The organism is Paenibacillus sp. EKM211P (assembly GCF_011066175.1).
In the GTDB taxonomy this organism is placed as follows: domain Bacteria; phylum Bacillota; class Bacilli; order Paenibacillales; family Paenibacillaceae; genus Paenibacillus; species Paenibacillus polymyxa.
In genome coordinates, this window is sequence record NZ_JAAMNS010000012.1 from 57672 (window position 1) to 114423 (window position 56752).

Genomic DNA, 56752 nt, shown 5'->3' on the forward strand with positions numbered 1-56752 from the left:
CATTTCCTATGGAATGAAACTAGGGTGGTAACACGGGTATAAACTCGTCCCTTTTACAGGGGCGGGTTTTTTTGTTTTTCAATAAGGAGGAATCAACATGACAAATGTATCGACAGCAGTATCTATAACTGATTTTTTGACTCCGGCTGTACGGGAAATGCCGCCTTCAGGTATCCGTCGGTTTTTTGAATATAGTGCAGGCAGAAAAGATATCGTATCGCTTGGTGTCGGTGAACCGGATTTTATAACCCCTCAACATGTGAGAAAGGCCTGTATCACAGCACTGGAAAATGGTAAAACCTCATACACACCCAATGCAGGTCTCCCTGAGCTTCGCGAGGAAATTGCCGGATATCTGGAGAGCAGCTTCAGTACATCCTATAACCCGGCAGATGAAATCATGGTCACTGTTGGCAGCAGTGAAGCATTGGATTTGGCGCTACGCGCCCTCATCACAACACACGATGAAATACTCATACCAGCACCCTGTTATATTTCGTATTCGCCTATCACGTTTTTGAACGGAGGACATACCGTAACGGTTGAAACGTCTGCCGACCAGCAGTTTAAGCTGACAGCTGAGGCGCTCAAATCCAAGCTGACTCCACGATCCAAAGTGCTTATTCTCTGTTATCCGAACAACCCGACAGGCGGGGTGATGACCTATGAGGATTGGCTACCCATTGCCCGTCTGGTTGAGGAGCATAATCTTATTGTCATATCGGACGAAATTTATGCTGAATTGACCTATGGACAGCAGCATGTAAGTTTCGCTTCTCTGCCAGGAATGAAAGAACGCACCCTGCTCATCAGTGGCTTTTCCAAAGCATTTGCCATGACAGGCTGGAGGGTCGGCTATGTATGCGGTCCGAAAGAATTGATTTCAGCCATGCTGAAAATCCATCAATATACAGCCATGTGCGCTCCTATTATCGGGCAAATTGCCGCGATTGAATCCCTGCGCAACGGGCTAGAGGAGAAAGATCGTATGATGGAGTCCTACAATCAACGTCGAAAATGGTTCGTTGCCGGCCTATGTCAGACAGGACTTCCATGTCATGAACCAAACGGTACCTTCTATGCTTTTCCTTCCATTGCACATACAGGGTTAAGCTCCGAACAGTTTGCCAAGCGACTGCTGGAAGAACAAGGAGTTATAACGGTCCCGGGTTCCGCATTTGGCCCAGGCGGCGAAGGCTTTATCCGCTGCTCGTATGCGTCATCGCGTGAACAGTTGGAAATGGCTCTGGAACGCATCAGCGTATTCCTGAAACGCCTGTAAACCCGATTTTCCATAACATGGACTGAACATGAGCATGGGGTGAACATTTACTTCAGCAACTTCTGAATAAGCTTTTTCTGGTGTGTTGGCAAACCTTCCGGCCATTCCCCTACGCGGCAATAACAAATGTCGGAGATTTCAGCGCTTGGTCGAAAGGTACCCGGGATCACCCGGCCTGTAAAAATAAGATCCACACGGTTCGGCAACTGGCCAAACTGGGCTTGCGCCAATGAGGTGATCTCTACCTCCAGCCCAGTTTCTTCCCGGACTTCGCGCCGCAGGGCAATTTCCGGCTGCTCTAGCTCCATCCAGCCGCCGGGAATCCCCCACGGCTGCTTCCGGTATACGTGCTTTAATAGCAGCACTTCCCCGGCCTCATTCGTGAAAATGCCCAGCACAGCAATTAAAAATTTATGTTGTGCCCGGTACACCAAAGCATTTTTCAATCGAGTAAACGGCGTATGCTTATACATGAATACAAGCCAATCCCGCGGGATCTTATTTACCAGCTTAGCCAGCATAACACACCTCCAGTTGAGCACTCTTACATCAACTCATTCGTTGGATTAAGGTAAATGAGGAGCTTAAGTATGTATACTAAAAAATTAATCTTTAGGTGACTATAGCTTACGGCTATATAACTGAGCATTTTCCGCATCAAAACAAACAAAAATAATCTCATTCAACCCAGCATGTTCCTGTACAAAACATGTCACTTCCTGTATAGCAATCTCGGCCGCCTTTTCTTTTGGGAATCGGTAGATGCCTGTGCTGATATTGGGAAAAGCAATGCTGCTTGCATTCAATTCTAGAGCCAATTGCAGTGTATGACGGTAGCATGTCGCCAATAGTTCTTCTTCCTGATGGTCGCCACCATTCCAGACTGGGCCGACCGTATGAACAACATATTGGGCATCCAGCTTGCCAGCCGTCGTATAAACCGCGCCTCCTACCGGACATCCCCCTTGTTTGTTTCTGATACGGACACAATCCTCCAATATAGCCGGACCACCAGCTCTATGAATCGCACCATCTACACCACCGCCACCCAGCAAGCTTGTATTTGCTGCATTGACGATAATATCCGCCTTACAACGGGTAATATCCCCTTGCACCACACGTATGATCACGTTAAATCGTTCAATTTGGGTATCCATTGATTCTCCTTCTCTTCTAAAAACCAGCTTTGTTATATAGTCATCTTATAGTCTCTACAAGCGATTTATAATATATCGTCATAGGTTTTCAACAGAAAGTGTCTTAGATTTTTCCCCCGTGCACTAGCTATTGTCGCTAATAATGGCGTATCTGTAAGCTCGTCAAAACTGCTACCTTGCGCATACTTCTGCTCAGACATGTCTAGAGCCACATCCAGTTCAATCATATTAAAGTAGTAGACTCCTGTAAATATAAGCTCATAGGGTACAAAATCGTCTACTGCTTCCGGCGCTAAACTCCCATTAATCTCTCCCTTCAAAACCAGCTCTTTTTTTACATAATTCATATGAACCTGATCCAAATAGACCGCATCCCGTCCATGCAATTCACCAAGCGGTGTTTGAATAGCTTTTATGTGTGGCATCCAAGTGTTCTCCTGTCCTAAATTATTTTCCATCCAGCAACATAAGTGCGGTCGCAACCGCATGATCCACAAAAGAACGCGCTGGGCGTGACTTCATCATCACAGTTATCCCGATTAACAAAGAGACTAAAGTATGTGCCAAAGCTCGTGCATCCATAGTCACCTCAAGCTCCCCAGATTGAATACCACGTTCGAGGGTCGCCTGAAAGACAGCAGAAAGATACATCTGATGTTCTCTGGTTAAAATTTCAAACCTCTCATCATGAGGGGCTAACTCTACCATTGTATTGATGCAAAAACATCCCTTGTTAGACTCCTTCTCGTACTCTTCCGCCACCACTCCCCCAAAAAAATTGTAAAATGCTTCTTTTACAGATGAACTATTTTGCAGTTTAGCCCTTACACAAGCTGCATGAGATTGCGTAAATTTACGCAGCGCAGCTTCGAATAATTGCTTTTTATCCCCAAAGGCAGCATATATGCTGGGGCGTTGTATTCCCATACGGGAGGTCAAATCACTTAAAGACGTGGCCTCGAATCCCTTTTCCCAAAAAACTTGCATCGCTGCATCCAACGCTTGATCTTCATCAAATTCTCGTGGTCGAACCATATTTAACCCCTTCTTTTTGTATCGTTCAGTATATTAAGATTGTATGATCTTCAGAAGCGGCTGTCAAATATGTACGGGTTAAACTCTTGACAAATCTTATTGACGAGAGTTATATTGACCTAAAATTATTACATACCGATCGGTATATTATACTGATCGGTATGTAAATCACAGAAAGCGACGTGGTATGTGAAAATGAAGATGTCAGAAGAAAAAGCGATACTGCTCCCCCATCAAACGGTAGCCAGCACTACCGAAATAGCTCCCATTCCGGTCCTATCCCGGTCTGTGGCGCTCTTGTTTGCCATAGCCTGCGGGCTGGCTGTCGCTAACATTTACTATGCACAGCCATTACTGGATGCGCTGGCGCACGAGTTTGGCATTACACACTCATCGGTCGGTATCGTTATTACCGTCACGCAAATTTGTTATGCGTTAGGACTGCTGCTACTCGTCCCGCTTGGCGATCTCTTGAACAGGCGGCGCTTGATTACAGGACAGATGCTGCTGTCTGTGCTGGCATTAATCCTGGTTAGCTCTGCCCCTACCCGTACAATACTGCTTATGGGCATGGCAATGGTTGGGCTGCTGGCTGTAGTGACTCAAACACTCGTGGCATTCGCCTCGACCTTGGCTCATCCGACTGAACGCGGGCAGGTCGTAGGACTGGTAACCAGCGGAGTCGTTATCGGCATTTTACTCGCACGAACCGTTGCCGGTGTATTAACTGATCTGGCAGGCTGGCGTTCAGTTTACCTTATTTCTGCTATACTTACGCTGTTTATGGCTGTGACTCTATTGCGAGTACTCCCAAAGAACGAACCCACAAGCGCCACACTTTCCTATGCGCAGTTGCTTCGCTCGGTTATCGCACTGTTCGTCCAAGAACGAATTCTGCGTATTCGTGCTGTCCTTGCGCTGCTTATTTTCACAGCGTTTAGCATATTATGGACTTCGCTTGTATTACCTCTTAGTGCTCCCCCATTGTCTCTTTCACACACTGCAATTGGGGCCTTCGGCCTGGCTGGAGTCGCCGGAGCATTAGCAGCAGCCCAAGCAGGGCGACTTGCTGATCAAGGCTTGGGACAACGAACGACAGGTATCGCACTAGTTGTATTGCTGCTGTCCTGGCTACCTATACGCTACACCGAGCATTCTCTATTCGCTTTAACTCTTGGTGTCATTCTTTTGGATTTGGCCGTACAGGCTGTACATGTCACTAACCAGAGCTTGATTTTCAACGTTCGCCCTGAAGCACGGAGCCGACTTACCGCAGGCTACATGATCTTTTATTCCATCGGTAGCGCCACTGGAGCCATTACCTCCACTCACATGTATACCTATGCTGGGTGGAACGGAGTTTGCCTATTGGGGGCGGGTGTCAGTGCTCTGGCTCTCATTTTTTGGGCGATGACTCGACGTTCAACTTGATGATACATCCATATGGATGGGATCAACGAAAAACCGCCTGGGCCTCAACAACAGCCTAGGCGGTTCTCTTCTATCACTGTAAACCATCACTTGATTGCAATATAAATCAAAACAGGTTCATCTGGATTGCCATACACTTCAAAATCACCTGTGTAGGTCCGCTCCCCTTGTCCCGTGGCGGCCCATGCCCAAATTGTCTGCCATACACGGAAGACAGAAGAAGGTTCATGGGTTGCCTGAAAAATAGCGTAGCGTGCAGCCGGAATTACAAGTTCTTCAAGATCGTCAGGAGCTTGGAAATCCTCAGCCGCTTCCTTTCCGATAAAAAATGTATACTCGCCCAAAGCTCCATTTTCATAGTCAGTATAGCAACCATAGATGGAAGCAAGTCCTTGAGGACCTCTGATCCGGCCTGCCACATCCTCACCTACAAAACGTTCCCACATGTTTGGAATGATCCCGTGGGACGTTTGTTCCTTCTGATTATTTGTGCGTGTTTTTAGCCCAATTAAATGAATTTCACCTCGGTACTCTTCCCGAATGGGGCCATCAAATTGAAGCTCTGTATCCTCCACAGACCGCCATCTTTTCAAATTTGGTAGGTAATTACGCAGCATCGAAGTCGCTTCTTCTGCCTGCATTCCCTCTTCTACCAGGATCGGCACACACTGCTGGATCATTCCCTCCATTGTCAAGTCAGGCTGTACAAATGCACCTTCCTTGTAACAATACTTGCAATACTCATCTGTATTATGATGTTGTGCATCCGTCCCATATTGACCCTCATGCTCCAGTGGCATCCCGCAACTTTGACAAGCTTTATCCATTCTCGTAAATCCCCTTTCGCCAATTCGTATCTGGTATGCCACCAGTATAACGAAACAAACCTGACAACTATGGGTCAGGTTTGTTTCGTTATACTTTAGTCTAATAATTATTTTATAATTTCTGTTCTTCTTCATAATTAGACGCAATACGCAACGCCATCTTATAAATCTTATCTCGCAAATGGGCTGGTTCTTTGACAATCACATCCGGTCCGAGGCTTAAAATAAATCCGTACACCCACGCATCCTCAGGAAACGGGACTGAAACCGTGTAAATCCCTTCCTCCTGCTCGTTCAATGCTTCCACACCAAACCAATCCTCCGCCAGATGTCTTGAGGTGCGGTTAAATTGTAGCGTAAATGGTTGTACAGCGCTGGATGCCGTCATCCGCCCTTCATTCCACGGCAGCACTTCATTAGAAAGATCCCTGCGAGTGAAAGCCGTCTCTGTAACCACAGGCTCATTCATACGGGAAAGCTTGAACAACCGAAACTGCCCCCTGTCAGGACAATACGCATACACAAACCATTGTTGCCCTTTCAGCACAAGCGTATGCGGTTCCACATCCCGTTCTGTTCGGGCTCCTTCCGCATTTCGATAGGTAAAAGCAACCGTACGGGCTTGACTCATTGCCTCTTTTATCTTGATTAATTTAGCTTCCTGGACAGACTGATTTCCCCATCCCGAATGATCGACGATAAACTGTGTGGTACGGACACTAAATTGCTCTTTTTCAGACTCTGGTATAATGCTTTCAAATTTATGAAGTAACCGGGATACGTTGGGACCGCCCAACGACGAGGACAAACTCTGCAAGCCCATCACAATGTCCTTGATATCATGATCCGTCAACATACTACGATCCAGGCGATATCCTTCCATCAGGCCGATTCCTCCACCTGCTCCCTGATAAGTTACTACTGGGATACCAGCCAGACTAATCGCTTCAATATCTCTATAAATCGTCCGGATCGAAACCTCATACAAATCAGCGAGTTCTTTTGCTTGTATTCTATTTCTTTTCAGCAGCAAAATGACGATAGAAAGCAATCGATCAATTTTCATGTTTTCAAAACCTTTCACCCTTAATAAAAATAAACCATGAGTTCCTCATCATACCCCTGACCTTGATATTCCAAAGCGTTCTTTTCAATACCATAGGTTTTAAACCCCAATTTCCTATAAAGCTCGACAGCTGCTTGATTGGCAGCCACCACACTCAGATTGATTTGTTTTAATCCTTCCACTTTTCTACCTCGACTGATAACTTTCAATAAAAGTTTCTTAGCGATCCCCTGACCTCGGTAAATCGGTGGTACATAAACTCCCCAAATCGTTCCTTTATGCTGTGTCTTTATTTTGTATTCTCTTCTAAATCCGATCATGCCAGCCAGCTGATGATCCTTTGTAAATGCACCAAGTATGTAATGGTCTTTCTTATTTTGTATTTGGTTCACTACATCAGATAGCGAAACTTGTACAGCTTCCTCGTAGGAGGTTCCAAAAGCTTCGGGGTTCATTTTTAAGGCTTCCAGTCTTAAATTCCAATATACTTCAGCGTCTGCTGGCTCTATGTTCCTGATTATGATCATGGCTTCCCGTCCCTCCAAATGTTTTCCTCCATCTTACTCTATCTCTTATTTAAATTGAATCTATCATGCCTAGATTAAAATAACCTCAGATGCTAGATCCAGTCGGATAGAGCACCTGAGGTTCAAAACTCATTACGTATTATGACTCATAGCGTTTCAGCACAATGACCGCATTATGACCCCCAAAGCCGAAAGAATTAGATAACCCAATATTTAGTGGAGCATTGCGTGCTTCGTTAGGTACATAATCCAGATCGCAAGCAGGGTCGGGATTGTCTAGATGCATTGTTGGCGGAATGATACCTTCCCGAAGACTTTGAACAAGGGCAATTGCTTCGACACCGCCTGCGGCTCCTAGCATATGACCTAGCATGGACTTATTCGCGGTAACTGGAATCTGATAGGCATATTCACCAAATAGCTTGTGGATTGCCAGGGTCTCAGCGATATCCCCTACAACTGTACTCGTTGCATGGGCACTGATCACGTCCACTTCTTCAGGGGAGATGCGAGCCGAATGAAGGGCCGCTTTCATTGCTAGGTAAGCTCCGGTTCCTTCAGGATGCGGTGCAACCATATGATAGGCATCCGAACTCGCTCCATAACCGATGACCTCACCATAGATTTCCGCCCCACGCCGGGTAGCGTGCTCCAGCGACTCTAGTACCAGGATGCCTGCTCCTTCACTCATGACAAAACCGTCCCGATCCTGATCAAACGGTCGGCTTGCTGTCGAAGGCTCCTCGTTACGTGTTGACAAGGCAGTTGCATTTGCGAAGCTTGCCAAGGCCAATCGGGACACTGCGGCTTCAGCTCCGCCAGCAAAAATGACATCCGCATCTCCTGTACGAATGGTCCGAAACGCCTCTCCAATTGCAGTGTTCCCAATAGAACAAGCCGTTACAGGTGAAAGCGTAGGACCCATCGCTCCGAACGCGATACTTATTTGTGCAGCAGCCATATTCGAGATCATCATAGGTACCAGCGTTGGGCTAACTCTACCCGGACCACGATGTAACAGCACGTCCACATTATCTACCAACGAATCCAAACCGCCGACTCCTGACCCCACATAGACACCTACACGCTCCAGATCAGTGTGATCCAGTTCCAGACCAGAATCCTTGAGCGCTTGCTCTGCCGCATATAATGCAAACTGGGTAAATCGATCCATTCGTCTGGCATCCTTACGGCCCCACTGCTTTTCTGCATCAAAATCCTGTACCAGTCCAGCAATTTGTGCTTTTAAATCGGACACATCAAATGAATCTATTTTACGTATACCTGAATTGCCTTCCAGCAAATTGTTCCACAGCGTGCCTACTTCATTGCCCAATGGCGAAACGACACCCATACCTGTTATCACTACTCTTTGCATAAGCTATTCATTCCTCCTGCTCGATGGCTTACTTATAATCCTCATTTTACCCTCGTCTTATCCTATTACAAGTGTTTGTTTATCCTGGTATAATGAACACTACTATAGTAAGCGCCTGAATTAATTACTTCAGATACACTCATCGAATGGAGAGAAAATATCTAATGAAAACGGAAGCACGTCTGGAAGCACTATCTGTTTTTCTGAAAACAAAAAGGGCCCGCCTACATCCGCATATGGTTGGTCTTCCCCCTGGATCACGTCGCAGAACACCAGGTTTACGCAGAGAAGAAGTCGCTCAGCTAGCAGGTGTCAGTACAACCTGGTATACCTGGCTGGAGCAGGGTCGGGATATTAAGGTCTCTGCCTCCGTGCTGGATGCTATTGCTGCTACCTTGCAGTTGAACACGGATGAGCGTAAATATTTGTACGATTTAGCGCTGGAAGCCGGGTCTCATAACCTTCCTGCTCCTGAAGAACAAGCGATCATTTCTCCATCTTTGCAAAAGATCGTACAAGAGTTGCACTACTGTCCTGCTATTATTTCAGATCGGCGCTGCCATATTGTCGGCTGGAACGAAGCTGCTGCTCATGTTTTTATGGATTTTGCTGAACTACCACATGAGCAGCGCAATATGATCGAACTGCTATTTACCAAAAAGGAGTTTAAAAGTCTGGCTGTGAATTGGGAACACTTTGTAAAGGGGTTTCTTGCTATATTCCGCGCTTATTACGGGCAATACGTGACAGACCCCTGGTATGCTCAGTTTATACAAAACATGAGTCAGGCCTACCCAGAGTTTAACGAGCTTTGGAATCAGAGTGAGGTAAGCTCCGCTCCAGAAGTGCTCATTGAATTTCGTCATGCTAAGGCTGGCAAAATGTTATTTGACCTGACTTCCCTTCAGGTACAAGGCAGTGTCGATCTGCGTTGCAGCATATACACCCCCAATGCGCAAACTTCTACGGAAAGTAAACTCCAAAAGTTAATGGAAGGCAGCTAAAGGATTTTATCCCTCCTGTTATGAAGATATCTTTTTCCGTCCATACTACATCTACGATCTGTGCAAAATAGATGTCATATATGTGACAGAGCCAAGAGCTTCAACGGTGCTACTACTAGGAGGGAGGGAATCACCATGAAAGCCAAACCGACAAGTTCCCAGCACACACAAAGCCAAGCACCATTGCCTGTTCCGATACAATTTGACCGCAGCTGGCAGGACGAGCTGGACCAACGCCTGCACAAGGGAGGTCCTTGGGGAGATTGGGATCTGTATCAGCTGGCAATCGAGGCGGAAAAGGCCAAGCTGGTGCCGAGCTTTGATGAGCTTCAATGTCTTCAGCATTTGCAAGACCTCACTCCACTGCCCCATCAACTCGATACCGCTCGAAAGGTACTGTTTGAGATGTCTGGACGTGCCATTCTTGCCGATGAGGTCGGTCTAGGCAAAACGATTGAAGCCGGAATGATCCTTAAGGAATATCTGGTTCGCGGGCTGGCTTCCAAAGTGCTTATTCTTGTACCCGCTTCTCTGGTTCTGCAATGGGTGCGTGAGCTGAATAGCAAATTCGGCATTCCCGCAGTCGCCCAGAAAAAAGCGTATTCCTGGTCTTCCGAGGTCGTCGTGGCCTCTATGGATACGGCCAAACGGGAGCCACATAGTAACATCCTGCTAGATACCGATTATGACCTGCTCATTATTGACGAGGCTCATAAGCTGAAGAATAAAAAAACATCCAACTACCAATTCATTATGAAGTTGCGTAAAAAATATTGTTTGCTTCTGACAGCCACACCTGTACAAAACGATCTATCTGAGCTGTTTAATCTGATCACGTTACTCAAGCCCGGTCAATTGGGAAGACAAGGCGATTTTTCAGCCAACTTTGTTGTAGATAAACGTCTGCCCAAAAATGAAGACCAGCTCAAGGATGAGCTGTCTAAAGTCATGATCCGCAATCGTCGTGGAGAAGGTCCGGTTCAATTCACTAAACGAAATGTTTCCAACATTCACTTGGAACTCTCGCCAGAAGAGCAAGCGCTGTACGATGGGGTGACCTCTTTTGTCAAAGAACAATATCAGGCGAATGGCGGAAATTTAAGCAGCATGCTGTCTCTCGTTACCCTTCAACGGGAGGTGTGCAGTAGCCGGGACGCTGTGTTTGTCACGCTGGTCAATTTGTCCAAAAAGATGGCTCCTGACTCTCCCCTACGTGATCGTGTTTGGGACTTGGTCGCACACATTAAAGCGATCAAGGCCAATTCCAAAGCAGAAAAAGCACTGGAGCTCATCCGGAAGATGAACGAAAAAGTGATCATTTTTACAGAATATCGAGCCACACAGGAGTATTTACTAAACTATTTCCGGGATCGCGGACTGTCTGCCGTTCCTTACCGAGGCGGTATGAACCGGGGCCGCAAAGATTGGATGATGGATCTGTTCCGTGGTCGCATTCAGGTCATGATTGCTACAGAAGCAGGCGGTGAAGGCATTAATCTGCAATTTTGTCACCACATGATTAACTTCGATTTGCCGTGGAATCCCATGCGCGTGGAACAGCGGATTGGACGGGTGCATCGACTCGGACAGAAGCATGACGTAAATATCTTCAACCTATCCACTACCGGAACGATTGAAGAGCATATCCTGCACCTTCTGCATGAAAAGATTAATATGTTTGAGATGGTCATTGGCGGATTGGACGTTATTCTGGAAAAGTTTGAGAAAAAAGAATCCATTGAAAAGAGTTTATATAAAATCATGCTTGAGTCCAGTAGTGATGATGAAATTCGTAGAAAAATGCAAAAGTTGGGCCACTCGCTGGATTCCATCAAACAAGAAATAGCACAAATACGCACAGACCCGTCAGTCTCTCCAAATGTAGCAACCGATAAGTCACCTGGAACAAAACAGCTTAAAGGACGGCTAACAGGAGTAAGCTCAAGTGTTACCGAGGATTTGTTAGGCTTAGCAGGTGATGCAGTTCCTCCAACCAAAGCTCGACGCAGTGTGAAAGGGGGTCGCTAGCCTTGACTATGAATGCACAGCAAGTCCAGCGTTTTGTCCACACTTATCTGGAATCTACTGGGTGCAGCATCATTGAGAGGTCTCCCCACCATGTAACTGTCAAGCTGTCTCCAGAGGCAGATAAAGCCTTGACAAATCGCCCCTACTATTGGGGATACGTAGAGCGTACTGGCGTTCCAGCGCAAACCATGTCCTTCACATTCATCTTTGATGGGGAAGCCTATCGAACAGAACAGGAACGTTTAGCGGATCAGACGCTACCAGCTCCTGTAGCTGGCAACGCAGCACAAGATCAGGTCATGGGGCGCTACTTCGGTCATGTACCGACGTTACCGCAATTAGGGCCTGGTCGCATTATGCAGGAGGAGCTCCGATACGGAAGCCGTCGGCTGCATCAAATTTTTGAAGCTGCTCGGGATGGAGGAAAATATGTTTATTTGTTCGAGCAGCCGGATGCCCGTCAGTTGTCTGCCCGTTCTCCTGTAGTCTATGAAGCTTGGCTCAGCGTCTGCTACAAGATTGAGTTTGCCTGCGATTTGAAGCGCGAGGAACTTCATTGGCTAGGTATTTCACTCAAAAGTGGCACTATTGTAGCTAATTTTGGCACTATGCTCGAAACCCGGCAGCTCAGCCCGCTGCTGGCAGGCAATATGCATGTACAGCCAGCGCAGCTATCTGTCCCTGAGGCTTCCACCTCGCTTGAACGCTATCTCACCGAACAGCTCCGACAGCAAGATTATGATTGGGCTGAGCAGGCGAAGGAACGACTGCGCGAGGAGCTAGAGGTTATTGACCACTACTACGAAGATCTAATCAAGGAACAGAAAGAGGAAGAGGATAAAAAAGAATCCGTATTAGAGCAGCATCAAGCCCGTCGTAAAGAAATGGTATGGCAATATGAGCCAAAGGTACTCGTATCCGCCATTAACTGCGGCATATTTCATCTGCGGTAACTGATATCTCACGCTCCTTCGCAGGTTAGTAGCAGACATGTCGTCAAGTTGTAACATCTTGCTTCAGCCTACATCAGTTTCCGCTGCTGGAACCACAAGCGTGGTCAAGCTTGTCCCCTATGTATCGACAGCAAAAAGCGAACCTGGATACGACATTTGCGCCGACAGAGTGCAGCAGTCTTTTCATCGGACAAGCTGTATGCTAGTTAAAAAAGAATGCCTCCGTCGGCAAGCCATCCGACAGAAAGGTGGATTCCATTGAAAAAAAATCATTCCGGGCAGTATAGCGTAGGTATGATCGCAGCTGTGCTGATCGGCCTGTCCGCAATCTGTCCGTTCGCTTCCATTCATGCGGCTCCCTCAGCCGTTCAAGAAAGCAATGTAAGCTCAGCATCCAAATACAACGAAAGCTCCCATGTTCCTCCAATGGAATCCAGGACCCCTTCTACTTCTTCCACATCCCCGGGTGACGTTTCGTCCAAGCCTCCTACTCAGCAGCAAGGGGTGCCTGAGGACGTGAAACGGACAGCGAACGATACCGTACAATCTCTATCGTCGCAAGCCCCTTTTGCTTCGTGGAAAGACGCCGAGCTCAGCTACCATCCGCTCGGACCTGGAACCCATAGCTGGCTTGTTCAAGTGAACCATGCTGGAGAATACATTGGCTACCTGATTATCGGATCAGACTCAAACGGCGCTTATCAACTCAACGAATACGGGAATGGGCCAGGCGGACCTTATAGTATGGATATACTTCACCAATCCCTGAAGTCGCTCACAGAAACCGAATTTACTTCTATCGACAAGTTACAAATTACACCTATGTATGAGGAACCTCTATTAGCCTACTGGCAGGTACGTTCCTCTACGGGTAGCCAAATAGGTATTGATGCTGTTACTGGCGATCCGCTACCTGCAGAAGTAACAGATGGGAGCTGGAAACATAAGCTTCAGAACAACGCGATTTCTTCATCTATACCTTTTTTGAAAACTCAGGCCCAAGCAGTTACTGTCTCGTCTGATCCTTTCGATCCCTATGAGGATCTGGGCTGGCTTCAACCTAAGCAAAAACTTTCCATTCATGACACAGACCAATTTATAGACGCGCTAAGTAATTCACCGCGTATGATTTTTTCAGCCACAAGCATCAATTTTGCCTTTGGGGGCCCCTTATCCATTAGCGGGTATCAAGCTTGGATTTCTCCTGATCATCCGTCCGAACCCATTTTATATGCATTGACCTACCACGATGGACTTTCCCGATTTGTACCCCTAAAACAACTGTTGCCTCATGGTGAATTTTACCGTTTGGGTTCTTAGTAGTTTTAGGACCATTAAAAATAATTCGAAATTATCCCTAAACAACATAAAAAGAGACCTCAAATGGCATACCCCATGCCTCTTGTGGTCTCTTTGGCGTGTTTAACGTTGCTCTCTTCGCTCTCTGCGTGTGGATTTTATCCACATTTTCAGAGCGAGAGGCAACATTCCAAACCATTTGCTTACCCACGGCTCCTTGGCTTGTTTTTGGCTGCGTCGAACATCGCGCGGCGTTTCCATATAACGCACAATCCGCTCTGTAATATACGTCACCAGTTCGTCACTCTTCGCCATCCTCCATAACCTCCTTCATCTGACCTAACATTTCCGATCACCGTATCTTGGAAATACCAAATTACACGTTAGGTTCAGATACCACTAGCTTGCACAGTTTTCAGCAGCTCTAACCCTTGCGGGATAACTATGCATGGTTTCCCTTAAATGGAACATACTATCTTCAATATAACAGTTTCCTCAAGGCTTATTGTTATATTTGAAGACAGCTACGCTACTTTAGGTTTGACGCCTGTTATGCATGGTTTTCAGTAAACAATCAATTCGTCCATTGGAGGAATAGAACGTGTTGAATAAAAAGTTAAAGAAGATATGCCTGGCCGGGCTGGGGTTAAGTTTTTGCCTCCTTTGTAGTGCTGTATTTACCCCGTTTGCTTATGCAACTACTCAGCCTGAAGAGAAAAGCACTGAAATAAACAAGCATACAGAACCTCCGCTCAACCGGTCCTATCACGCTTTTGCCAAACCCGTGGTCCTGATAGATGTAGGTCATGGTGGTGTGGATGGTGGAACAAGTCACAAAGGACTTCTGGAAAAAGATATCAATCTTGCTATTGCTCAAAAACTATACTTGATCTTACGTTCCCAGGGTTACCCTGCTGTCCTGAATCGGGACAAGGACTACGCACTGAGTGATGATAACCGTTGGTTGCAGTCCAAATCGCGGCATCTTAAAGATCTCGCCCAACGTAAAAGCCTGACAGAGCAACTGCCTACTTCTTTGGTTGTCAGTCTGCATGTCAATTGGACCAAACGTGCCGAAAAACGCGGACCCATTGTGCTGTATCAGGATGAAGGCAGCAGCTATCTGTTAGCTGAACGGATTCAGCATTCATTAAACCGCTTATTTTGCATAAATAGACAAACCATATATGGAAAACCCTTTTATCTTCTGAATAAAATCCAACATCCCGCTGTAATAGTGGAAACCGGATTTATCAGCAACGAGCAGGACAGAGCCATGCTTTCCGGGGATCACGGTCAAAAAAGGATTGCTGAAGCTATTGCCGAAGGCATTATTGCGCATCTGACGGCATGGTAGTATTCGTGGCTGGGTCTCCTGTCCATCCCCATACATCACGCACCAGATCGCTAATACCGACAAATTGTGCATGCTCCTTTAATTTAGGGACCGATGAATGAAGCCCTGAGGAGGTATACATGCCGGACACGCCGACATGTCCAATCGTTACACAGGTATCGTGCTCTGCCAACCATTCGACCACTTTACTAAGTTGCCGATTCACATGAGCGAGTGTATGAACATCATCCAAAAAAACATCATTTCGCACCGGTGGCATTCCCTTTTTAGCGGCAAGTTCAGGCACCACTGACCAATAATTAGTACGGCTATCAACAAAAAATAGTCCATATTCCTTACAAACATCAAGAACGACGGACATAATGCGCTTGTCTGAGGTGACCTTGGAGCCCATATGGTTGTTCATTCCTATGGCATAAGGAACATCCTTAATTGCTGCTGTCACCTTGGCGCGTACTTCTTCATCCGTCATATTAGCCTTGATTGCTCCCGGTCCAAGCCACTCAGGCTTGCCCTGCTTGGGCTCCATTGGAAGATGGACGGTAACATCATGACCACGCTTATGCGCTTCCATAGCGTCCTGTTTGGTTGTTGGCAGGAAGGGCATGACAGCAACGGTGATTTTGACGGGTAAATTTAGAATCTCCTCGGTACCTTTCATATTGTTCCCTAAATCATCAATAATGACAGCAACCCTTTTTTGCTGCTGGTTCTGCTGGTCTATTGCTTCGGCAACAGCAGTTTTACAGATCATAAATAACATACAGACTGAAATACAAAGCACTACAATTATTTGCATTCTAGATCTTGCATGGTGTATAAGCGCATAAGACGAATCCTTCCGGCTGCGTGATGCCTTTAAGGCTTTTTTTATTATATTTCTCAGGTGCAACTTCCGTCGTGTACTCATTTGCGGGTCAGCCTCCTTCTCTGTCCCTTCATTGTGTGAGTAAAACCGTTTAAATATGTACAAGGCAGATCTGAGATATAATCTCTGATCTGCCTTGAAGTGCGCATAATAACGTATATTAAAGCTGATTACCAGTTTTTGTAGATAAATTCATCACGACCGGATTGGGCTCGATCTTCCTTATAATGTTTCACATTCTTCTTGTGATAATCCTGATGATAATCCTCTGCCGGATAAAAAATCGAAGCCGGAAGAATCTCCGTTACAATTGGCTTATCAAAGCGTCCGCTTTGTACCAACTGTTCCTTGGATTGCTGTGCAAGCTCACGTTGCTGCTCCGTATGATAAAAAATGGCAGGTTTATATTGTGTGCCTCGGTCCTGAAATTGACCTTCTCCGTCGGTAGGATCTGTTTGCGGCCAATACAATTCAAGTAGCTTTTCATAAGGAAACAGCTCAGGATCAAACGTAATCTGCACCACCTCATAGTGCCCTGTTGTTCCTGTTTTAACCTGTTCGTAGGTCGGATCGGAAATCACCCCTCCAGTATAGCCTGAGACAATACTATGAATCCCCGGCTGCTCCTCAAACGGAGTCACCATACACCAGAAGCACCCACCTGCAAAAGTTGCTTTCTCCATCTTCCATCCAACCTTTCAATAGCTTCATCATAAAACGTGTTACTTTCTATCATATCTTAAAAATTGAACTTATAAAAGAATTGCTCAAGGACTTGAATAAAATTCAAGTCCTTACATTGTCCTTCCTGGGAAATCTGCAATAACTCCGAAACATAAGAAAAGGCTTATAAAACTGCTACGAGAGCAATTCTATAAACCTTTTCTAAATGGATGCGGTCGAGAGGACTCGAACCTCCACGGGGGGTTAGCCCACACGGACCTGAACCGTGCGCGTCTGCCAATTCCGCCACGACCGCATATATATTTGTCGTCTATTTCAAAAGAATCAATCTTTCTTAGCGACAAGATAGATCATACCATGCTCAAATAAAGTTGTCAAACCTTTTATTTTTCTTTATTTATTCTTGATAAAAAAGGAATAATACGATAATATAAGAACATAGGTTCCTATTAACTTATGTTCTTTCACTTCGATGACTATGAATTATCATCACATTTCCCTAAGGCGGTGAATGGTAATGATCTCTTCGGATACTACTCAGCATCCATGCTCTCTTGTGAAAAGTTATCTGCTCCTTACCTTTATTCAAAAAGTATTTGAGCGTGACAGCCTAATTCTTGAGGAAAGCGGCGTGCTGAAAACCCCTGATCTTTATGTCGAAATGGTTAACGCAGGAATAGATCGTACCGGAATCCTGCTATCTGAAATCAAACATGAATTTAAGAAGTATCACATTCGTGTTCTAGACATCCAACAAAACCACTCCGGCGTTCACGCCACCTATATATATAAAGGCGTCAAAGAACAGTTCCGTATGCCTATGTCCGCATTCCGCAAAGAAATGTATGAACGAATGCGAGCTTATTTGGGACTCCCTACCTCTTTGCCTCATACGGCAGCTCTACCTTTACCAGAGAAATATCGCCCCGAATTACCCAATAACTCAACCCCCAAACCCCTACGCGTTGTTGGGCGAAGTTGGGTTGCATCCTCTTCTGCCTACAAGCATAAATCCCCTCGCCCTGCTGCTTTTGCTGCAAGTAAAAGAGCATAATCCCCGCACTACACGCAAAAAGAAGCTTCCGCAGGCACTAACTGTGCTCGGAAGCTTCTTTTCATAACCATCATTTGTTGAGATCAATCTATGTCCGCTATTACGATTATAAATTATCTGTATGAATGATTCGCTTTAATGTAACGCCTTCTGTACACGGGTAACCCCTTGACTTAGAGCATGTCCTCCACCAACTGCAGCAGCTACAGCAACGGTCTCCATAATCTCCTGATCACTGGCTCCTTTGGAGCGCGCCTCATTCACATGATAAAACGTACACACCTCATTGTTCGCAAATAAGCCAATACCTAGCGCAATCAGTTGCTTGGTTTTTTCATCTAAACTGCCGGCTTGAAAGCATTCTCCGGTAAAGCGATGATAGGCATGAACTACCTCGGGCAACTTATCTTCCAAATGGCTGATTTGATCCTTGTATGCATGTACTTTTTCGTCCATAACCGTCATTGACACAGCACGCCCTCTCTGTTGAGTTTTCCTTTATTACTGTGTCCGATTTAGAGTTTCTGTATGCCTAATGAAACACCCGTTTTTTAGCCAATCCCCATTGGGAACTCGTTTCTTAATCCAGATCTATCGGATTGTGTCGCGGCTCGCTGAACGGCTGATATGTATAGCTGCGATCCAACTTGACCACACGTCGATTCTGGCGGCGAATAAGCACCTGTTCATCATCCCATGCCAGTACAATGCCAACCACATCGTTGGACTCCAATCCATCGCGTACGACGCGTACCTTTTCACCAGAAAGTCGATAAGCATCCAATTCTTCGTCCATTATCATTCATGTCCCCTCCTTATCCATTTTTTTCAACACAACGGCCATAATTTTATAGCATGAAAAAGTTTAAAAAGAGACCTAAACGAATCATTTAGGTCTCTTTCCGCTTACTACTTATATGGATTGCCAACAGAGCAACAAATTATCCCGACTGATTTACACTGTGATCATGTTCTTTTGTATCGTTCTTCTCGTACCAGAAGTCCAGCACTTGTGCAGACAACACTCGCTGTTCTACATACTCCACTTGGTGAGCAGTAAATTCTTCTTTCCAAGAGAAAGACAATTCTTCGCATAGGTTAACCAATGTCAGCAACTCAGACCAGGCCACATAGCGTTTATACCAAAAAAACTGAGGATGTTCAATCATATAGGGATACAAATCGTCGAATTCCGTATGCTTACAATCCAAGGCGCGTTCAAAATGCACTTTAGCCGCTGCCAGTTTTTCCAGAAAAAACTGTTCGGTCAATTGTTCATTCCCCATGTTGCTGCCTCCTCTCCCAAACCTTATATATATTATAAGCGAAATTGATGCTCATGCAAAGGTTATTATTAGAAATAAGGATCCGAAGCTTCGAATTGTTACTATTCAGCAAACTCTATCTTACCGTCAGCCAATGACGAAATTTTAACCAATGATTCTACACGAATGCCCTGCTCACGAATGGTTCTCGCTCCGGCCTGAAACATTTTTTCAACCGCAACCCCGAATCCAACCAACTCCGCTCCGGAGCGTTGAATAATTTTAACCATGCCTCGTGCCGCATCGCCATTAGCGATAATATCATCAATGAACAAGACACGATCATGCTCATGAATAAATTGACGAGACAACATAATATCTGTGACAATCCCTTTTGTAAACGAAGGTACACGCTCACACAGCGCATCTGGATCAGCTAATAAAGTCTTTTTACGACGAGCAAATACCAACGGTACACCCAACTCCAACGCTGTCGCAAACCCGATGGCAATGCCTGAGGATTCCACGGTCACTACTCTGGTGATCTTCTCTTCCCGAAAACGGGCTGCGAACTCTCGTCCCATTTCCATTGTCAGCTCTGGATCAACCTGGTGATTGAGCAATCCATCCAGCTTTAGTACCTGATCTGACGCAATCACACCTTCATTTAAAATTCGTTTCTTTAATACTTCCATTCCATGACCTCCCACGGCATTCCTATGCGGTAAAAGTACCATACTTCACCCGTCGCTTTCAAGCTATAGCCTGCTTTCCATGCATTCATGTGATATTTTTTTTACGCTTGTTCCAGAACCATGCGGTGATTCCTCCCAAAACGATTAAAAGAATAACGATCAGGCCCACCCGATGAGTCACCTTCTCCATCAGCTTAGCCACCTGTTCCCAGTGCATGCCCACCGCATGCCCGATCCCCAAAAATGTACCACACCACAGCAACGCTCCTGCTGACGCATAGCCGATATAGCGAAAAACACCTAGACGGGTTGTACCTGCCAGATAGGATGACACATGTCTCAAGCCGGGGACAAAATATCCGAACAAAATTCCCCAGGTACCATAGCGTCCGAACCAATTTTCGGAAGAAGCAATCCTGGAGGGCGTAAGCCTCACCCATTTACCGTATCGGTGCAATAGTGGTTTGCCCAGCAGACGACCTAATGTGTAGCTAAGCATCATGCCTGTCATACTACCGAAAAATGTGACTGCCAGCGCAGCAATAAAGTTGTAGTGTCCTTGAGACACGAGCCCGCCAAAGGCGATCATTAGCACTTCGTCGGGTATCGGCATACCAGCTACTCCAAGGGCAAGCAAGCCGAACATTGCCAAATATCCGTATTCCAGTATCCATGCAAGGATTTGACCCATAAATTACGCTCCCGTCAAGCTATTCATTAAATGCAGTATAATTATTTTCAGTCTCATCCAGTCATGTCCTATTTCAGTTGAACATAGTTTGTATTATATGCTCGCTGCAGCGTTATTCAAGCAGGCAAGGGGGGACTGGGAATGAAACGTAATATTCATGTTTTTCAGATTGCTTTTACATACATTGGTACAATCGTCGGTGCCGGCTTCGCTACCGGACAAGAAATATTGCAATTCTTTACGCAATATGGACGTTGGGCTACAATCACGATTATGCTGTCCACACTCATATTTGTATGGTTGGGTACGAAAATGATGCTGATCGCTCATGATATTTCAGCCCGCTCCTACGAGGATCTGAACAAGCACCTTTTTGGTGCCAATGCCGGAAAATGGATCAGCATATTCACACTTCTTGTGCTGATTGGCGTGAACAGCGTCATGCTGGCAGGAGCCGGCTCTGTTTTTGTGGAGCACCTTCACCTGCACTACCAGACTGGACTGCTCATTACACTAATCGGAACTTACTTGCTGCTGAATAAAGGTATTAAAGCGATTTTGCATATGAATACCATTGTTGTCCCGCTGATGATCACTATATCTCTTTTGCTCGTTCACAGTACCCTTTCCATGCCCAATCCGCAAAGCTTTATTACGAATACGACAGACCACAGTGTGCTACGCACATGGATATCTCCGCTCCTGTACACGTCCTTCAATCTGGCTATGGCTCAGGCCGTGCTTGTCCCTCTAGGCAGCCAAACTTTCTCCCGTAAAACGATCCGCTGGGGCGGTGTTTTGGGCGGAATTGGTGTTGGCTTTATGCTGATGGCTGCACATTTTGTCATGTCAGCGCAAATGCCAGGCATTCAGCAATTTGAAATCCCTATGGGAAGCATTGCTTACCGTCTAGGCGCCCTTGTTGAAATCATATACATTCTACTCATTTTCATGGAGATCTTCAGTACCTTTGTGGCCGACATTTATGGAGTCAGTCTACAAATTCGTCAGCATGTCCAAATTTCGCCCAAGCTCATTACATTATTCATTATGCTCACCTGTTTTTTAATCAGTCAGTTCGGCTTCAGCTCACTGTTATCTGTGCTTTATCCTATTTTTGGAATGCTCAGTCTGATGTGGGTCAGTAAACTGATCTTAGCAGGACGCGGAAGACCTTTCCGCTCCTCACGTCCTCGCTCCAGCTTTCGGCATTCTGATTCCAAACCAGGTGATACCCGTCATGGTTAGTGCGGAAATTTCAAATACATTTTCTTCAGTTCGTTAACAGCACGACTTAATGAATAGCTTGATTTAGCCTTGTCGCAGGCGGATCTAGCCAGTTCATAACGATAGGCAGGGTCAGCGATGACCTTTTCTAATGCGTCTGCCAGTGCCTTCGGATTATCGGGTGGCACGAGCAGACCATTTACCCCATTTTCAATCTGCTCCGGTATTCCCCCTACTTCTGTACCTACCAATGCCAGACAGCTCAATGCCGCTTCTGCAAATACGGAGCCAAAGGCCTCCGCCCGCGAAGGCAATACAAATACATCAAAGAAAGGCATAAACTCTTCCGGGTGAAGAGTATATCCATAAAAAATCGTCTCATGGTATATATCTAGCTGTCGCGCCATCTCTTCCATCTCAGGCCGAATCGGACCATCACCAATGATATGAAGTACAAATTCCTGATTTCTTTTTTTCAGCTCAGCGCAAGCCTGTAATAGAATATCAAGTCCTTTGGCGGGAACAAGTCGGCAAACGGTCATAAGCTGTGTCACTTCATTTTCGTGAGGAATGGGCTTAAATCGCTTCTCATCATATCCATTTGGAATAACCACAACATCTTGCGGATGCTGTACATAAGGTGTTAAGTAATGCTGAAAAGATTGCGATACTGCTATCAGGCGATCCGCCTTCTGCTCCATTTCTCGGTACAGTGACACTAAGAATTGGTGTTCAGGCCCGTTCTCCTCTATTTTCCCGTTCAGAATTAACTCCTTCTCATAGGAAGAGTGAATCGTCTGTACGAGCGGGGTATCTGGAAATACGTTTTTCATAGCTAGCCCGGCAATCGGATGATGAGCATGAATAAGGTCAAAGGGCTTCTGAATACGAAGCCGAGTCCACCACAAATAATCACGGTACGTCTGAATATATTTTTGAACGATAGGATATTGCTCATATCTCGTCCAGTCGAAGGTATCAAAGATTACTTCGTCCCTACCCTTGTTACGAATCCGTTTAGGGATTGAAAATAACTCCATTTCCCAACGGGGGGACGTAAATCGCTCTTGCAAATATGGAATCATGGATGAAACGCCTCCCGGTTGCTCGGGTGGGAAAAAGAGAGCCTGTAGCAATTTCATGAGTGCTTCCCCTTTCAAGCATTAAACTGCCCGGAACACAGGATATATGTATAGGTTTCCGGATTTTCTGAAAGATGATATATTGAGAATAAATGTTAGGCACAAAAGAAAATTATAACATTTTAACTGGAATAAATCCTGTCTATTGTATCGGAACGATATCGTCCGTTCAATAGATAGATTAATTTTACAAATGGAGTCGGTGATGTTGACGTTGTTGTCCTTATTGGGAACCTTGGGCTCCCCATCTCTGGCCGGGGCCATAAGTGCAGCCTGCGGTTTGTATATTATACTCATGATGGCGCTAATGTGCGTGATCATATATAGCAGACAACGAAAAAAAGCCTATATCCTTTTTTCGGCTGCCGCTATTTTTATTATGACATATGAAGTGATGAATCTCTATTCGGCAGGCGGCGGCCAAATGCAACTGCAGGGAATCGTGTGGAAAAATGCTTTGGAGGCGTTTGCCTTCGTGCTCATCAATGCCGCTGTATTTCAGCTTTACCGAAAGCTAAAGCTTATGGAAAAATGGGTCTTGCTGTTGCTGGCTGCGTTATTAATACTGCCGGTAATGGCTTGGACTTTAGGTTTGCTGCCTACTTGGATTAGCCCAGTGAAGTTGGTTGGATTCACTTTGTTTTATCGAGTGTTAGTGCTTATATTAAGCCTTCTGTTCATCACCCCGCGAATCGGACAGCCAAAGAAATTTATGGCAGGCCTATTCACTTATCTGCTCTGGCTTGGTTTTCTCTGGCTGCGAAATGACATCCCTGAAGAAGCAGACGGATCAAACACAATCCTGTGGATGTCATTTTTACCATTGCTGTACTACACTACGTTATTTGTCATCCTGTTTGAACGGATTGTGGAGCTACTCCAAAGGATTTATCGTTCTTCCATTACCGATGGCCTGACAGGACTGTATAACCGTAAATATTTTTCGGGGCGACTACGACGATATATGGACCAGGGAATCCGCGTGTCTGTCATTTTTTGCGATATTGACAATTTCAAAAAGCTGAATGATACGCAGGGCCATGCTCGTGCGGATGAAGTTCTCAAGCAGGTGGCACAGATTATGGAGGACGAACTGGATGAAATCGGGCTGACCGGACGATACGGTGGCGAGGAACTGGTCGCAATGGTTGTGGATCGTCGGGCCAAGGTGGCTCTGGTCGCAGAACGAATCCGCGAACGTGTTGCTGAGGAAAGCATCGTCACTATTAGTGTCGGACACAGTACTGTGAAGAAGGAAATGAACCCGGATGAACTCGTCAAACAGGCCGATCAAGCCATGTACATATCCAAAACGACAGGCAAAAACAAGGTTACAGCTTATAAGGCAGCGGAAGTGAAACAAAATCGGGCAGCACGCGCACAATAATTCGCAAATTACGATTCGTTATCGAAGACTGCCTATGAATACTGCTCTGTCTAATTGTCTATATCATAAAATGACGCACAGGAATCTCGTACGAGTCTGTGCGTCATTTATATTTAATCTTACCATCAAGCTTCTGGTGTTGCGGAAACTATATCACGGCCGATCAATGCCAGTTCTTCGCTAGTCAGCTCTCGATAGCTGCCCAGTGGAAGCTGATCATCCAGCTTCAATGGCCCCATGGCTGTTCTTTTCAAGTAGGTCACTTTTTTACCAACCGCCTCGAACATGCGCTTCACTTGGTGAAACTTACCTTCATGGATTACAAGCGAAATATAGGAAATGACTTCCCCATCTGCCTGATGCGGCTGTTCATGCCGAAGAATCGTCAACTGCGCGGGAAGGGTGACATACCCATCGTCCAGTTCCACTCCTGCTGTAAATTGAAGAATATCCTCCTCCGTGACAAGTCCCAACACCGTAGCTTCATACGTTTTGGGGACATGACGCCTCGGAGATAGTAGTTCGTGCGCCAGCTTGCCATCGTTGGTCAATAACAATAGGCCTTCTGTATCTTTATCTAGCCGCCCTACTGGAAAAGGCTCGAAATGTCGTTCCTCCGCACTCAGCAAATCCAGCACCGTTCGTTCCCTCGTATCTTCGGTTGCAGATATAACACCTGGGGGCTTGTGCAGCATGATGTAAATATACTCTCTAAAAACAACAAGTTCGCCGTTCACTTCAATTTGATCTTGATATGGATGAACCTGTAAGCCGCTATCCTTGATGATCCGTCCGTTTACTGTGATCATACCTTGCTTTACCTGTCTCTTGATATCACTACGGGAACCATAGCCCATATGGGTTAAAATTTTGTCCAAACGCTGAGTTTGTCTTCCTTTTCCACTCATACCGATGTCCACCTCCAGCCTGTAGGATATTCATTTTTAAGCATGCCGTCCTGCCATTTGCCCCACCCGGCCGAATAACCATCAATACACACGAGAGTATAGCCCTTGGGTTGGACTTCATTCCGAAGCTCCATTCTCTCAACAGGGATGGACAAGGTTTCACCTTTTAAATACCGGATGGCTTCAGCATCCGAGCTGGAAAGGTTGATGCTTCTAACCGCCTCAAAAGAGCGCAAAGCCACCGCCAGTGGGTGTGAAGGTACGAAACGACCATTTCTATCGGTTCCCATAAACCAACCCGGACGTACCACCTTAAGACCGTCCAAACGATGTGATGCCAGCGGCGACTGATAAATGCGATCTCCGTAGACCACCGTGTAGCCTGCAAATGAAACCTCCAACTGCTCCTGAACAAATTGATGATAAGATTCCAACACATCATGCGGGGAGCGTACAGCAGATTTTGCATTTTCTTTGCCCATACGTGACTTGTTACCATCAAAGCCGCGCGTGGTCTTTCCTTTGCCTGACTTTCCGCCCATTCCTTTTCCGGTTCGTTTAGGCTCATCAGTCGTGCGCCTTCCTTGGACACTTGGGAGCAGCGCTTCCTTGACGGGCAAATGTTGCTTCTTGTGCGAATATGCTGCTTCTATTTTTAATATTCTTTCATTCTTGTTCGTATATGGAGCCAGTTCCCCTGACTCAGTGTGATCTGCTGTCGAAGTGACACGACCACCACCCTGATGCTGCAATATGGCGATAAAATGCCCTTCACCCTCTACAAGATGCGGCCATAGGCGTGCTGTACCTCGCAGTTCCGGATGTGCCGATGCAATCTCTTCATTCATCCATTCCGGGTGGCCTGGTGCAAAACCTGCTTCCGAAGGAACAGGGACTACGTTAAAATCGGGATGAGCCTCCAGAAATTCCGCAATCATTCCTTCATTTTCTTCCGGGGCAAAGGTACAGGTCGAATAGACAATTCTTCCCCCATCGCTCAGCATCGAGGCCGCTACACGCAAAATGTCCCGTTGCATGACCACACATTTTTCTACCGAGTGTGTCTCCCATTGTTTGGCCATATCTTCATCCTTACGGAACATACCTTCTCCCGAACAAGGTGCGTCAATTAAAATTTTGTTGAAGAAATGAGGAAAAGCATCTGCGATACGATCCGGGCTTTCATTCAATACCACGGCATTGCGCACACCGTACAGTTCCACATTTTTAGCTAGCGCCTTGGTTCGATCGGCGCTAATATCATTGGTCACCAGTACGCCACTTCCTTGCAGTTTGGCTGCGATTTGGGTTGATTTCCCCCCCGGTGCAGCGCACAAGTCCAAAACAGCTTCACCCTGAGCTATATTGAGCAGTTCAACCGGAGACATCGCACTTGGTTCCTGTACATAGTACAACCCAGCATGATAGTAAGGGTGAAGTCCAGGCTTAGTGCCGTGCGGAATGTAAAAACCTGTGGGGCACCACGGAATCGGCCGCAGTTCGAACGGAGAACGTTCCTTAAAGTCCTCTACTGGAATTTTTAATGTATTGACGCGAATCCCGGCATGGGGCGTGTGGTCATAGGCAGCCATAAAAGCCTCAAATTCATCACCGAGCAGTTGTTCCATGCGCTTTACAAATGCTGTGGGGAGCTGTACACCCATAATCGTAATCATCCTGTCCTGTTAAAATAAGTTTTATTGTACCATAATCAACCTGTTATCCGGCAATATCTGTGTGATTTACAAACTTTCACTACAAGCTGTAATGTTGTATAATAATGAGATTCATAGTTACATATTTTAGATTTTGATAGGAGAGATTCCATTGAACGCACAAAAATCCAACAAAAAAAAGCTTATCCCTGTCATTGGCTTTTTTGTTGTGCTTGTCATTTTGCTTGGAGTGCTGCTCGCTTTAAACTCGGGCACTAAAAACAAGCTGTACGGCGTTTCCACAGCCTCGTTAAATCCTGCTACCCAGGAACTGCTAAATGATCCGAACTATCAGCAAATTATTAAGCCAGAAGATTTACAAAGTAAAATTGACAAAAAGGAAAGCTTTTTCGTCTATCATTTCGCTTCCGACTGTGTTCACTGCCGTGCCACTACTCCCAAGCTCATGCCTTTGAGCAAGCAGGAGAATATCACGATGCACGAATTTAACCTGCGTGAGTATGAGGCTGGCTGGGACAAGTACAAGATTGAGTATACTCCCACGCTTGTTTATTACGAAAAAGGCGTGGAAAAGGAACGTATGGTAGGTGGGTTGAAGGAAAATCCTTCAGACAACGGATACACACTCGACGATTTCAAAGCCTTTTTTGAGAAATATAAAAAGAACGTGACCTCTTAGACAAATCTCCTCACGTCTGACAATGATAAAGCAGCCCGATCCCTATAAAACGGATCGGGCTGCTCGTTTATTATACGCTACAACATCAAGGCGCATCCTTCGTTTCCATCTGGGCTGAGCGTAAGCTGCCAGCGGCCTGTCTTCGCCTAATCGAAGCTTCCAGCGCCTGCTGACGCTGCTCATGCTTTTCGCCACGCCGAGGACCTCTCTGCTGAGGGACGTTGACCGGAACGGACAACGTTGCCTTCTCCACGGCCCGACGCAGCCCAGGTTCGATGATTTCAATCGTCAAGTCCCGATAAATCGGCGGTTGACGATGAAGCTCTTCCGAACCTTCCATAACAGCTTCAGCAAGCTGCCGGGCGCAAGCGCGCGCCTCGTCTACCAGCTTCGCCATATTAATGCCCAGCGCCTGCGAAGAAGTATGTTCCAACCTGTGTACCGCACTGTCCAGCATCATGTATCCACCACGATAGTTACCATTGCGAAAATGATACAGTCCTACAGCAACTTGCAGCAAACCTTTATATACAGGGTCTCGGTCCAGCTTAAGCCACAGCTCTTCCAGTACCTCATGACATTCAAAGTAATCCCGATCCCGATTGAAGTATACCAAATAAGTCACGTACAACGGTTCATAGGAAGGGGTCACCATTTAAAACTCATCCCTGTCTTCTTCCTTAGTTGAAGCTTCCAGCATCTCCTTGACCTCATCATGCAGCTGCTTGATTCCTTCCATATCGTGCCGCTCCCACAGTTCATTAAATCTGCGCTGCGCCTCAATCGTTTCACTAATTTTATGGTAGAAATACAGACGATGCATGCCTGTTAGCACTTTGGATACGATATTGGCTTCATCCTCAAACTTCTTCTGTGCTTCCAATATTTCAAGGCGGATGGAAGACATTTCATTATCCAGCACAAAGGCTGCCTCAGCCGCTTTTTTCAACCGGGCTCGCATATCATCCGGTAAGCTCTCACGATACTTATAGCTAAGAGAATGCTCTATGGTTGCCCAAAAATTCATAGCCAACGTACGGATTTGAATTTCGGCTAGTACGATCTTTAACCCCACTGCTGTCTGAACCGGGTACTCCACAATCATATGAAAGCTGCGATAGCCGCTATCTTTATAATTGGTGATATAGTCCTTTTCATACAATACCGTCAAATCCTTACGTCTTCGAATATATTCGGCTACCCGCCGGATATCCTCTACGAATTGACACATAATGCGAATGCCGGCGATATCCTCGATCCCCGTCTCCAGCTGATCAGGTGGAACCTGTAATCTCTTCGCCTTATCGAGGATGCTGGATATTTTTTTAACCCGTCCAGTTACGAATTCGATAGGAGCGTATTCCTCGCGCTTTTTCAGCTCCGCACGCATTGTTTTGAACTTGACCTTAAGCTCTTCCACCGCCTGATCGTATGGCAGCAAAAATGTTCCCCAGTCTCTTCCGTCCATCCCCGTACCTCCTGTCTCTTCCGACAACACTTTTTTATCTGTGAGCTGCACCAACAGCCTCGGTAATATGTCTAAAGCCGTCCTTTCGAAGCAACTCACGCAGACCGGCATGTATAGCCCGGTTTACTTCCGGCCCCTCATAGATCAATGCTGTATAAATTTCAATCAGGCTAGCGCCTGCTTTAATTTTGTCATAGGCATCACGACTGGTAAAAATACCGCCTGATCCAATAATAGGCAGCTTCCCTTCCGTCTGGCGGTACACCCGTCCAATGACCTCTGTGGAACGGTCACGTAGCGGCTTACCACTCAATCCTCCGGTTTCACTTGCATTCCGATGCGTCAGACCAGTTCTGGATATCGTCGTGTTCGTTGCAATAATGCCGTCCACTCCGCTAGCTGCAATCGCATCTGTCATATATTCCAATTCCTCGTCCGATACATCCGGCGCAATTTTGACCAGTACAGACTTGGCTTTACCATACTTTGTCGCCTGAACTCCCATCTCTGCCCGAACCGCTTCCAGTAATGACTTCAGTTCACTGCCATGCTGGAGTTTTCGTAAATCCGGAGTATTGGGTGAACTAATGTTCACTACAAAGAAGTCCGCATACGGATACAGTGCGGAAATACACTTCTCATAGTCCTTATGAGCATCCTCATTTGGCGTGACTTTATTTTTGCCGATATTAACAGCAACCGGTACAGGTCGATGTTTAAGGGTAGCCAAACGTTGGGCCATGCTCTCAGCACCCAGATTGTTAAAGCCCATCCGATTGACTAATGCCTCATCGGGAGGCAGTCGAAACAAACGGGGCTGATCATTGCCGGGCTGTCCGACAGGTGTCACCGTGCCTACTTCCATAAAACCAAAACCGATGGAAGAAAAACCGGCAACCGCTTCAGCATTTTTATCCAGTCCCGCAGCCAGTCCAATCGGGTTGGGAAAATGAATGCCAAACAGGTCAACGGCAAGATCTTCCGTTTCCTTGACTCCATACATCCCTCGCAACGTCGCCGCACCACCAGGAAGTGAGCCAGCATGTTTTAAGCCGTCAATGACTACATGATGGGCCCTCTCTGGACTCATTTTGAAAAAAACAGGTTTCGCGATCCTTCGATACAACACGATTCATCCACTCCGTTCTATGCCCTTGCACAATCCTAAAAAAACATCTCTACAAAATAGTTTAGCTTTTTCCATACCAAAAAGAAAGTAATTTGCGAGGTCCAACATCAGAACAATTCAGTTGTCATGGAGATGTCATTGAAAATGTATAATCAAACCATTTACAATGGACATAGTAAGACAGGATCTTAGCCCGCAAGAAAAGAGGGATGCTGATATGAAGACCAAGCGTAAACCGCCCAGTCTGCAAAAGAAAAAGGATGAGGTGAACAAGAAAGCGATCGTATGGACCGCCATCAGCTTTGTTCTACTCATCATTGTGATTGTTCTGGTCATTGTTTTAGCACAAGCAGGAAATCGTTAATCAACAAGTAGCAGCGGCACCACAACGTTAATTTAGCCAGTGATAGGTTTTGCGGGGATTCGTCTGGTCGTGCTGCGGCTCACTCGTAAATCGGGAACCAGGTACAAGCACTTGATCAGGCAGTCCCCCGTTACCAATGACCACCTCCGTACCTGAAGGTACGAATGCAAACAATTCCTCCACGTCTTCCTTCCCCATGCGGACACAACCCAGTGACTCATTTTTGCCGATACTGTCTGGCTCGTTCGTACCATGGATAGCATAATTCGTTGCAGACAGTTGCATACCACGGCTACCAAACTCACCGTTGGATTTGCCGTTCGGATTTACGACTTTATCGGTAATCACAAATTTCCCTTCCGGTGTTCTTTCTCCGCCCAAACCGATGGGATAATTGCGAATAAGTATATTGCCGCTCACCAATGCTAGCCTGTGCTTGGATTTGTCTATCACAATTCGTAGCGGTTGCCCCAGAAAAGGACGCCCGTGCAATGACGATGCCAGCAATAGACTTTTCTCAGCCGCTGCGCCAGTGTTCTGATCTTTCCCTGTTCCCTGTCCTGGAGAAGCAAGTAAATTGCGCATAGGTGTAAAAGCCTTCTTCATCCCGTCAGTCGTACCGTACATCGTGTTATCGGGAAAATCTCGGGTCAGTTCCTCAAGACTCTGGGGAAGACGTTGATGCTGCGAGCGAAATGCACGCATGGCACTATTCAGCACAGCCAGTTCTTCCTGTCCGGCAGCCCATTTTAGACCTGATTTGCGGAGAGTTTCACTATCTGACGGCTTGCAAGCACATGCAGCGGCGTCGTAAGACTGAACAGCTAATCCGCCGTTTCCCTTGTTCTGTACACTAAGTAACGGCTTCATGCCTTCTCTCCAGATCAGCCACGCCCCGCTCTGCTCCATGCCCAGCACCGTGGTCTTGGACGGCATTTGACTCGTCTTTGCCAACATATCCGTAAGCGCTGTTCCAGCCCCACTTCCTTGCCTGGCTTGAGCCGTAAACACACTACCAACATAAGTCTCACCGTTCTGCGCCCTCTCCTTTGGATCAACAGTAGCCACTTTTGCAACTTCGGCATGATCAATCGCTGCGTCCTCAGTTCCGGATGGAACGGATGCGCTCTCAGGTAAAGTGCTCGGTGAATTGGCTGAAGGGACCCAGATGAGCAGAAGTACCATTAACGCAGTTAGAAGGTGGCGTGTTCGAGCGGTTCTCCGCTCCTTCTCCTTGGACATCTGAACCAGTTTATCCTGATATTCCATCCATACGTCTGCCGGAATCTGTTTATGCTCAAAGGCTTCGAACACTTCCCCTGCACGATTGAAGCAATAATTTGCTTTGCCCTCCTGGCCGCTGCTTTCATACTCTTTACCGAGTAAATACCAGGCCATTTTATTATCAGGGTGTTTTTTTACATACGATTTAAGATGAGGCGAATGGTCCATCGGATCCTCCTGATCGTGTAATCTTGCTTACTATTATGTATATCGGTCACAATAGGTCTGATGGACAGCACATAAAAAAAACAGCACCGCCAGCATACTTTCACCGTTATACGGCGAAGGGTACTGGCGGTGCTATGCCTGTCCAAAAAACTTACACTTAACCTTCTTTATTAAAAGGTTCGTCTGCAACTTTGATGGAATCTGTAGGGCAACCGTCACAAGCATCCTGCATATCATCAAACAGGTCTTCCGAGATCGCCTTGATGCCTTGGTTTGCATCCCCTTCAAAGATCACTTCAGCCAAACCTTCATCATCATAATCATAGATGTCTGGTGCTGTAGCGCCGCAGGCTCCGCAAGCAATGCATGTATCTTTTTCTACCCAAGTGTATTTAGCCATAACTTTTCTCTTCCTCCTATACAATCGAACAAACCAGCTTTTGCATTCTATTCACATATTAATACAAACCCAATATTATTACAAATTATTTTCCTTTATCCTTCATGCAAAAAACGCTTATAGCGTGTGTTACTGATACAACAATAACCCTCCCCGAAGTTCACTCTGGAGTGGGTAGATTGTCTTTTTGCAGCGAAGTTCCGCGCAACTTGGAATTACGAAGAAGTACCGAAGGATCATCTCCCAGCATCCCCGCAGTCAAAATCGCATTTTCACCAAACTTATCGCGCAGCGCATCCATCGTTTTCAGTAAACTTTCTTTTTTAGGCTGGTCCTGGTATTCAAATAGATCTAATTGAACAGCCGCTTCCTCCTTAGGAATGAGCTGTTGCAGCGTAATCCCCAACAAACGCACCGGCTTATCCTCTCCCCAATGGCGACGATACAATGCACAAGCTTCTTTATATATGTCTTCTGCACTTTCCGTAGGCGTACTCCTGACTTGAGAACGCGTAAAGGTCTTCATATCTGGGGTCCGAATCGTCAGTTGAATACCTCCTGCCAGCATACCGTGCCGTCGAAGCCGCCGGGCTACCTGATCACTAATGTTAAGCAGTACCCTTTGGGCTTCTTCGAGCTTTACTACATCCATAGGCAAGGTGGTGGTGTGCCCGATGGATTTGTTTGGCTCCCGCTCAGTGCTGACTGGAGAATGATTAATTCCGTTTGCCGCCAATTTTAACCAAGAACCCGTTACACCAAATATGCTAACCAGCATGTGTTCATCTGCCTTAGCCAGTTGCCCAATGGTACGAATGTTCATTTGTAGAAGCTTGTCTGCCGTTTTTCGGCCCACACCAAACAACTGCCCACATGGAAGGTTCCACAAAATGTTGGGTACATCACGCAAACGTAGAACAGATATCCCGCGTGGCTTTTTCAGATCAGAGGCCATTTTGGCCAGTAGTTTGTTGGGCGCTACCCCAATTGAACAAGGCAAGCCTAGCTCTTCTTCTACTCTACGCTGGATTTCCTCGGCAATATCCAAAGGTGTTCCAAACTGCTTGGAACCGGAAATATCTAGATAACATTCATCAATTGAAGTTGCTTCCAGCATAGGCGTATACGAGTAAGCAATACTCATAAATGCTTTGGAATAACGACGGTATAAATGAAAATCAGGCTGTATTACGATGAGCTGCGGACAAATCCGGCGAGCCTGCTGAACAACCATCCCTGTTGAAATGCCCAATCGTCGTGCTTCATAAGAGCAGGTTACAATTACACCCTTGCGCAGCTCACTGCTGCCTGCCACTGCGGTAGGCAATCCTTTATATTTTTCCGGCTCCTCCGCTGCATGAACGGAACAATAAAATGCGTTCATATCCACATGCAGAATAACTCGTCCACCAACCGGATAATAAGCACTGACATCTTTCATGCTCAACCCTTCTTTTTAACTGTAATTCACTCGTTAGATCAGGAATATGTCCTTTGATTTTATACTTGGGTTACCCTTGAATGCTATTCCTATTTTACATAAAAAATATAGGTTTTGTGTTCAAAAAAGATAATTATATATTACATTTGAAGTCATTAGTTGTTATAATCGACTATCATACGAACACGACAAACTAACGCTTTCCTGTTTTTAAGCGTTAAACACCTAAATTAATGTGCTTAAAAAAGCAGAGCATCACCAATCTGAGCAATCCGCGAAGGAGGAGTCCCTCATGTCCACCGCTATTTCTATCTTTGACACAACGCTGCGAGACGGCACTCAAGGAGAAGGAATTAGCTTGTCTGCTGATGACAAATTGAAAATCGCCAAAAAACTCGATGATCTCGGTGTTCACTATATTGAAGGCGGGATTCCCGGGAGCAACAGCAAGGATATCGAATTTTTCAAACGGGTACAAGAGCTGGGGCTTCAGGCAAAAATTGTCGCCTTCGGCAGCACGCGCCGCAAAGATAGCATCGCAGCGCAAGATGTCAATCTGCAACGGATTCTGGAATCCGGAGCTCAGGCCGCTACTCTAGTCGGTAAATCATGGGATTTTCATGTACACACTGCTTTACAGACAACATTGGAGGAAAATCTGTCTATGATTTACGACTCCATCGCCTTTTTAAAGCAAGGGGGCATGGAGGTTATTTTCGATGCCGAGCATTTTTTTGACGGATATAAAAATAACCCCGAGTATGCACTCGCCGTTATGAAAAAAGCTGAGGAAGCAGGCGCGGATTGGCTCGTGATGTGTGATACCAACGGCGGTACCCTGCCACATGAAATACAGGAAATTGTTACTACACTGCAAAGCCAGGTAACGAAGTCACAGTTGGGCATTCATACACACAATGACTGCGAATTGGCAGTAGCCAACTCACTAAGTGCTGTTCAAGCAGGTGCAAGGCAGGTCCAAGGCACCATCAACGGCTACGGTGAACGATGTGGTAACGCCAACCTCTGCTCCGTCATTCCGAACTTGCAGCTCAAACTGGGCTACGACTGTCTAGATCCCGAGAAGCTAAAACAACTCCACAATACGGCTCGCTTTGTGAGCGAAGTCGCCAACGTTAATCTGCCTGTAAACCAGCCTTATGTTGGCAATGCTGCTTTTGCCCATAAGGGAGGCATTCACGTGTCAGCTATTCTGCGCGACTCACGAACTTATGAGCACATCGCTCCTGAACTGGTGGGGAACAAGCAGCGGGTCTTGGTCTCCGAACTGGCCGGACAAAGCAACGTTGTGTCCAAGGCGCAAGAACTGGGCATCACCCTTGATCCGTCCAGTGATGAGGCACATGGCGTCATTAGTCGTATCAAGGAGCTTGAGCATCAGGGATATCAGTTTGAAGGCGCGGATGCTTCGCTGGAATTGCTTATTCGTGAAGCTGGCGGTGAAGTAAAGGAAATGTTCTCATTTGAATCCTTTAAAGTGCTAGTGGAAAAAACAGCGGGCCGATCGGTCGTCTCCGAGGCATTCTTAAAGTTGAATGTTGCAGGGACAAGTGTCTATACCGCAGCTGAAGGGAATGGTCCTGTCAATGCACTTGATAACGCACTCCGCAAGGCTCTTTCTCAATATTTCCCAGCCTTGCGGGACATGCATTTGGCTGACTATAAGGTGCGTGTGCTTGACGAAAAAGACGCCACTGCCGCCAAGGTACGCGTGCTCATTGAGTCCAAAAATTACGAGGACGTCTGGAGTAACGTAGGTGTATCTGAAAATGTTATTGAAGCGAGCTGGGAAGCTCTCTTGGACAGCTTCCGTTACGCATTGCTGGAAGCGCCAACTCCAAAAAATGAACAAACAGAGCTTACTCATCACGGTTTAGTTAACCACTAATCAAATACAAGCATGAGCTAATAAAGTGACTTTGGCGATCTAATCGGCCCCTAAAGTCACTTTATTTTTTGAAGAGCTTCTATTTTACCCTCCAATTCCCGTTCACTGAGCATGCCGATTATGATTTCTCGTACCTGTCCATGATGGTCAATCATTACATGAGTTGGAAAAGCCGCTCCTCCAAATTGTTCAAAAAATGCTCCTTGTTCATCCAGTAAAATGGGGAATCGGAGGGCCAAAGAACGGGAAAACTTCTGCACATCCTCTAATCGATCATAGCGGGTTACATTGATGCCATACACATCTACAGCATGTTTGTATTTACTATACAATTCATTCAGCATAGGCGCTTCTAATCGGCACGGATCGCACCACGAAGCCCAAAAGCTAATGATCATCGCTTTATTTCGCGGAGCCCCTACATCGTAGGACTTGCCGTTTAATCCCTTTAAAATCATAGAAGGAAGCTGTTGCCCAGGTTTGATTCTTTTCATTACCTCTGCCGCATCAGATTCAGTCCCTACATTCTTCTCAATTTCAAGCTCTTTTTCACCTTTGTACTTTTCTTCCAATGGTGCATTTCTCACGGGCAGGCTTGCTGCATTGACTGTGTTTGCAATAATTCCCCATGAAGCCCCAAGCATAACCAATACCATTATTGCTCTGATGAAAAGAAATCTTTTCAAAGTCTTATCACCTACCTTTCATCTAAATAACCTTTATCCTTCCCCATAGGATGCCCATACTACTCCCACCTCTAACCTTCTACAATCTGAACAGGACACAAAAAAACAGCAAACCCACGAAAATCGCGAACTTGCTGTTATTATGTGAGGTCAGATGTTATGCCTTGTACTGATCAGGCATGGCTTAAATGCGCGTAGATATCTGCCAAATTGGTCACATTACGCTTCAGCATTTCCTGAACATACGCCACCCATAGCTTAGCGGTCATCTTCGCATCCTCTAACGCATGATGCCGCCCTTCAATCGGAATGGATTGATAGGCCAACAATTCATCCAAACTATAGGTTTGGTGTTGCTGTGGCTCCAGCCATTTGGCGAGCATCATTGTGTCTAGTACACGGTGAGTTAACTGAACTTTAGATGTTTTCCATAGCGCAGCATTTAAAAAGGCCTTATCATGAGCGCTAGCATGCGCTACAAGCACCCGCCCACCTACAAAGGACATAAAGTCATGTAGTCCATTCATAAGCGGCGGAGCTTCATCCGTCATTTCCCGGGTAATCCCAGTTAGCTCAGTAATGTGTTCAGGAATCTCAGTCCGCGGATTGACAAGCGTATAAAACTGCTCTTTTTCCATAATCACATCCCCGACTACCCGAATCGCTCCGAACGATAAAATCTCATCTCCATGCTGTGCCGAAAATCCCGTTGTCTCCAGATCAAAAACTACCGTCTCCAAACGCTCCAGCGGGGTACGCAATACTTCAGAACGCCGTTGTTCCCGTGTTAAGGACCGAATAAACGCCATCTGCTGAGCCGTAGGAGCCCCCATTACAGATGCGATTGCCGACGGCACTCCTCCTCTGCGGAGAGCACTCCAGAAGCCACCTCCCTGCGCCGGTTCCTTCATGACCTTCTCCCTTCCATAAATCGTAGCTGCCTTTGCAACGCACGATGCAGCCGTCGTACTGTCGAAAGAGCCTCGCGCAACTCATGCCAGCCTTTCCCTTGCTTCAGCGGCTTGACAGCCAAATAGCCATTACTGAGAAGCAACCCACCCTTCTCCTTTACCGGAGTAGCCATTCGAAGCTGAAGCGCGACCCGAAAGGCTCGCTCGCAAGCATCAAGTAAAGGCAACGGTGCCGCTTCAAGTGATGCGAGACGCCTGAGCCTTTTCAGGGTAGAAGTTTCCTCTACACCATGTTGCAATGCCAAAAAACGGACGGCGTTCACCAACGGAATGTATAACCCATATTTCACATCAAAATCGCCTGCATGCTCACCGAATCGCTCGGTAACGATCTGACCTAAAATATTAAGTGTCGCTTTATGCCTTACCGTGTTCCTAAGTACGGCTGAAGGTAAATCGGGATGTTTTCGGAACAACTTATAAAAACTCCGCTTCCATTCTGCAGACAACTGCTGATCGCCTGCGATATGTCTCATATCAGACGAGATAATAAGATAACGAATCGGCTCCCAAGCAAAATCCTCCGACCATTTGGATAGCTGTTCTTGCCATCCAGACAATGTATGGCGCCACAATGGCTCCGAGCACATCACTTTCCCCTCGCATTTGGGATATCCCAAATACTCTAGCATCGCAGACACTCTGCGACCAAACTCGCTGAAATACAATTCTTTGTCAGCAGACACAAGGTCACTGATAATCATACCGTTATCCTGGTCACTCCACAGCGTCGATTCCGAGCGCCCCATGCTTCCGAAGGCTATAAATGCGTAAGGGACGGGAGGAGGCCCAAAGCCATCCTCAACCATCCCTTTTTCGCACATTTGTACAGCTCTGGCCGCGATGCGGTCATGCATTTCATTCGCCGTTCGTAACCAGTCTGATAACGGAGCGGAGGCTTGGGAAGCCAGCAGCCATTTCTGAGAACCGATCCTGGCCTGCCTTAACGACTCAGGTGTGTCAGCATGATCAATCGCTTCGGCGGAACTCACCCAAGGGGCCATATTTTGCAGTTCCATACTTCCATCTCCTCCGCTCACCCATACTGGCTCTTTATATTTTACATATTAGCTGACAATTCCAGAACGCTTTTCAGCTTCGGTAACTAACTTCATTTGCTCTGGATAGCCGTACGTACCGTGTTCACTGATATCAAGTCCCATCGTTTCTTCCTCTTCCGTAACACGAATCCCCATAATAGCTTTCATCGCACCCAAAATAATGAAGGAAATGACGAATACGAATGCCAAAGTGCCAATCAGTCCAAGCAACTGTACTCCTAATTGCGTAAAACCACCACCATAGAACAGGCCCGCTTGACCTACACCTGTTATTTTTACAAGCTCAGGAGTAGCGAACAACCCTGTGGATACCGCGCCCCACATCCCTGCAACACCGTGTACGGAGAAAGCATATACCGGGTCATCTACTCTCGCACGCTCAAACCATTGCGCTGTGAAGAATGTGACGATCCCTGCAACTGCGCCAATGACCAATGCCGCCCAAGGTGCCACAAAGGCACAAGAACCCGTAATGGCAACCAAGGCTGCCAGCACACCATTTAGCATAGCCGGAATATCTGCTTTTCCGTATACCATCCAAGATACGAGCAATGCGAAAACTCCGCCTGCCGCCGCAGCAATATTTGTAGTCAGGGCTACATATCCAAAGAATCCGTCATTCATCGCAGAAACAGCACTACCTGGGTTAAATCCAAACCAGCCAAACCAGAGAATAATAACACCCAGGATCGAGTACACCTGATTATGACCAGGGATAATGTTCGGCTTGCCATCTTTATTAAACTTGCCCAGACGCGGTTTGAGCAGCAGCGTAGCGACGAGTGCCGCCGTAGCACCTGTCAAATGGACTACTGTTGAACCAGCGTAATCCTGCATTCCCAACTTGCCAAGCCAGCCACCGCCCCATACCCAGTGAGCTACAACTGGATAGATCACGATGGAGAACAAAATACCGAAAATAATGTATACACTTAATTTTGCACGCTCTGCCATCCCCCCGCATGCGATCGAAAGAGATACCGCAGCAAAAGCAAAGTGAAACAAAAACATAATCGTAATTGGAACATCCAAACCTGAAAGAGTATCAAACGATGCAGCAGCATCTGTCCCGCTCATGAAGAAACCCGTCAGCCCCATAAATCCGTTACCACCATCATTGCCGAAGCCGAAGCCAAATCCGAGAGCCCAGAAGGACAAAGCCGCAACACCCGTCGTGAGAATCGTTTTACCAGCGACATGACCCGCGTTCTTCATTCGTGTCGAGCCTGCCTCCAGCAATGCAAATCCCGCTTGCATGAAAAACACAAGTATAAATGCCAAGAACGTAAAGGCCGTGTTTAGTCCAGCTTGAAGTTGGATATTTGTGGGCCCGTCAGCAGCGAACGCACCTACAGGAAAAGCCAGAACCGTCAGCATGGCCAATAATACAACTAACCACTTTTTTCTCATGAAGACCACTCCCTCGAATGTTAGGTTTCTTTACATTTCGTGAAATTCTTATTGTCATTATAAGCAGAATACATGAAAGTTGACAAGATTTTTTTTATTATGTTAAAAAAATAAGCCTTTAAATCTTTCATGTCATATTTTCTGACTATATAAATAGCTCGTTTGTGTTCATCAAAAGCATAACGTTTGACTGTATGGTTGAGGATCATGTAAAATATCTTTTATAAACTCTCGGTTTAAGATGTTATTATTGAAGATTGAACGAAGAGCGCGAGGTGAAGACAGATGGGGATATGAAGCTATATCGAATTGGTGAACTAGCCAAAGCGGCTGGTGTCAGCGAACGAACGATTGATTATTACACTAAACTCGGTTTGATCACGCCTGAAGAACGATCATTGAAAAATTATCGGCTTTATAATGATGAAACCTTAAACAGGCTTGAACGTATTAACCAAATGAAACAAGAGAAGTATAGCCTCGAGGAAATCAGACAGACACTGATTAAATGGAACTCCGTTGCAGGAGAAGAGCACGTCACTGACAAATTAACGAGTCTAGAAATGCACATGCAGCGTCTAGAGCGTGAAGTCAATGAACTACAACCTCTTCTCGGACAGCTCAAGCCCGTCCAAGCTCGCAAGCTGCTTACCGGTCTTTTGCCACAAAGCGCTGCTTGTATTGAGGCTTTGAAGTATCTGTTGGAGCATAGTTCTATGATGTAGATACCCGAGCTAGTAGTATGAACAATAATGGAGGGTTGCTTTATGATGGGTATGTATATATTGATTATTCTTGCGTTCGGATTATCCTTATGGGCGCAATTTCGTGTAAAAGGTACGTTTAACAAATGGTCTGATGTTCCAAATGAAAATGGACTGACTGGTTATGATGCAGCTCGGCACATGCTGGATCGTAATGGCTTGCACGATGTGCCTATTGAGCCAGTACCTGGCGCGCTATCTGACCATTATGATCCGATACAACGAGTGGTGCGCTTGTCTGAGCCCGTTTATTACGAAAAATCCATTTCTGCGGTTGCTGTTGCTTGCCATGAAGTCGGTCATGCCATCCAACATAAAGAGCATTATCCTATGCTGGCACTTCGCCACCGGATTTTTCCGATTGTAAACTTTGCTTCCGGGATTGCACCATTTCTGCTGATTGCCGGTTTCTTATTTAGCTTTACGAACCTGATCGGTCTGGGTATTATCTTCTTCTCGGCTACTGTTGCTTTTCAATTAATTACATTGCCTGTTGAGTTTAATGCTTCTAATCGCGCACGGGAAATCATGGTTTCTGAAGGATTTATCCGTAGTGATGAAGAACGTGGTATAGCTAAAGTTTTAAATGCTGCTGCATTGACCTATGTGGCTGCAGCTCTCGTTTCCTTGCTGGAACTGATCCGCCTAATCGGCATCTTTAATAGCCGGGATTAATCACTTGTATTGCAAAAAAGGTTGTTCCTCCACCAATGACGGTAGAGGAACAACCTTTTTTTCTTGATCTTAAGCCAATAAACTATACTTAGTAGCCTCAATCTGCTTTTGCCGTTTTGTTCGAAGTAGCAGCATTACCATGAAGGCCAAAATATTGCAATAGAAAAGTTCGGAACGATTTAGCAACTAACGGAAGCTTGTCATCTCTGCGATGAATCAAGCCAATCGTTCTTGTCACCTCTGGATCAACAATCGACACCCTTGCAGGTTGCAACGGGTTAGTCTGAAACAGCGCCATTTCAGGCAGAAGACTAACCCCCATACCTGCAGCTACTAATCCGCGAATCGTATCAGTCTCTTCGCCTTCAAAAGCAATATCCGGTGTAAATCCAGCCTCCAGACAGGCCTGCCAGACAATCGGGCGTAACGAATATCCATCTCTGAACAAGATGAATTTTTCTCCCTTAAGCTGGCTCAATGTGATGTGTTCGGCTGAAGCCAAAGGATGATTAGGCGGGAGAACTGCAAATAACTCCTCGGTTAACACCACATCTCCCTCGACATGGTCATGTCGATCTGGAAAAGGAGATACAAAAGCCAAATCCACCTCACCCGCTAACACATCACGAATTAAACTCGGGTACATTCCTTGTTTAAATCTGAATTTAACATTGGGATACCGCTTACGGAATTCAGCCACCACTGTAGGAATAAGATGAATCCCCAAACTGTGCGGAAAACCGATACGGATTTCGCCCCCCTCAGGGTCTAAAAACTCATGCACTTCCAAAACAGCCCGCTCCAGGTCTTTCATGATCGTTTCCACCCGTTTGCAAAATAGCTGTCCCACTGGCGTAAGCTGCAGATTGCGACCCTTTTGCATAAAAAGATTAACTCCCAGCTCTTCTTCAAGCTGATGAATTTGCCGACTTACCGCAGATTGCGCCACATGTAGCTCCTCGGCTGCCTGAGTGACATGTTCTTTTTGCGCTACTTTCATGAAGTATTGCAACTGTCGTAATTCCACTCCGATATTCGCTCCAATCTGTTTTTCAACATCCGAAAGAAGATGTCCATCGAACATCATCCTCTTTCTTACCCTGATAACTTACGATAAAGCTGTCTTTAGTGACGTTTGCGCTGGCCAGTTAATCTAATCAATAATCCATAAAAGAAAAACCCACTGAGCAATCCCCCAAAGTGAGCGGTCCAGTTAATGTTCGCTACAGCAAAAGAAAACAGAATACCAAACCCAAGCAGCGTGTACAGCGTTTTGCGCGAAGCATCATCCATCAAGGAACGTTGGAATAAGGCAACGTACAGAAACGCCCCATAGATGCCATAAATCGCTCCTGAGGCTCCTACAGAGACTGTCGTTTCCGCCAGCATGTTGTAATGTGCAATGGACAGTATATTCCCTACAATGCCCGTGACTAGATACAATAACACATATCGTAAGGACCCGAGCAAACGCTCCAGCGGAGGAGCGAATACAAGTATTGCAAAGGAATTAAACAGAAGATGATCAAAGCCTGCATGTAAAAACATAGCTGACACATACCGCCACAGCTGGTCAGTGAATGGCGCCTCATTAATCAAAGCCCCATACCGGATCAGCGTCAAACTATTTTCCGATCCACCTTGCACGGTCAGTACAATAAACATCACAATATTGATAAGCAAAATCAGACAGGTTACCGGGTAAAACCGCAAATAACTTTTCCAGTTCTCATAACGTAAAAAAATCAAGGCAATCCTTCCTTCATGGGGTGTCTCCACCTTATTCAAATTGGACAATGTCTTTTATAAAAGATTATAATAGATTTCGGCAACGATAACCAATGCCAAAAACCAAAGGAGGCTATTACATATGGCACAAGAACGTACAGGAGTTGCTACTTTTAAAGGCAATCCTTTGACTCTCATAGGTCCTGAACTGAAAATTGGAGATCAGGCGCCTGATTTCAAATTACAGAAAGACTTATTGGAAGCAGCTACGCTTCAAGACTTTGCAGGCAAAGTCAAACTGATTAGCGTTGTCCCTTCTCTAGATACAGGCGTGTGTGACGCACAGACGCGACGTTTCAACCAGGAAGCAGACTCCCTGGGGGACCAAGTTGTGGTACTGACGGTCAGCGTGGATTTGCCTTTCGCTCAAGCTCGTTGGTGCGGTGCGGCTGGTATTGATCGCGTATTGACACTGTCCGACTACAAAGATCATTCCTTTGGTGAAGCTTATGGTGTATTCATTAAGGAATTCCATTTGGATCATAGAGCTATTTTTGTCATTGACCAAAATGACAAAATCGCTTACGTAGAATACTTGAGCGAAATGGCCGAGCATCCTGACTATGATCAAGCGATTGCAGCCGTAAAAAAACTGGTCTAAATCAGGACCGAATATTAAAAAAGCGAGTGAAGGATTGCCTTCCTCGCTTTTTTTGATGTTTGTCTACCACATCACTGCTCCCACAACCTGCTACTACTGTACGACCTTATAAGCAGACAGCTTCTTGTCGATCATAGTGAACAGTTGCAAAATAATGCGGTAATTGGCACCCAAGTCCCCTAACGATCCACGTGAAGCAGAATAAATATCCACCGCACTTCGAACTGGCGAGACAGATAAAATCGAAACGGTAATGTCGACGGTTCTGCCGAACGCCGTTCGCTTCTCCAACGTAATCTCACCTACAGATGCTACCTCATGGAGCACCTTGTAGCCAGGAATCTTTTTTAGGATAGATGATACTTCTTCCCAAGCCTTGTCTCTCGATAAGTTATAATAGCGTGTCTTCATTTGGGGGTCCTTGACCCGGTCGCTTGTACCTTCTTGGCTGCGCACAATCCCTACCAGAGTCCTCTTCAACGACAAGACATTTCCTCCTTCACGATAATCGCTACCTATCATACGACACATCGGCTTCCTCTGCTGCAAGCGCTTTATAAAACACGATAAACAACCGAAATTGAGTCCGATCATGCCTGTGGTATGCGACCTTAGTACCTCATGTCTTAGTTTAACATTGTTGCATACAAAAAACACCCTGTTTCTGCATAAGCAGTACCAGAGTGTGTTCATTACATTATGGAGTACCCGCCGATGCCGTCCGACCATAGCGTCTTCTGAACCTGCTTTAGCAGGTGGGTGACCGCAGAATAAACTTTTGAAGTCCCCTTGTCAGCAATTGACAGGGCTTTTCAGCTATTCATTCGTATAGATCTCCCTAGACATTGTCATTGGTTCAAAACAACAAATGACCGTAACGTGCATCGCAGGATGTGACCTTATTATAGCGCTTCTCACTCAGAAAGTAAATGCTAGGAGAAATATGTTTTATTTTTAGAGGTTATCACTTTTCTTGTCTTCAATGGTTGCCTTTTCTTCGTCTTTCTGTTTCATTTTCTCCATTTGATCCTGCATTTTGAGGAAGGTTCCGTAAAAATTAAAAAAAGCGAACCAGGCAACTACACTGCCGATGAAGAATAAGAAAAGCACGGGATATTTAACTCCAATGTATATAACAACGGCGCTGCCGAGCATGGTGGAAAATACACGGAATGGTCGAATCAGCGTCAATAAAACCGCATTTTTAATAATTTGTCCGGTAGACATATGATAATGAGCTACCATCGAAAAGAAGTTAAACATAGACACAAGCAAAATAATGATGAGGATCAGCATGATAACACCCACGATTTGCAAGTTGCTGAGCTGTGTCATATATACAGTGTAATCCACATACATGACGACAAACAGTAACGTGTAAAAGATACCCCCAATCAGACTCTGCTTATAGTTCTCTTTATATCCTTTAAAGAAGGTACGAAACACGCCTGTATCGGTATCGCCCATCACCCATTTGCGAACCACTGAGAACAAAGCCGATGTTGCCGGAAATAAAGTAAGCGGTGCCAAAATAGCCATCGCCCAGTTCATTTGTAACGATTCATTCGCCAAATTCTGATTCATAACCAGTAATTTCAGTATGAGGCAGAATACAAAAGGCGATGAACATAACACCCACAACAAATTGCTAGCCGCCAGCCGGGTAATCCACTCGGTTAGGCGGTAAATCCCCCCCATAGCTCCTTTAAATTCCAATGTTAGTCTCTCCCTCCGCAAGCCTTGGCAGTTCCAAGACTTATGTTGCTATGCCTGTTAATTCCGGCTCTTGACTATATCATACCGTATTTCATCCCTAAAGCGCTAGTGAAATCCATACGTGGTCCATTAAAGCAAATCCCATAAAATTCATACTTACCGATCAAAAAAAGCCGAAGCTAGCATTAGCTTCGACTTTTTAATCACTTATTTCTTATTATTCAGAAGAGGAATCTTCACGTCTTGCAGGACGGCGAGTTTCGCCATTGCTGCTCGGGCGTGGTTTGCGATCTCCACTATAGCGGCTTCCGGAATCACGGTTGTAGCCACCGCCTTCTTTGCCACGGTTGTAACCGCCGTATCCACCTTTACTGCCGCTACCGCCACGGTTGGAATTGTAGCCACCGTTGCTGCGTCCACTATAGTTGGAAGGCTTGCGTCCGCCAGAACGCACGTCTGGTTTACGACGTTTTGCACGGATCGGATCTTCCGGAGTCAGTTCAATAGATGCCTCTCTCTTCTCACCAGTCATCAGCTTCAGAGCTGCGGAGAGAAGTTGTACAGAATCATATTGCTCCAGCATTTGAATAGCCAAACCTTTGTACTCGTTCAGCTCGCCTTTTTCTACAACCTCTAGAAGGCGTTCTGCGATGATACGTTGTTTGCCTTCCAGAGCTTCTGCCAACGTTGGAAGAGGCTTACGTGGAATGCGGTGACGGGTTACACGCTCAATGAAATGCAAATGGTCAATTTCACGAGGCGTTACGAATGACCAAGCTTCCCCTTCTTTACCTGCACGTCCCGTACGTCCGATACGGTGAACATAGCTCTCTGGATCTTGCGGAAGGTCAAAGTTCACAACGTGAGTTACGCCAGAAACGTCCAAACCACGGGCAGCAACGTCAGTCGCTACGAGTACGTCAATACTTCCGTCACGGAATTTACGCATAACAGCATCACGCTGGTTTTGAGACAAGTCACCATGCAAACCGTCTGCGGAATAACCACGTTTTTGCAGAGCTTCAGCCAGCTCGTCTACCCGGCGCTTAGTGCGACCAAATACGATAGCAAGTTCTGGGGATTCCATGTCGATCAAACGGCTTAATGCTTCGAATTTTTGACGCTCAGGAACTTCAATATAGGCCTGATCAATCAGCGGAGCACTAACTTGTTTAGGAATAACGGATACATGCTCAGGATCTTTAAGGAATTGCTCAGCCAATCTTTTAATGTTAGGAGGCATTGTAGCCGAGAACAGCATTGTTTGACGCTCGTCTGGAACTTGCTTCAGAATGGACTGAATATCTTCCATGAAGCCCATGTCCAGCATTTCATCTGCTTCATCCAAAACAACGGTGTTAACGTCTTCTAGCTTAATGGTTTTACGATTAATATGATCAAGCAAACGTCCTGGTGTACCGATAATAATTTGAGGTTTCTTTTTCAAAGCGCGAATCTGGCGTACGATATCTTGTCCACCATAGATCGGCAAAGTGCGAAGACCTTTAAAGCGGGAGAGTTTTTCGATTTCTTCAGCCACTTGAATAGCAAGCTCACGTGTTGGAGCCATAATCAGGGCTCTGATTTTTTCATCGTTCTTAGAAATTTTATTGATCATCGGAATACCAAACGCAGCAGTTTTACCAGTACCTGTTTGGGCTTGACCAATCATGTCTTTCCCTTGCAATGCAATCGGGATGGATTTGGATTGAATAGGTGTTGCTTCTTCGAATCCCAGCTCCGTAATCGCCTGAATTACCTTCGGTTCAAGATCAAATTCTGCAAATGTCGTCAAATTTATTCAAACTCCTTCATAATGGTGGATGTGGTGGACAATCCACAATGTTGTCTGTATTCTTAAGTAGCGATATTATTGTATAAGTTTTCCCCAATACAGTGACAGTTTATTTAACTCTATAACTGCATCTTTCTGTAATGAATTCGGGGAACCCTATCCGATACATCTTAAACGAATTTACCCTTTTTAAAACAGTTTAAATTTTAAGTGTTTCTCTGGACATAGGTCCCTACTCAAGAATATCCACATCGCATTATAGCACAGAACAATTCATGAATACCAGTAAGTTGCTTTCTGTATAATTAAAATGAGGTGAAAAAAAGTTGTTAAAAATAGTGTTAAACTGCTTAACTGTTATTCTGGGAGCCGCTGCCATAGCATGCGGTTTTAATCTGTTTCTCGTCCCACATCACTTGCTGAGCGGGGGAGTAGCCGGACTTTCCATGCTAATTGGCTATTTCACAAAATTCGATATCAGCACCATGTATTTTATCATCAATATCCCGATGCTTATTGCAGGCTGGTTTATTTTAGGCAAGCGTTTTATTAGTCTGAGCATTCTATCGGTTATCGTTACCACGTGGATTTTGGCCTGGGTGCCCGTACATTCTGTTGTGTCTGATCCCCTGTTGGCCTCTGTCTTTGGAGGGGTCATGGTAGGCATTGGAGCGGGAATTTCCTTTCGGGTAGGAGGGTCTACAGGCGGTTTTGACATAATCGGTTCCATCGTCACCACTTATCGGGACTTCCCCGTCGGAACTGTACTTGTGGGCATGAATGGACTGGTCATTCTCGCAGCGGGATATTTGAACGATGATTGGAATATTGCACTGGCTTCTATGTTATCCATTTTTGTGACTGGTAAAGTGTTGGATCAAATCTATGTAAGCCATACGAAGATCACCGTCTACATCATTACAGAGCACACTGACCAGCTACTCAGCCGAATGTTGACCACGCCACGAGGTGTCAGCAAAATAAAAATTGAAGGTGCATTTTCACATACCGAAAAGGACATGCTGATGACTGTTACGACACGCTACGAGCTTGTTGAATTAAAACGCATCATTAAGGAAGTAGACCCTTCTGCTTTTGTCAATATTGTGGAAACGGTTGGAGTAATGGGTTCATTCCGCCGAAGATAAGCACAAACCCAAGTGTCAAAATACTGTTTTTGTGGTACACTATATGTGCGCTGTTCCCATAGTATATAAAGACCAGCTTTACCTGCTATTTCACAGGCACTTTGCTTTTCCGAATCGTATTGAATGATTCTTTTGGAATGATTCCGAGCAGGAAAGGGTGATTTTTGTGGAAATGGAAACGGTAAAACTGTCCGACATTGTCTTAAGATGGTACCCGGAAATGCTCCCTTCTCTCAAAAAGAATGAGCTAAACTCGATGATTGTGCTTCGAGACGGGTTGTCCATACTCAAGCCAACGGATGCGCTTGAAATTATTCAGTACAGTATTTGTGAGCACCAAGACAATAACTATCTTCAATAAATTTTCTTGCCAAGTGCCGCTTCTTCCGGTTGCATCCACAACCGTGAAGAGAGCGGCATTATTTATGCCTATTTACGGATTCATCGAGCGATAGTTAGGTTAATCATGTAAGACTATGCCTGATGGTACCAGTATTGGTTACAAGCGTGTTGTTTTTTCGATCCATAACTTTACGTATAATCAGGTAAGCGCCATACATAAGGGAGAGAGTTAGGAAATGAATATGATTTGGGCAATTATGCTATTGGCAATGGGAATAGGCGGAAACGGGGGCCAGTCAGCCAACGCTCCAAATGTAAAAGATACGGTGGCAACGACAATCAGCAGTGCCATGATCCAGGCACAACACAGTAATACAAAGGTAGATGCCTCCAATCCGCCGGTTAAAATTGACCCACAGCCGACCACGCCAGCTATTAAAGGTATCTATGTCACAGCCTATAGCGCAGGCGGTTCACGTATGACTCAGCTACTCGAATTACTGGACAAGACAGAGCTCAATTCCATGGTTATCGATATTAAGGACGATGCAGGTTACATCACTTATCCAACGACCAACCCCGAGCTTCTGAAATTGGGCAAGCCGCAAAAATTCATTAAAGATATTTCCGGTTTGATGGACCGTTTGAAAAAACATAATGTCTATCCGATTGCTCGTATTGTTGTATTTAAGGATACGGTATTGGCCAACAAAAATCCTGAGATGTCCTTCCGCAATGCTGACGGCTCTGTTTGGAAAAACGGCAAGGGAGATGGGTTCGTCAATCCCTATAATAAAGAAGTATGGGATTATAATATCGCCATTGCCAAGGAAGCAGCAAAACTCGGTTTTAAGGAAATCCAATTTGACTATGTACGTTTCCCTGAAGGTTTTGAAAAAAGAGCAGACAAACTAAAATATACCAAATCCGATCAATCCCGCTCGGATACGGTCGCTGAATTCGTACAATATGCCCGTAAAGAGCTTGCTCCACTAGGTGTGAGGGTATCGGTAGATATTTTCGGATATGCCGCATCCGTTCCTGCTGCCGAGGGTATCGGACAGGATTTCACTAAAATTTCTGAAAATGTGGATGTCATTTCACCGATGGTTTATCCAAGTCACTATACAACAGGCTGGTTTGGTGTAAAGGACCCAGATAAAAACCCCTACCAGACGATCAAAGGCTCCATGGCCGATACACACAAAAAACTCGATCCTACAGGCAAGCTAAAGCCAATTATTCGTCCGTGGATTCAGGATTTTACCGCAAGTTGGTTAGGAAGCGGACATTATGCCAAGTATGGGAAAACACAAGTCGAGGACCAAATTCGCGCGCTTAAGGACATGAAGGTGGACGAATATTTACTCTGGAATGCCACTAACCGCTATACAAGCGGAGTAACCTACAAATAACTATCCTTCTGACTCCTCTTTTTTTATACGAATTTTAGAACTTATATCTTTATTATCGAAGACTGCCCCGTTGTTTGACGAACGGATGCAGTCTTTTTTATGGCTGTTCAATTGTTGCAGTATCCCTTACAATAAAATTTACATGTTATGATATGTACAAATAATCAAACCCTAGTAAATGAGGATAACAAAAATGCAATTGACTCTAACCATGGGACAGAAATGGAAGCAGCTTTTTTACATTTTGCTCCCTATTCTGATTACCCAGCTTGCACTATCTGCCATGACTTTTTTCGACACGAATATGTCGGGACACTTTTCCCCTGCCGATCTAGCTGGAGTAGCTATCGGAGTAAGCCTATGGGTCCCTGTACAAACAGGCCTTAATGGCATACTTATGGCTATTACCCCCATTGTATCCCAATTGGTGGGTGCACAACGCAAAGATAAAGTCTCCTACTATGTCATTCAGGCTCTTTGGCTGTCTCTCGCCCTATCCATCGTCGTTTTAATTGCTGGCATCATTTTGGTAAAGCCTATATTAAACGGTATGAATCTGGAATTGAGAGTTCATAATGTGGCTCTGTACTATCTTTGTGCGATGGCCTTTGGTGTTGTCCCTCTATTTGCCTACACTGTGCTCCGAAGCTTTATGGATGCATTAGGACAAACCCGTTTTACGATGTTAATCACGCTCATGTCATTGCCCATCAATGTTTTATTGAACTATCTACTTATTTATGGTAACTGGGGTTTTCCCCGTTTGGGGGGTGTAGGCTCCGGGGTAGCAACGGCTACCACCTACTGGATTATTATGCTGGTCGCTGGTATTACTGCGCACCGAGGAAAAATATTTGCCGAATACCGAATCTTTAGCAAAATATACGGGATTGCGGCCAGTGCTTTAAAAGAACTTATCAAAATCGGGGTACCTATTGGATTTGCTATATTTTTTGAGACTGCCGTCTTTTCAGCTGTCACGCTCTTCATGAGCAGCTATAACACAGCTACCATAGCCGCTCATCAGGCAGCCATGAACTTTGCATCTACGCTGTATATGATTCCACTCAGTATTTGCATGGCACTTACGATTTTGGTCGGATTTGAAACAGGAGCTTCCCGTCCACGAGATGCCAAAACGTATAGCGTAATGGGCATTAGCAGCGCAGTAGGCCTATCATTGATTACAGCTATTATACTGCTTATCTGGGGTGAACAGGTCGCTCGACTTTACTCTACTGACCTGCAGGTCATTCAATTGGCCCAGCACTTTTTAATCTATGCGATTTTCTTTCAGATCTCTGATGCTGTCGCTACACCAACACAAGGAGCGCTACGCGGGTATAAAGATGTCAATCCGGCCTTTTTACTCACATTCCTGTCCTATTGGGTAATTGGGCTTCCTGTAGGGTATATACTTGCACGCTGGACCACGTGGGGACCTTACGGCTACTGGATTGGCTTGATTACAGGTCTGGCCGTAGGCGCCATTTTACTTCTCTGGCGTTTGGTAAGAGTGCAACATCGTTTTGCCGAACAAAAACAACACGCAAAGGCTACTTAGTCTTTGCGTGTTTCGATTACATATGCTACACCAGCAGTAATTCGTTTCTTCTCTACGATAGCCACTTCCTTTAGCTCGGGGGGATATAAAAAGTGTCTCTCCACATGTTGGTCCATTTCCTCAAATGCCTGTTCCTCATTCTCAGCAGCAAGAATGACGGTCAGTGCTCCTTCCGAGCTGTCCACTTCCATTTTGAATAAATACATGCATGATTACCTCCTGACCCCTATTCAAAGCTAAAAAATAGCGGATGACTCAGGTCATCCGCATAAGTTTAATTTTCCCCATATCAGAGCCCATCTACTAAACGTAAAGGTTCTTATTATTGGGACAAACGCAGAGCCAACTCATAAAGCTCCATGTTGAAATCTTTTTTGGTGCTTACAACCTTGCCAATATCTGTAGCTACCAGCTTACCGTCGATCGTTCCGCAAGCTTTGTCAGATACACCCTCAATCAATTGACGAACAGCAAAGTCACCCAAACGGCTTGCCAGGTTGCGGTCAAACGCGGTTGGTGTACCTCCACGTTGAATGTGTCCAAGCACTGTAACACGAGGCTCATAATCCGGACAGTTTTCTTGGATTACTTTGGCTACTGTTTCGCCTTTGCCTACACCCTCAGCAACGATAATGATACTGTGGCGTTTGCCATGTTTGAAGTTTTGTTTCATCCGATCGGATACTTCATTCAGGTCAAATTCTACCTCAGGTACCAAGATCGTTTCTGCACCGGAAGCCAGACCCGCATGGAGAGCAATATCTCCACAATGGCGTCCCATAACTTCCACGATGGAAGAACGTTCATGGGAAGACATCGTATCACGCAGCTTGTTGATTGCGTCCACTACAATACTTACCGCCGTATCAAAACCAATGGTGTAGTCTGTGAAGGAAATATCATTGTCAATTGTTCCTGGAAGACACATGGTTTTAATGCCTTGCTTGGTCAGCTTGTTAGCCCCTTGATAAGAACCGTCGCCACCGATGACGACTACGCCGTCAATTCCACGATTACGCAAAATTTCAGCGCCACGCTTCTGACCTTCTTCAGTCGTAAATTCCAGACATCTTGCAGATTGAAGTACAGTACCCCCACGTTGGATAATATCTCCGACGCTTCTCAGGTCCATTGGAAAAATATCATCGTTCAAAAGGCCTTGATATCCACGTTGAATCCCGAATACTTCCAGTCCAAAATACAATCCGCTACGCACGACGGCGCGAACTGCCGCGTTCATCCCTTGTGAATCTCCACCACTTGTTAATACTGCAATTTTCTTAACTGCTGTCATGATTTATGACCTCCTCAAAATAATCATATAAGCCTTCTTATCCATCGACTGTTTAATAAGAAAAACAAACGCATGAGCGGACTATTTTTCATTAAACGTCTCGAAACAGCGCGAACATCCTGCTGCTCACTAACTTTGGGGTCGGATAAATATAAAGCCAGCAATCCCTCGATAATCATCCGGTGAAAGGAGCTGGCAGGGACATCTGCAATATCAGCCCGCGCCCGATTCACAACGTAGGCGATCCGGTCCAGCATCATGTCGGTATCTTCATAATAATTGCAAAAGTTAAGATCTCCGCCCTTCCGGTCTTCGTCTTGATCGATTAGATAATCCAGCAAAATATGAAGACTGCACACATGTGGAAAATACGATGCATGTATTGAGGCAGCCCCCGCATCTGTGAGATGCCGGTCGCTGGCAGCAAGAAACAGCATAAAGACCCCCAGGGTTGAGCCAGTAGCCGCAGCAAACTCGTTCCAGCGCAGCTCGGGTGTACGGTCTTTATGAATCGACCACCAGTCCAAAAGCGCTTGTTCCCGCAGCTCGGGTTTAATATGCTTGTATACTTGCAAATCCGTGTATAATCGCGCCAAATCCTGAACGTAAGGCATTGCCGCCTCATAGCCCGGAAGCCTGCTTACACAAGACTGACAGGTTGTCACCAGCCCGGTCAAATAACCGCCATCCTCCTGCTCACGACGCAACTCATAATAATTCACTGGCCTAGCCGTCGGATTAACCGCATCCAGCATCGACTGATGCAGCAACCTGAAATCATCCGGGTCCATCGACGTACTGCGATCACACAGGTTGTCCAGATAATCGCTAATCGTCTGGTACGCCACAATCAGTGGAATTAGCGTCTGCCGGTCAGACATATTGGCTGCAGCATAAACCGCTCCCCCCACGCAGTGAAACGTCTTCTCTGCTATGCTCGCAAGCGCCTGACTTCTCAGCTCAGGGTCCGGAATTTGTTCGGCCTTGCTCTTCCAGTTACTCAATTCTTGTTTCGTTTCAGGGAGAATGTGCTTGTACATTCGGCTCATTAGACCTATGGGGCCTCTCGGTACTTGATAACGTCCTTGCTCAACATAACTCAAATGACGGTGCCTCCACATTGTTGTCTACGTAATTATACCTATCCAAACCATATTCATTATAATATGATCGACCTTTTAGCACAAATGAACAACCTCACTTTTTTCTTTACTATTCAAGAAAAATGAGCTCTTCTCACAAAAACGCTTTGTAGCCGTGCCACTGAATTAGCCAAAAATAACAGTCAAACTAGATCCACCCTTATAAAACTTTAATCGCAAATAGTAGAATTGTCCTATCTATCCCTTGTCCTCGGCCAGCTTCATGCCTTGGTTTCCCTCTCCCATGCTAGCCTGCTTCCATTTTCCGAAAACGTAATAGAAAATAACTGCTACGGCGGAGATCGTAAAACCAATAGGAAAGCTCCACCATACAGCATCCAGCCCATACTCATCGACAAATGCATAGGCCAAAGGTATACGAATGCCCCATAATGAAATAATGGTAATGAACAGCGGCACCATTACAGAGCCCGTAGATCGAACAACCCCTGTAATGACATTGGTAATACCGAATTTAACAAAAGACCACAAGGTGATCAGATTAATCTGCATACCCAGTTCCAATGCCCCTCCCGTAGAAGGAAGAAACATCAGTAAGGCTTGACGGTTAAATACGTAAATGAATATTACAGCCCCACCAGTCAATACAAAATTATACACAATCCCAATCCAGGTTGTCCTACGCACTCGATCCCAGCGTCCGGCTCCGATATTTTGAGCGGCGAAGGAAGATACGGCTGCACCTAACGCCATGGCCGGCATCTGTACATAGCTGGACAAATTGTTAGCTGCTGTATAGGCTGCCGCTGCGACTGTCCCGTAGCCGTTGATCAGGTTCATTAAAGCAATCGCACTGGTGGAGACAGCAATCATCTGCAGTCCCATCGGGACTCCTTTACGAATAAGAGTCCAAATAATCTTCCAATCAAATTGAAGTAAGTGAAGCTCTGAAGATGTAATGCGCAGAAAGTATTTTACACGATATAGGTAAATGAGAATCAATACAAAGCTGATCCCTTGAGCAATCAGGGTAGCTGTGGCGGAGCCTCCGATGCCCATAGCAGGGATCGGCCCCCATCCGAATATGAGTAGTGGGTTGAGTAAAACATCCAGTACGACGGAAACGAGCAGAAAATAAAATGGTGTTTTGGAATCTCCAGCCCCTCTCATTACGGTCATGATGTAGTTATATCCGTACAAAAAGGGCATACCCGCGAAAATAATGCGCGTATAGGTGATCGCCATATCGACTGATTCGGCAGGCGTATTGAGCACATGAAGAATCCAAGGTGAGCCCAAAAACCCAATAATACCTATAGCAAAAGCAAGCACCAGGAAAAAGACAGCGCTTGTACCTACTACACGCTTCGTTTCTGCAATGTCACCCGCTCCGATATGTTGTCCAATCAGAATAGTGGCCGCCATGGTGACTCCAAAAATCGAGCTGATCAGAAAGAACATTATAATATTTCCATTCGAAGCGGCAGTCAATGCGGCTTCTCCCAGAAACTTCCCAACCCAGATTGAATTAATCGTTCCATTCAAGGATTGCAAAATGTTTCCGAACAGCATCGGCAAAGAGAACATAAACAGTGTTTTGGCAATAGGGCCTTCAATCAGGGAAGGATTACGATTAGCCTCTGCTGCACTCATTTTCTCAGCTCCCTCAACTTAAGATAACTCACGCTTAGTTTTATTACGTATAATACCCTATTCCGGCCCAACCTTCTCATATCATAAACGTTTTTACGCAAAAAAGCGCAGCTCCTTAAATGTAAGGAACTGCGCTCTCAATTCATCGTTTAACCGTAATATATAAGACATCCGTAAAAACGGAACATTTCTTACAATTCAGTTACACTTACAGTTTGATTACGTTAGCTGCTTGTGGTCCACGGTTGCCTTCAGTAATTTCGAATTCAACATCTTGACCTTCTTCCAAAGTTTTAAAACCGTCGCCTTGGATTGCGGAGAAATGTACAAATACATCCTCGCCACCATCCACTTGGATGAAGCCATAACCTTTTTCTGCGTTAAACCATTTAACTGTACCTTTCAAGTGAACAACCTCCTAAAAATACCGCCATCTATGGCGAATATCCATATTATACTTCATGCTTTTTCACATTGCAATTGGTGTTTTTCCGGGTTTTACGGTCTGGAATGATTTGCTTTTGCGGCAGAAACTGCGGTATCATGAACCAAAACATCTATAAAATCGGAGACATGCATATGATGAAAAAACACGAAATATACAAAAAAGACAAGTGGAATATGATGACTGTCGAGGTGCAGGGCCGTTACATCGTTCTGCGGGAAATATCTGATGATTGGGGCGAGGAAGCTCACACGTTTTTGAGCCGTCCGGCGCTGATGCATTGGGCTGAAAATCGTTTCCCCAAGCAGTCCTTTCAAGATAATGAGGAAGAGTGGCAGCGGATCATGAACGCTTTCAAACAGGTGTAGCCTATTCATGGTGTCCAACAGCTATCTCATCTTCATTATTCTGGCCTTCACGCTGGGCGGAGTGCTGATCATGAAGCGTGAAACGATACCGACTCCTCTCAAAAAGTGGATGGCCCTCACTGCCGTAATCATGATTTGCCTTGCCTTTTATCTTATTGTATACAGCTTAT

61 protein-coding genes, 1 tRNA gene, 1 other RNA gene and 1 other annotated feature (2 of these 64 only partly in view) are annotated in these 56752 nt (G+C 45.7%); of the genes, 22 read left to right on the forward strand and 41 right to left on the reverse strand.

Annotated features, from left to right (window positions below; genetic code table 11):
* Positions 1-55 (forward strand) — a binding site (T-box leader) (it extends 184 nt beyond the left edge of the window).
* 42 nt (positions 56-97) lie between these two features.
* On the forward strand, positions 98-1282 hold the full coding sequence (locus tag G9G57_RS16935; RefSeq protein WP_039277073.1) for an aminotransferase class I/II-fold pyridoxal phosphate-dependent enzyme: 1185 nt from the start codon (positions 98-100) through the stop codon (positions 1280-1282).
* Between the two features lie 47 nt (positions 1283-1329).
* Here G9G57_RS16935 and G9G57_RS16940 read toward each other — a convergent pair whose 3' ends face one another.
* The 4 genes from G9G57_RS16940 to G9G57_RS16955 all read right to left on the reverse strand — a co-directional run bounded on the left by G9G57_RS16940 (position 1330) and on the right by G9G57_RS16955 (position 3474).
* Positions 1330-1803 carry an NUDIX hydrolase gene (locus G9G57_RS16940; RefSeq protein ID WP_016819162.1) on the reverse strand — a complete coding sequence of 158 codons (474 nt, stop codon included), beginning with the start codon at positions 1801-1803 and terminating at the stop codon, positions 1330-1332.
* A gap of 99 nt (positions 1804-1902) precedes the next feature.
* On the reverse strand, positions 1903-2439 hold the full coding sequence (locus G9G57_RS16945; RefSeq protein WP_164965282.1) for an O-acetyl-ADP-ribose deacetylase: 537 nt from the start codon (positions 2437-2439) through the stop codon (positions 1903-1905).
* A 65-nt stretch (positions 2440-2504) separates the two neighbouring features.
* On the reverse strand, positions 2505-2864 hold the full coding sequence (locus G9G57_RS16950; protein ID WP_164965283.1) for a hypothetical protein: 360 nt from the start codon (positions 2862-2864) through the stop codon (positions 2505-2507).
* A 22-nt stretch (positions 2865-2886) separates the two neighbouring features.
* Positions 2887-3474 carry a TetR/AcrR family transcriptional regulator gene (locus tag G9G57_RS16955; protein WP_164965284.1) on the reverse strand — a complete coding sequence of 196 codons (588 nt, stop codon included), beginning with the start codon at positions 3472-3474 and terminating at the stop codon, positions 2887-2889.
* A 195-nt stretch (positions 3475-3669) separates the two neighbouring features.
* Between G9G57_RS16955 and G9G57_RS16960 the strand changes: the two genes are divergently transcribed.
* The gene (locus tag G9G57_RS16960) at positions 3670-4905 is read left to right on the forward strand and encodes an MFS transporter (RefSeq protein ID WP_164965285.1); all 1236 of its coding nucleotides are present in this window, start codon (positions 3670-3672) and stop codon (positions 4903-4905) included.
* An 86-nt stretch (positions 4906-4991) separates the two neighbouring features.
* Here the strand turns inward: G9G57_RS16960 and G9G57_RS16965 are convergent, their stop codons facing one another.
* The 4 genes from G9G57_RS16965 to fabF form a co-directional block, all read right to left on the reverse strand.
* A complete protein-coding gene (locus G9G57_RS16965) occupies positions 4992-5732 on the reverse strand; it encodes a zinc ribbon domain-containing protein (RefSeq protein WP_017425816.1) in 741 nt (246 codons plus the stop codon).
* Between the two features lie 112 nt (positions 5733-5844).
* Complete coding sequence (locus G9G57_RS16970; RefSeq protein ID WP_164965286.1) at positions 5845-6798, reverse strand: helix-turn-helix transcriptional regulator; 954 nt, start codon at positions 6796-6798, stop codon at positions 5845-5847.
* Positions 6799-6818: 20 nt separating this feature from the next.
* The gene (locus G9G57_RS16975) at positions 6819-7343 is read right to left on the reverse strand and encodes a GNAT family N-acetyltransferase (protein ID WP_238799311.1); all 525 of its coding nucleotides are present in this window, start codon (positions 7341-7343) and stop codon (positions 6819-6821) included.
* 121 nt (positions 7344-7464) lie between these two features.
* On the reverse strand, positions 7465-8703 hold the full coding sequence (gene fabF / locus G9G57_RS16980; RefSeq protein ID WP_164965287.1) for a beta-ketoacyl-ACP synthase II: 1239 nt from the start codon (positions 8701-8703) through the stop codon (positions 7465-7467).
* Between the two features lie 164 nt (positions 8704-8867).
* Here fabF and G9G57_RS16985 point away from each other — a divergent pair, with 164 nt between their 5' ends.
* The 4 genes from G9G57_RS16985 (at position 8868) to G9G57_RS17000 (ending at position 14008) form a co-directional block, all read left to right on the forward strand.
* Entirely contained in the window at positions 8868-9707 is an 840-nt protein-coding gene (locus G9G57_RS16985; RefSeq protein ID WP_107734300.1) for a helix-turn-helix transcriptional regulator, read from the forward strand.
* 135 nt (positions 9708-9842) lie between these two features.
* Complete coding sequence (locus tag G9G57_RS16990; RefSeq protein ID WP_102997840.1) at positions 9843-11735, forward strand: DEAD/DEAH box helicase; 1893 nt, start codon at positions 9843-9845, stop codon at positions 11733-11735.
* Between the two features lie 2 nt (positions 11736-11737).
* Entirely contained in the window at positions 11738-12688 is a 951-nt protein-coding gene (locus G9G57_RS16995; RefSeq protein WP_117289699.1) for a YqhG family protein, read from the forward strand.
* 258 nt (positions 12689-12946) lie between these two features.
* Positions 12947-14008 carry a hypothetical protein gene (locus tag G9G57_RS17000; RefSeq protein WP_117289701.1) on the forward strand — a complete coding sequence of 354 codons (1062 nt, stop codon included), beginning with the start codon at positions 12947-12949 and terminating at the stop codon, positions 14006-14008.
* Between the two features lie 102 nt (positions 14009-14110).
* Here the strand turns inward: G9G57_RS17000 and G9G57_RS17005 are convergent, their stop codons facing one another.
* The gene (locus G9G57_RS17005) at positions 14111-14302 is read right to left on the reverse strand and encodes a YqzE family protein (protein ID WP_016819149.1); all 192 of its coding nucleotides are present in this window, start codon (positions 14300-14302) and stop codon (positions 14111-14113) included.
* 286 nt (positions 14303-14588) lie between these two features.
* Here G9G57_RS17005 and G9G57_RS17010 point away from each other — a divergent pair, with 286 nt between their 5' ends.
* Positions 14589-15344, forward strand: a complete 756-nt coding sequence (locus G9G57_RS17010) for an N-acetylmuramoyl-L-alanine amidase (RefSeq protein ID WP_117289703.1) — start codon at positions 14589-14591, stop codon at positions 15342-15344.
* On the opposite strand, the gene G9G57_RS17015 is transcribed toward G9G57_RS17010, so the two are convergent.
* From G9G57_RS17015 to G9G57_RS17025, 3 genes are all read right to left on the reverse strand, one after another.
* Positions 15319-16254 (reverse strand): divergent polysaccharide deacetylase family protein, encoded by a 936-nt coding sequence (locus G9G57_RS17015; protein ID WP_117289705.1) that lies wholly within the window; start codon positions 16252-16254, stop codon positions 15319-15321. The genes G9G57_RS17010 and G9G57_RS17015 overlap by 26 nt on opposite strands.
* A gap of 128 nt (positions 16255-16382) precedes the next feature.
* Positions 16383-16895: a peptide-methionine (S)-S-oxide reductase MsrA gene (msrA, locus tag G9G57_RS17020; protein ID WP_117289707.1), complete on the reverse strand. Its 513-nt coding sequence runs from the start codon at positions 16893-16895 to the stop codon at positions 16383-16385.
* A 211-nt stretch (positions 16896-17106) separates the two neighbouring features.
* Positions 17107-17191 (reverse strand) — tRNA-Leu (locus tag G9G57_RS17025).
* A gap of 222 nt (positions 17192-17413) precedes the next feature.
* Between G9G57_RS17025 and G9G57_RS17030 the strand changes: the two genes are divergently transcribed.
* On the forward strand, positions 17414-17950 hold the full coding sequence (locus tag G9G57_RS17030) for a hypothetical protein (RefSeq protein ID WP_019686921.1): 537 nt from the start codon (positions 17414-17416) through the stop codon (positions 17948-17950).
* A gap of 135 nt (positions 17951-18085) precedes the next feature.
* Here the strand turns inward: G9G57_RS17030 and G9G57_RS17035 are convergent, their stop codons facing one another.
* The 5 genes from G9G57_RS17035 to G9G57_RS17055 form a co-directional block, all read right to left on the reverse strand.
* Positions 18086-18415, reverse strand: a complete 330-nt coding sequence (locus tag G9G57_RS17035; RefSeq protein WP_016819756.1) for a carboxymuconolactone decarboxylase family protein — start codon at positions 18413-18415, stop codon at positions 18086-18088.
* 115 nt (positions 18416-18530) lie between these two features.
* Positions 18531-18752, reverse strand: coding sequence for a hypothetical protein (locus G9G57_RS17040; RefSeq protein ID WP_016819755.1), 222 nt, complete (start codon positions 18750-18752; stop codon positions 18531-18533).
* A gap of 139 nt (positions 18753-18891) precedes the next feature.
* Positions 18892-19236 carry a hypothetical protein gene (locus G9G57_RS17045; RefSeq protein ID WP_013370520.1) on the reverse strand — a complete coding sequence of 115 codons (345 nt, stop codon included), beginning with the start codon at positions 19234-19236 and terminating at the stop codon, positions 18892-18894.
* Between the two features lie 101 nt (positions 19237-19337).
* Positions 19338-19910 (reverse strand): xanthine phosphoribosyltransferase, encoded by a 573-nt coding sequence (locus tag G9G57_RS17050; protein WP_016819754.1) that lies wholly within the window; start codon positions 19908-19910, stop codon positions 19338-19340.
* 85 nt (positions 19911-19995) lie between these two features.
* Complete coding sequence (locus G9G57_RS17055) at positions 19996-20601, reverse strand: DedA family protein (RefSeq protein WP_016819753.1); 606 nt, start codon at positions 20599-20601, stop codon at positions 19996-19998.
* Positions 20602-20742: 141 nt separating this feature from the next.
* Between G9G57_RS17055 and G9G57_RS17060 the strand changes: the two genes are divergently transcribed.
* Positions 20743-21849, forward strand: a complete 1107-nt coding sequence (locus G9G57_RS17060; RefSeq protein ID WP_019686920.1) for a YkvI family membrane protein — start codon at positions 20743-20745, stop codon at positions 21847-21849.
* On the opposite strand, the gene G9G57_RS17065 is transcribed toward G9G57_RS17060, so the two are convergent.
* The gene (locus G9G57_RS17065) at positions 21846-22970 is read right to left on the reverse strand and encodes a glycosyltransferase family 4 protein (RefSeq protein WP_019686919.1); all 1125 of its coding nucleotides are present in this window, start codon (positions 22968-22970) and stop codon (positions 21846-21848) included. The genes G9G57_RS17060 and G9G57_RS17065 overlap by 4 nt on opposite strands.
* Before the next feature lie 205 nt (positions 22971-23175).
* Between G9G57_RS17065 and G9G57_RS17070 the strand changes: the two genes are divergently transcribed.
* Positions 23176-24357 carry a GGDEF domain-containing protein gene (locus tag G9G57_RS17070; RefSeq protein WP_090887354.1) on the forward strand — a complete coding sequence of 394 codons (1182 nt, stop codon included), beginning with the start codon at positions 23176-23178 and terminating at the stop codon, positions 24355-24357.
* Between the two features lie 125 nt (positions 24358-24482).
* Here G9G57_RS17070 and G9G57_RS17075 read toward each other — a convergent pair whose 3' ends face one another.
* Together G9G57_RS17075 and G9G57_RS17080 are read right to left on the reverse strand one after the other, a co-directional pair.
* A complete protein-coding gene (locus tag G9G57_RS17075; protein ID WP_031463251.1) occupies positions 24483-25265 on the reverse strand; it encodes a pseudouridine synthase in 783 nt (260 codons plus the stop codon).
* Positions 25262-26929, reverse strand: coding sequence for an RsmB/NOP family class I SAM-dependent RNA methyltransferase (locus tag G9G57_RS17080; protein WP_164965288.1), 1668 nt, complete (start codon positions 26927-26929; stop codon positions 25262-25264). The genes G9G57_RS17075 and G9G57_RS17080 overlap by 4 nt, the downstream gene beginning before the upstream one ends.
* A gap of 163 nt (positions 26930-27092) precedes the next feature.
* Here G9G57_RS17080 and G9G57_RS17085 point away from each other — a divergent pair, with 163 nt between their 5' ends.
* On the forward strand, positions 27093-27620 hold the full coding sequence (locus tag G9G57_RS17085) for a thioredoxin family protein (RefSeq protein WP_164965289.1): 528 nt from the start codon (positions 27093-27095) through the stop codon (positions 27618-27620).
* Between the two features lie 85 nt (positions 27621-27705).
* On the opposite strand, the gene G9G57_RS17090 is transcribed toward G9G57_RS17085, so the two are convergent.
* The 3 genes from G9G57_RS17090 to G9G57_RS17100 are packed head-to-tail and all read right to left on the reverse strand — an operon-like array spanning position 27706 to position 30217.
* The gene (locus G9G57_RS17090; RefSeq protein ID WP_164965290.1) at positions 27706-28275 is read right to left on the reverse strand and encodes a DUF309 domain-containing protein; all 570 of its coding nucleotides are present in this window, start codon (positions 28273-28275) and stop codon (positions 27706-27708) included.
* The gene (locus G9G57_RS17095; protein WP_016819745.1) at positions 28276-29088 is read right to left on the reverse strand and encodes a GTP pyrophosphokinase; all 813 of its coding nucleotides are present in this window, start codon (positions 29086-29088) and stop codon (positions 28276-28278) included.
* 34 nt (positions 29089-29122) lie between these two features.
* A complete protein-coding gene (locus G9G57_RS17100) occupies positions 29123-30217 on the reverse strand; it encodes a quinone-dependent dihydroorotate dehydrogenase (protein WP_025364570.1) in 1095 nt (364 codons plus the stop codon).
* 217 nt (positions 30218-30434) lie between these two features.
* On the opposite strand from G9G57_RS17100, the gene G9G57_RS17105 reads away from it, so the two are divergent.
* The gene (locus G9G57_RS17105; protein WP_016819743.1) at positions 30435-30581 is read left to right on the forward strand and encodes a hypothetical protein; all 147 of its coding nucleotides are present in this window, start codon (positions 30435-30437) and stop codon (positions 30579-30581) included.
* A 27-nt stretch (positions 30582-30608) separates the two neighbouring features.
* Here the strand turns inward: G9G57_RS17105 and G9G57_RS17110 are convergent, their stop codons facing one another.
* From G9G57_RS17110 to G9G57_RS17120, 3 genes are all read right to left on the reverse strand, one after another.
* Complete coding sequence (locus tag G9G57_RS17110; RefSeq protein WP_164965291.1) at positions 30609-32033, reverse strand: L,D-transpeptidase; 1425 nt, start codon at positions 32031-32033, stop codon at positions 30609-30611.
* 157 nt (positions 32034-32190) lie between these two features.
* Entirely contained in the window at positions 32191-32433 is a 243-nt protein-coding gene (locus tag G9G57_RS17115) for a ferredoxin (protein WP_013309730.1), read from the reverse strand.
* 160 nt (positions 32434-32593) lie between these two features.
* Positions 32594-33874 carry a DNA polymerase IV gene (locus tag G9G57_RS17120; protein ID WP_016819741.1) on the reverse strand — a complete coding sequence of 427 codons (1281 nt, stop codon included), beginning with the start codon at positions 33872-33874 and terminating at the stop codon, positions 32594-32596.
* A 292-nt stretch (positions 33875-34166) separates the two neighbouring features.
* On the opposite strand from G9G57_RS17120, the gene cimA reads away from it, so the two are divergent.
* Positions 34167-35783: a citramalate synthase gene (gene cimA, locus G9G57_RS17125; protein ID WP_164965292.1), complete on the forward strand. Its 1617-nt coding sequence runs from the start codon at positions 34167-34169 to the stop codon at positions 35781-35783.
* A 56-nt stretch (positions 35784-35839) separates the two neighbouring features.
* Here cimA and G9G57_RS17130 read toward each other — a convergent pair whose 3' ends face one another.
* From G9G57_RS17130 to G9G57_RS17145, 4 genes are all read right to left on the reverse strand, one after another.
* The gene (locus G9G57_RS17130; RefSeq protein WP_164965293.1) at positions 35840-36469 is read right to left on the reverse strand and encodes a TlpA family protein disulfide reductase; all 630 of its coding nucleotides are present in this window, start codon (positions 36467-36469) and stop codon (positions 35840-35842) included.
* Between the two features lie 173 nt (positions 36470-36642).
* Positions 36643-37380, reverse strand: a complete 738-nt coding sequence (locus G9G57_RS17135; RefSeq protein ID WP_164965294.1) for an exonuclease domain-containing protein — start codon at positions 37378-37380, stop codon at positions 36643-36645.
* A complete protein-coding gene (locus tag G9G57_RS17140) occupies positions 37377-38459 on the reverse strand; it encodes a DUF294 nucleotidyltransferase-like domain-containing protein (RefSeq protein ID WP_164965295.1) in 1083 nt (360 codons plus the stop codon). The genes G9G57_RS17135 and G9G57_RS17140 overlap by 4 nt, the downstream gene beginning before the upstream one ends.
* A 48-nt stretch (positions 38460-38507) precedes the next feature.
* Positions 38508-39911: an ammonium transporter gene (locus tag G9G57_RS17145; RefSeq protein ID WP_016819736.1), complete on the reverse strand. Its 1404-nt coding sequence runs from the start codon at positions 39909-39911 to the stop codon at positions 38508-38510.
* Between the two features lie 293 nt (positions 39912-40204).
* On the opposite strand from G9G57_RS17145, the gene G9G57_RS17150 reads away from it, so the two are divergent.
* Together G9G57_RS17150 and G9G57_RS17155 are read left to right on the forward strand one after the other, a co-directional pair.
* Positions 40205-40636 carry a MerR family transcriptional regulator gene (locus G9G57_RS17150; RefSeq protein ID WP_023988024.1) on the forward strand — a complete coding sequence of 144 codons (432 nt, stop codon included), beginning with the start codon at positions 40205-40207 and terminating at the stop codon, positions 40634-40636.
* Positions 40637-40678: 42 nt separating this feature from the next.
* A complete protein-coding gene (locus G9G57_RS17155) occupies positions 40679-41350 on the forward strand; it encodes a zinc metallopeptidase (protein ID WP_016819733.1) in 672 nt (223 codons plus the stop codon).
* Positions 41351-41447: 97 nt separating this feature from the next.
* Here the strand turns inward: G9G57_RS17155 and G9G57_RS17160 are convergent, their stop codons facing one another.
* A complete protein-coding gene (locus G9G57_RS17160; RefSeq protein ID WP_025364562.1) occupies positions 41448-42377 on the reverse strand; it encodes a LysR family transcriptional regulator in 930 nt (309 codons plus the stop codon).
* Between the two features lie 98 nt (positions 42378-42475).
* Complete coding sequence (locus tag G9G57_RS17165) at positions 42476-43099, reverse strand: rhomboid family intramembrane serine protease (protein ID WP_016819731.1); 624 nt, start codon at positions 43097-43099, stop codon at positions 42476-42478.
* A 121-nt stretch (positions 43100-43220) separates the two neighbouring features.
* On the opposite strand from G9G57_RS17165, the gene tpx reads away from it, so the two are divergent.
* Positions 43221-43739, forward strand: coding sequence for a thiol peroxidase (tpx, locus tag G9G57_RS17170; protein WP_013370495.1), 519 nt, complete (start codon positions 43221-43223; stop codon positions 43737-43739).
* Positions 43740-43832: 93 nt separating this feature from the next.
* Here the strand turns inward: tpx and G9G57_RS17175 are convergent, their stop codons facing one another.
* The 4 genes from G9G57_RS17175 to G9G57_RS17190 form a co-directional block, all read right to left on the reverse strand.
* On the reverse strand, positions 43833-44225 hold the full coding sequence (locus G9G57_RS17175) for a DUF1499 domain-containing protein (RefSeq protein ID WP_039277012.1): 393 nt from the start codon (positions 44223-44225) through the stop codon (positions 43833-43835).
* 215 nt (positions 44226-44440) lie between these two features.
* A non-coding RNA gene (gene ssrS, locus G9G57_RS17180) (6S RNA) lies at positions 44441-44635 on the reverse strand.
* 58 nt (positions 44636-44693) lie between these two features.
* A complete protein-coding gene (locus G9G57_RS17185; RefSeq protein ID WP_016819729.1) occupies positions 44694-45455 on the reverse strand; it encodes a YesL family protein in 762 nt (253 codons plus the stop codon).
* A gap of 217 nt (positions 45456-45672) precedes the next feature.
* Positions 45673-47250 carry a DEAD/DEAH box helicase gene (locus tag G9G57_RS17190; protein ID WP_013370492.1) on the reverse strand — a complete coding sequence of 526 codons (1578 nt, stop codon included), beginning with the start codon at positions 47248-47250 and terminating at the stop codon, positions 45673-45675.
* Between the two features lie 326 nt (positions 47251-47576).
* On the opposite strand from G9G57_RS17190, the gene G9G57_RS17195 reads away from it, so the two are divergent.
* The 4 genes from G9G57_RS17195 to G9G57_RS17210 all read left to right on the forward strand — a co-directional run bounded on the left by G9G57_RS17195 (position 47577) and on the right by G9G57_RS17210 (position 51719).
* Positions 47577-48398: a YitT family protein gene (locus G9G57_RS17195; RefSeq protein WP_044785498.1), complete on the forward strand. Its 822-nt coding sequence runs from the start codon at positions 47577-47579 to the stop codon at positions 48396-48398.
* Between the two features lie 172 nt (positions 48399-48570).
* A complete protein-coding gene (locus G9G57_RS17200; RefSeq protein ID WP_014599634.1) occupies positions 48571-48759 on the forward strand; it encodes a hypothetical protein in 189 nt (62 codons plus the stop codon).
* A 217-nt stretch (positions 48760-48976) separates the two neighbouring features.
* Positions 48977-50155 carry a putative glycoside hydrolase gene (locus tag G9G57_RS17205; protein WP_016819727.1) on the forward strand — a complete coding sequence of 393 codons (1179 nt, stop codon included), beginning with the start codon at positions 48977-48979 and terminating at the stop codon, positions 50153-50155.
* A gap of 193 nt (positions 50156-50348) precedes the next feature.
* A complete protein-coding gene (locus G9G57_RS17210) occupies positions 50349-51719 on the forward strand; it encodes an MATE family efflux transporter (RefSeq protein ID WP_016819726.1) in 1371 nt (456 codons plus the stop codon).
* Here the strand turns inward: G9G57_RS17210 and G9G57_RS17215 are convergent.
* From G9G57_RS17215 to G9G57_RS17235, 5 genes are all read right to left on the reverse strand, one after another.
* Positions 51716-51925 (reverse strand): DUF3906 family protein, encoded by a 210-nt coding sequence (locus G9G57_RS17215; protein ID WP_017425844.1) that lies wholly within the window; start codon positions 51923-51925, stop codon positions 51716-51718. The genes G9G57_RS17210 and G9G57_RS17215 overlap by 4 nt on opposite strands.
* A gap of 116 nt (positions 51926-52041) precedes the next feature.
* Positions 52042-53013 carry a 6-phosphofructokinase gene (gene pfkA, locus G9G57_RS17220; protein ID WP_016819724.1) on the reverse strand — a complete coding sequence of 324 codons (972 nt, stop codon included), beginning with the start codon at positions 53011-53013 and terminating at the stop codon, positions 52042-52044.
* 23 nt (positions 53014-53036) lie between these two features.
* Positions 53037-54116 (reverse strand): tetraprenyl-beta-curcumene synthase family protein, encoded by a 1080-nt coding sequence (locus tag G9G57_RS17225; RefSeq protein ID WP_016819723.1) that lies wholly within the window; start codon positions 54114-54116, stop codon positions 53037-53039.
* A gap of 237 nt (positions 54117-54353) precedes the next feature.
* Complete coding sequence (locus G9G57_RS17230; RefSeq protein ID WP_164965296.1) at positions 54354-55769, reverse strand: MATE family efflux transporter; 1416 nt, start codon at positions 55767-55769, stop codon at positions 54354-54356.
* A gap of 208 nt (positions 55770-55977) precedes the next feature.
* Positions 55978-56175 carry a cold shock domain-containing protein gene (locus G9G57_RS17235; protein WP_016819721.1) on the reverse strand — a complete coding sequence of 66 codons (198 nt, stop codon included), beginning with the start codon at positions 56173-56175 and terminating at the stop codon, positions 55978-55980.
* Positions 56176-56348: 173 nt separating this feature from the next.
* Between G9G57_RS17235 and G9G57_RS17240 the strand changes: the two genes are divergently transcribed.
* On the forward strand, positions 56349-56582 hold the full coding sequence (locus tag G9G57_RS17240) for a hypothetical protein (RefSeq protein WP_014599632.1): 234 nt from the start codon (positions 56349-56351) through the stop codon (positions 56580-56582).
* A gap of 7 nt (positions 56583-56589) precedes the next feature.
* Positions 56590-56752, forward strand: the 5' portion of a protein-coding gene (locus tag G9G57_RS17245) for a hypothetical protein (protein WP_016819720.1). Its footprint extends 26 nt past the window's final position; 163 of the gene's 189 nt are visible here — the first part of the coding sequence; it begins with the start codon at positions 56590-56592; its stop codon lies off the right edge, out of view.

Bases quoted from the DNA above. Each gene is read 5' to 3' on its own strand.
- G9G57_RS16935 (WP_039277073.1), top strand. From the start codon at position 98: ATGACAAATGTATCGACAGCAGTATCTATAACTGATTTTTTGACTCCG.
- G9G57_RS16940 (WP_016819162.1), bottom strand. From the start codon at position 1,803: ATGCTGGCTAAGCTGGTAAATAAGATCCCGCGGGATTGGCTTGTATTC.
- G9G57_RS16945 (WP_164965282.1), bottom strand. From the start codon at position 2,439: ATGGATACCCAAATTGAACGATTTAACGTGATCATACGTGTGGTGCAA.
- G9G57_RS16950 (WP_164965283.1), bottom strand. From the start codon at position 2,864: ATGCCACACATAAAAGCTATTCAAACACCGCTTGGTGAATTGCATGGA.
- G9G57_RS16955 (WP_164965284.1), bottom strand. From the start codon at position 3,474: ATGGTTCGACCACGAGAATTTGATGAAGATCAAGCGTTGGATGCAGCG.
- G9G57_RS16960 (WP_164965285.1), top strand. From the start codon at position 3,670: ATGAAGATGTCAGAAGAAAAAGCGATACTGCTCCCCCATCAAACGGTA.
- G9G57_RS16965 (WP_017425816.1), bottom strand. From the start codon at position 5,732: ATGGATAAAGCTTGTCAAAGTTGCGGGATGCCACTGGAGCATGAGGGT.
- G9G57_RS16970 (WP_164965286.1), bottom strand. From the start codon at position 6,798: ATGAAAATTGATCGATTGCTTTCTATCGTCATTTTGCTGCTGAAAAGA.
- fabF (WP_164965287.1), bottom strand. From the start codon at position 8,703: ATGCAAAGAGTAGTGATAACAGGTATGGGTGTCGTTTCGCCATTGGGC.
- G9G57_RS16985 (WP_107734300.1), top strand. From the start codon at position 8,868: ATGAAAACGGAAGCACGTCTGGAAGCACTATCTGTTTTTCTGAAAACA.
- G9G57_RS16990 (WP_102997840.1), top strand. From the start codon at position 9,843: ATGAAAGCCAAACCGACAAGTTCCCAGCACACACAAAGCCAAGCACCA.
- G9G57_RS17005 (WP_016819149.1), bottom strand. From the start codon at position 14,302: ATGGCGAAGAGTGACGAACTGGTGACGTATATTACAGAGCGGATTGTG.
- G9G57_RS17015 (WP_117289705.1), bottom strand. From the start codon at position 16,254: ATGAGTACACGACGGAAGTTGCACCTGAGAAATATAATAAAAAAAGCC.
- msrA (WP_117289707.1), bottom strand. From the start codon at position 16,895: ATGGAGAAAGCAACTTTTGCAGGTGGGTGCTTCTGGTGTATGGTGACT.
- G9G57_RS17030 (WP_019686921.1), top strand. From the start codon at position 17,414: ATGATCTCTTCGGATACTACTCAGCATCCATGCTCTCTTGTGAAAAGT.
- G9G57_RS17035 (WP_016819756.1), bottom strand. From the start codon at position 18,415: ATGACGGTTATGGACGAAAAAGTACATGCATACAAGGATCAAATCAGC.
- G9G57_RS17040 (WP_016819755.1), bottom strand. From the start codon at position 18,752: ATGATAATGGACGAAGAATTGGATGCTTATCGACTTTCTGGTGAAAAG.
- G9G57_RS17045 (WP_013370520.1), bottom strand. From the start codon at position 19,236: ATGGGGAATGAACAATTGACCGAACAGTTTTTTCTGGAAAAACTGGCA.
- G9G57_RS17050 (WP_016819754.1), bottom strand. From the start codon at position 19,910: ATGGAAGTATTAAAGAAACGAATTTTAAATGAAGGTGTGATTGCGTCA.
- G9G57_RS17055 (WP_016819753.1), bottom strand. From the start codon at position 20,601: ATGGGTCAAATCCTTGCATGGATACTGGAATACGGATATTTGGCAATG.
- G9G57_RS17060 (WP_019686920.1), top strand. From the start codon at position 20,743: ATGAAACGTAATATTCATGTTTTTCAGATTGCTTTTACATACATTGGT.
- G9G57_RS17065 (WP_019686919.1), bottom strand. From the start codon at position 22,970: ATGAAATTGCTACAGGCTCTCTTTTTCCCACCCGAGCAACCGGGAGGC.
- G9G57_RS17070 (WP_090887354.1), top strand. From the start codon at position 23,176: ATGTTGACGTTGTTGTCCTTATTGGGAACCTTGGGCTCCCCATCTCTG.
- G9G57_RS17075 (WP_031463251.1), bottom strand. From the start codon at position 25,265: ATGAGTGGAAAAGGAAGACAAACTCAGCGTTTGGACAAAATTTTAACC.
- G9G57_RS17080 (WP_164965288.1), bottom strand. From the start codon at position 26,929: ATGGGTGTACAGCTCCCCACAGCATTTGTAAAGCGCATGGAACAACTG.
- G9G57_RS17090 (WP_164965290.1), bottom strand. From the start codon at position 28,275: ATGGTGACCCCTTCCTATGAACCGTTGTACGTGACTTATTTGGTATAC.
- G9G57_RS17095 (WP_016819745.1), bottom strand. From the start codon at position 29,088: ATGGACGGAAGAGACTGGGGAACATTTTTGCTGCCATACGATCAGGCG.
- G9G57_RS17105 (WP_016819743.1), top strand. From the start codon at position 30,435: ATGAAGACCAAGCGTAAACCGCCCAGTCTGCAAAAGAAAAAGGATGAG.
- G9G57_RS17110 (WP_164965291.1), bottom strand. From the start codon at position 32,033: ATGGACCATTCGCCTCATCTTAAATCGTATGTAAAAAAACACCCTGAT.
- G9G57_RS17115 (WP_013309730.1), bottom strand. From the start codon at position 32,433: ATGGCTAAATACACTTGGGTAGAAAAAGATACATGCATTGCTTGCGGA.
- G9G57_RS17120 (WP_016819741.1), bottom strand. From the start codon at position 33,874: ATGAAAGATGTCAGTGCTTATTATCCGGTTGGTGGACGAGTTATTCTG.
- cimA (WP_164965292.1), top strand. From the start codon at position 34,167: ATGTCCACCGCTATTTCTATCTTTGACACAACGCTGCGAGACGGCACT.
- G9G57_RS17135 (WP_164965294.1), bottom strand. From the start codon at position 37,380: ATGAAGGAACCGGCGCAGGGAGGTGGCTTCTGGAGTGCTCTCCGCAGA.
- G9G57_RS17140 (WP_164965295.1), bottom strand. From the start codon at position 38,459: ATGGAACTGCAAAATATGGCCCCTTGGGTGAGTTCCGCCGAAGCGATT.
- G9G57_RS17145 (WP_016819736.1), bottom strand. From the start codon at position 39,911: ATGAGAAAAAAGTGGTTAGTTGTATTATTGGCCATGCTGACGGTTCTG.
- G9G57_RS17150 (WP_023988024.1), top strand. From the start codon at position 40,205: ATGAAGCTATATCGAATTGGTGAACTAGCCAAAGCGGCTGGTGTCAGC.
- G9G57_RS17155 (WP_016819733.1), top strand. From the start codon at position 40,679: ATGATGGGTATGTATATATTGATTATTCTTGCGTTCGGATTATCCTTA.
- tpx (WP_013370495.1), top strand. From the start codon at position 43,221: ATGGCACAAGAACGTACAGGAGTTGCTACTTTTAAAGGCAATCCTTTG.
- G9G57_RS17200 (WP_014599634.1), top strand. From the start codon at position 48,571: ATGGAAACGGTAAAACTGTCCGACATTGTCTTAAGATGGTACCCGGAA.
- G9G57_RS17205 (WP_016819727.1), top strand. From the start codon at position 48,977: ATGAATATGATTTGGGCAATTATGCTATTGGCAATGGGAATAGGCGGA.
- G9G57_RS17210 (WP_016819726.1), top strand. From the start codon at position 50,349: ATGCAATTGACTCTAACCATGGGACAGAAATGGAAGCAGCTTTTTTAC.
- G9G57_RS17215 (WP_017425844.1), bottom strand. From the start codon at position 51,925: ATGTATTTATTCAAAATGGAAGTGGACAGCTCGGAAGGAGCACTGACC.
- pfkA (WP_016819724.1), bottom strand. From the start codon at position 53,013: ATGACAGCAGTTAAGAAAATTGCAGTATTAACAAGTGGTGGAGATTCA.
- G9G57_RS17230 (WP_164965296.1), bottom strand. From the start codon at position 55,769: ATGAGTGCAGCAGAGGCTAATCGTAATCCTTCCCTGATTGAAGGCCCT.
- G9G57_RS17240 (WP_014599632.1), top strand. From the start codon at position 56,349: ATGATGAAAAAACACGAAATATACAAAAAAGACAAGTGGAATATGATG.